General features: G+C 35.4%; 27 protein-coding genes and 1 pseudogene. 20 read left to right on the top strand and 8 right to left on the bottom strand.

From position 1 onward, the window contains the following. From Q9Q97_RS22335 to Q9Q97_RS22315, 5 genes and pseudogenes are all read left to right on the top strand, one after another. Positions 1-1,353 (top strand): annotated as a pseudogene (locus tag Q9Q97_RS22335) (hypothetical protein); the annotation flags it as partial. 15 nt (positions 1,354-1,368) lie between these two features. Next, positions 1,369-3,894 carry a hypothetical protein gene (locus Q9Q97_RS22330; protein ID WP_306161205.1) on the top strand — a complete coding sequence of 842 codons (2,526 nt, stop codon included), beginning with the start codon at positions 1,369-1,371 and terminating at the stop codon, positions 3,892-3,894. A 24-nt stretch (positions 3,895-3,918) separates the two neighbouring features. Then, complete coding sequence (locus Q9Q97_RS22325; RefSeq protein ID WP_306161204.1) at positions 3,919-5,154, top strand: gliding motility-associated C-terminal domain-containing protein; 1,236 nt, start codon at positions 3,919-3,921, stop codon at positions 5,152-5,154. Between the two features lie 240 nt (positions 5,155-5,394). Further along, positions 5,395-6,051: a fructose-6-phosphate aldolase gene (gene fsa / locus Q9Q97_RS22320; protein WP_306161202.1), complete on the top strand. Its 657-nt coding sequence runs from the start codon at positions 5,395-5,397 to the stop codon at positions 6,049-6,051. 91 nt (positions 6,052-6,142) lie between these two features. Beyond that, positions 6,143-6,640, top strand: coding sequence for a hypothetical protein (locus tag Q9Q97_RS22315; protein WP_306161200.1), 498 nt, complete (start codon positions 6,143-6,145; stop codon positions 6,638-6,640). 103 nt (positions 6,641-6,743) lie between these two features. On the opposite strand, the gene Q9Q97_RS22310 is transcribed toward Q9Q97_RS22315, so the two are convergent. The 3 genes from Q9Q97_RS22310 to Q9Q97_RS22300 all read right to left on the bottom strand — a co-directional run bounded on the left by Q9Q97_RS22310 (position 6,744) and on the right by Q9Q97_RS22300 (position 10,129). Beyond that, positions 6,744-8,213, bottom strand: a complete 1,470-nt coding sequence (locus Q9Q97_RS22310) for an MFS transporter (protein ID WP_306161198.1) — start codon at positions 8,211-8,213, stop codon at positions 6,744-6,746. Between the two features lie 172 nt (positions 8,214-8,385). Then, the gene (locus Q9Q97_RS22305) at positions 8,386-9,087 is read right to left on the bottom strand and encodes a LytTR family DNA-binding domain-containing protein (protein ID WP_306161196.1); all 702 of its coding nucleotides are present in this window, start codon (positions 9,085-9,087) and stop codon (positions 8,386-8,388) included. After that, positions 9,077-10,129, bottom strand: coding sequence for a sensor histidine kinase (locus Q9Q97_RS22300; protein WP_306161194.1), 1,053 nt, complete (start codon positions 10,127-10,129; stop codon positions 9,077-9,079). The genes Q9Q97_RS22305 and Q9Q97_RS22300 overlap by 11 nt, the downstream gene beginning before the upstream one ends. A gap of 276 nt (positions 10,130-10,405) precedes the next feature. On the opposite strand from Q9Q97_RS22300, the gene Q9Q97_RS22295 reads away from it, so the two are divergent. The 8 genes from Q9Q97_RS22295 to Q9Q97_RS22260 all read left to right on the top strand — a co-directional run bounded on the left by Q9Q97_RS22295 (position 10,406) and on the right by Q9Q97_RS22260 (position 28,454). Then, complete coding sequence (locus Q9Q97_RS22295) at positions 10,406-13,444, top strand: SusC/RagA family TonB-linked outer membrane protein (protein ID WP_306161192.1); 3,039 nt, start codon at positions 10,406-10,408, stop codon at positions 13,442-13,444. Between the two features lie 10 nt (positions 13,445-13,454). After that, positions 13,455-15,020: a RagB/SusD family nutrient uptake outer membrane protein gene (locus Q9Q97_RS22290; protein ID WP_306161191.1), complete on the top strand. Its 1,566-nt coding sequence runs from the start codon at positions 13,455-13,457 to the stop codon at positions 15,018-15,020. A gap of 110 nt (positions 15,021-15,130) precedes the next feature. Then, positions 15,131-17,068 carry a glucosamine-6-phosphate deaminase gene (gene nagB, locus Q9Q97_RS22285; protein ID WP_306161189.1) on the top strand — a complete coding sequence of 646 codons (1,938 nt, stop codon included), beginning with the start codon at positions 15,131-15,133 and terminating at the stop codon, positions 17,066-17,068. 145 nt (positions 17,069-17,213) lie between these two features. Beyond that, the gene (locus Q9Q97_RS22280; protein ID WP_306161188.1) at positions 17,214-19,280 is read left to right on the top strand and encodes a beta-N-acetylhexosaminidase; all 2,067 of its coding nucleotides are present in this window, start codon (positions 17,214-17,216) and stop codon (positions 19,278-19,280) included. A gap of 457 nt (positions 19,281-19,737) precedes the next feature. After that, positions 19,738-24,465 carry a T9SS-translocated chitinase ChiA gene (gene chiA / locus Q9Q97_RS22275; protein ID WP_306161186.1) on the top strand — a complete coding sequence of 1,576 codons (4,728 nt, stop codon included), beginning with the start codon at positions 19,738-19,740 and terminating at the stop codon, positions 24,463-24,465. 246 nt (positions 24,466-24,711) lie between these two features. Next, positions 24,712-25,401 carry a DUF3592 domain-containing protein gene (locus Q9Q97_RS22270; RefSeq protein WP_306161184.1) on the top strand — a complete coding sequence of 230 codons (690 nt, stop codon included), beginning with the start codon at positions 24,712-24,714 and terminating at the stop codon, positions 25,399-25,401. 63 nt (positions 25,402-25,464) lie between these two features. After that, positions 25,465-26,235 (top strand): TlpA disulfide reductase family protein, encoded by a 771-nt coding sequence (locus tag Q9Q97_RS22265; protein WP_306161182.1) that lies wholly within the window; start codon positions 25,465-25,467, stop codon positions 26,233-26,235. A gap of 599 nt (positions 26,236-26,834) precedes the next feature. Then, on the top strand, positions 26,835-28,454 hold the full coding sequence (locus tag Q9Q97_RS22260) for an ABC-F family ATP-binding cassette domain-containing protein (protein ID WP_306161181.1): 1,620 nt from the start codon (positions 26,835-26,837) through the stop codon (positions 28,452-28,454). A 156-nt stretch (positions 28,455-28,610) separates the two neighbouring features. Here the strand turns inward: Q9Q97_RS22260 and Q9Q97_RS22255 are convergent, their stop codons facing one another. Continuing rightward, positions 28,611-28,784, bottom strand: coding sequence for a hypothetical protein (locus Q9Q97_RS22255; RefSeq protein WP_306161179.1), 174 nt, complete (start codon positions 28,782-28,784; stop codon positions 28,611-28,613). Positions 28,785-29,768: 984 nt separating this feature from the next. Continuing rightward, entirely contained in the window at positions 29,769-30,443 is a 675-nt protein-coding gene (locus tag Q9Q97_RS22250; RefSeq protein WP_306161177.1) for a hypothetical protein, read from the bottom strand. Between the two features lie 222 nt (positions 30,444-30,665). On the opposite strand from Q9Q97_RS22250, the gene pyrR reads away from it, so the two are divergent. From pyrR to Q9Q97_RS22215, 7 genes are all read left to right on the top strand, one after another. Continuing rightward, on the top strand, positions 30,666-31,205 hold the full coding sequence (pyrR, locus tag Q9Q97_RS22245; protein ID WP_144219125.1) for a bifunctional pyr operon transcriptional regulator/uracil phosphoribosyltransferase PyrR: 540 nt from the start codon (positions 30,666-30,668) through the stop codon (positions 31,203-31,205). Between the two features lie 32 nt (positions 31,206-31,237). After that, positions 31,238-31,879, top strand: a complete 642-nt coding sequence (locus tag Q9Q97_RS22240) for a hypothetical protein (RefSeq protein ID WP_306161174.1) — start codon at positions 31,238-31,240, stop codon at positions 31,877-31,879. Between the two features lie 81 nt (positions 31,880-31,960). Next, positions 31,961-32,887, top strand: coding sequence for an aspartate carbamoyltransferase catalytic subunit (locus tag Q9Q97_RS22235; protein WP_057120673.1), 927 nt, complete (start codon positions 31,961-31,963; stop codon positions 32,885-32,887). 239 nt (positions 32,888-33,126) lie between these two features. Then, positions 33,127-33,459 (top strand): ribonuclease Z, encoded by a 333-nt coding sequence (locus Q9Q97_RS22230; protein WP_306161171.1) that lies wholly within the window; start codon positions 33,127-33,129, stop codon positions 33,457-33,459. 90 nt (positions 33,460-33,549) lie between these two features. After that, positions 33,550-34,455 (top strand): ribonuclease Z, encoded by a 906-nt coding sequence (locus tag Q9Q97_RS22225; RefSeq protein WP_306161169.1) that lies wholly within the window; start codon positions 33,550-33,552, stop codon positions 34,453-34,455. 269 nt (positions 34,456-34,724) lie between these two features. Continuing rightward, complete coding sequence (pdxH, locus tag Q9Q97_RS22220) at positions 34,725-35,369, top strand: pyridoxamine 5'-phosphate oxidase (RefSeq protein WP_306161167.1); 645 nt, start codon at positions 34,725-34,727, stop codon at positions 35,367-35,369. 174 nt (positions 35,370-35,543) lie between these two features. Then, positions 35,544-36,050, top strand: coding sequence for a CAP domain-containing protein (locus Q9Q97_RS22215; RefSeq protein WP_306161165.1), 507 nt, complete (start codon positions 35,544-35,546; stop codon positions 36,048-36,050). A 119-nt stretch (positions 36,051-36,169) separates the two neighbouring features. Here Q9Q97_RS22215 and Q9Q97_RS22210 read toward each other — a convergent pair whose 3' ends face one another. The 3 genes from Q9Q97_RS22210 to Q9Q97_RS22200 all read right to left on the bottom strand — a co-directional run bounded on the left by Q9Q97_RS22210 (position 36,170) and on the right by Q9Q97_RS22200 (position 46,395). Then, positions 36,170-38,113 carry an OmpA family protein gene (locus tag Q9Q97_RS22210; protein ID WP_306161163.1) on the bottom strand — a complete coding sequence of 648 codons (1,944 nt, stop codon included), beginning with the start codon at positions 38,111-38,113 and terminating at the stop codon, positions 36,170-36,172. An 11-nt stretch (positions 38,114-38,124) separates the two neighbouring features. Further along, positions 38,125-39,042, bottom strand: coding sequence for a type IX secretion system membrane protein PorP/SprF (locus tag Q9Q97_RS22205; protein ID WP_306161161.1), 918 nt, complete (start codon positions 39,040-39,042; stop codon positions 38,125-38,127). Between the two features lie 141 nt (positions 39,043-39,183). Then, positions 39,184-46,395 carry a gliding motility-associated C-terminal domain-containing protein gene (locus tag Q9Q97_RS22200; protein ID WP_306161159.1) on the bottom strand — a complete coding sequence of 2,404 codons (7,212 nt, stop codon included), beginning with the start codon at positions 46,393-46,395 and terminating at the stop codon, positions 39,184-39,186. Positions 46,396-46,430 lie beyond the last annotated feature (35 nt).

Raw genomic sequence — 46,430 nt, 5'->3', positions numbered from 1 at the left:
CAAACTCAAAATCTAACTTCAGGCGATATTACTTTTACCGACGAAGATGGAGCAAGTTCGGTTGTAAAAGTCACAAGCGCTAATGCAGGAAATCTACTTACAACAGGCACAGATGGAGGATCGTTTTTGAATCAATCTGCTATCGCTTCTAATGAAACAAACACCACTTTATCTATCGCTGCTGGTGCTTTGGCATATACGAATGAAGATAGTAACAATGCCAATGTGAATTTGATTTCTACCGATGTAAATAATGCTGTGGCTGCGGGCACAGACGGTGCTTTGTTTGTAGACAGCAATGCGCTGGCAATTGAGCCGTGGCTGGTAGAAACAACGGGAGATAAAGCCACTTTAAATACTCAAAATATTTACCAGACTGGGCGGGTTGCTATAGGAGGCAATACTTTCAGCAAGCAATTGGATGTTCATGGTGACTTTAAATCGGTTTTTAATGCTAGTGACGGATTATTTCATGCAGTAGAAGTGAATAATTTAGACACAGGTGCTCCAATTACAGCTATGTTTGCGTCAAATGCAGCTGCGCCTTTTTCTGCATCACAGTCTGCAATGGTGTCGGTGTCGGGAAATGGCGCCGATTTGATTGCTTTTAATAGCGTTTCACAATCAGAAATACTTGTTTTTCCAAATCAATTATCGTTAGCCCATAACAGCCAAACCACGTCAAGCCAAGCCTTAATTTCTGTAAGAAATGATCAGGGAGTAAGATATCAGTTTAATGATACGTCCGGCGGTTTTTTAGGAGAGTATATTTTTCCAAAAACCAACGGAAGTACAGGACAGGTTTTAACAACAAATGGCAATATACCAACCGCACAATTGGAATGGACAGATCCAAAAGTGAGCGGTGTGAATGGTTTGACAAGTTCTGGTATAGAGGTAAAATTAGGCGGTGTTTTAACAGAGCCAACAACAATCACAACTGATGCAACCAATACTTTGGCCATTGCCGGCCTGCAACAAAGTACGGCTCAGACCGATAAAATTGTGGTAACAGACGTTAATGGTGTTCTTAAGAATGCCAGCAGTGCTATGCCGAAGTTTTTTTATATGCCGGCAATTATATTTGATACAGCTGTAATTTCACCGGGACTGACTAAAAATTTATATACAGAATATATGGCTCAATTTCAAGCTGTAACGGTCAAAAGCGTGGGAGCTCCAGCAGATATTCCGTTTCTTCCTGCCGCAACAGATTTGTATTATTATATAACATATTATGATCCAACAGTATTTAGTAATCTTTCGATAGATGCAAATGGAGTGCTGACTTATGATATTATTGGAAATGGAACTCCAACTTCCTTCATGAATATTGTTTTTGTTGTTAAATAATTAAAATCAAAGACAATGGAAACTTTAATTAAAACTTTAAAAAATCTGAGGAAAAAGGCAGTTTTGGTCAGTTGTCTTCTTCTGTTTATATGTAATTCAGTAAGCGCACAATTTACATTTACAAACGATTTTAAAAATAATACCGCACACGATGTTACTATTGGAGGAGTTGGCGGTGTAAACGGAACGGCATATTTGACATCTGGAATAGATGATCCAATAGGAGCGGGATGGTTAAGACTTACCAAAAGCACTACACAACAGGGTGGTTATGCTTATGTAACCAAATCTTTTCCTTCGACTCTTGGTGTGCTTATGGATTTTGAATACAAAATGTGGCGTAATGTAAATGATTTTTTTAATGGAGCTGACGGACTTGGTGTATTTCTTTTTGATGCTGCAGATGTTGAAGCAAACGGATTCCGATTAGGTGGTTATGGCGGTTCTTTAGGGTATGCTCCAAATGCAGACGACGGAACTCCTTTGGGTTTACGAGGCGGATATGTCGGAATTGGTTTTGATGCTTTAGGAAACTTTGCAAATCCTAATTTTGGACCAAGAGCTGGTGGACCAGGTAATAGACCTAATTCGGTTTCTTTGCGAGGCCCTACAGACGATTCTAATTTTAATAATTCAAATGTTTTTCTGACTGGAGTAACCATTTTAAATGGCCATCAGATTGTAGATATTAATACCAATGTAGGCTCGTTTACCGAAAATGAAATTGATTACAATACGGTAGTTGCTACGCGTCCAGAAGATAATGTTTTTTATAGAAGAATTCAAATCGAAATGTCTCCAACCAATGTTAACGGGTATTATCGGATTATTGTTAGATGGAAAACGGATCTGAATAGTGATTTTGTTCAGCTGATTGATTACACAACAACCGATGTTCCTCCAGAATTACTTTCCGTAGGTTTTGCGGCTTCTACAGGAGCGGGAGTCAATTTTCATGATGTGAGAAACTTGTTTATTACCACGCCTGGAAACCTGCGAATTAGCAAGCAGGCCGATAAAGATTTTTTAAGAGCGATAACAACAGGAAATGCAAATGAAATCAGTTATTATATAGATGTTGTAAATGATACCAATGCAGACTTGAGCAATGTTGATTTCACTGATAAATTAACCGATAGTCAGGAAAATATTGTACCGCCTTCGACTTTTGTAATAACTAATATTTCGCATAGCGGATTCTTGACTGGAACAAATTTGCCAACATCATCTCCGATAAATAGCTTTACAGGAACAGTAAATCTGGCTGCGAATAGTACTGGAAGAATTGTTGTTACGGGACATTTACTAAACGATCAAATTCCTGTTGGAAACGTTTTAACGAATTCTTCAGAAGTGTCATCGACCACAATAACCGATGAAGATTTAGGAAACAATAAAGCTTCGGTAACAGTTCCGGTTTTAGCAGAAGATGTTGATTTGGTTTTAACAGAGCAAGCTGATAACCTTTGTGTAGAAGGTGCGCACAATTTCAAGCTCAGAGTGGCAAATATAGGGACATCGCCTGCGGTTTACAGAAGAATTGGAACTACAGGACAGAGAATTGTGGTTACAAAAGTTATTGACGCAGGATTTACGTATGATGATAGTGCAACACCTGGCGGTTTCGACAACGGAGCAGGAAATACAGCTAGATGGTCTAGATTTGTAACCCCAGATTCGCCAGCGGTAGGGCAGACGACCTATACTTATGTAGCCCGTTATCCTACAGATGACAGTGATCAGACTTTAGCAGGTTTTGGAACCGAGTATGAAATCGATTATCCAATAAGTTATTCGCTTACTCCTCCAGTTGGAACAACATCTTATGTAAATTCTGCAACGGTCGCTTATACAGCGGTATGTACCGTCGATCCTGATAATTGTTATACAGGCGATAATTTAGAAATTTTAACCCCAACAGATAATACTTTAAATAATACAGTTTCAGAAACACTTCATTCAGTTCCAGCTGCTCCCGCAGTTTCAGTTGCAACAGTAGAATATTGCCAAAATGCAACAGCAACTGCTTTGACAGCAACTGCAGACCCCGGAAATACATTATTATGGTACACAACTTTAAACGGGCCATCGTCGACTATAGCTCCAGTTCCGCTGACAAATCATGCGGGCACGTTTACATATTATGTAAGTCAGGCAAATGGTGCTTGCGAAAGCCCTAAAACGGCAATTCAAGTAACTATTTTAGCAACGGGATCTGGATCAATATCAGGAAATCAAACGGTTTGTAATGGAATCTTACCAAGCGGAATAACATCTTTAACACCAGGTACGGGAACAGGTACAATAACTTATAAATGGGAAAAATCTACTGATGGAACGACATGGAGCGTAATTTCGGGAGAAACGGGCGTAACCTATCAGCCGCCTGTGCAAAGTGTTACGACCCAGTATAGAAGAAAAACTATTGCAAATTCTCCTGGAGGCTCAGTTTGTGAATCTGCCCCTACGACAGCAGTTTTGATAACAGCAAAATACTGTCAAGTCGCCACTAATCCTATGGTTAGACAGCGAGTTAAATAAGTTTGAATTAAAAATTTAAGACGGATGAAAAGGAATTTGATGTATTTGTTTTTGATGATTTTAGAAGCAGGCTATTCGCAGATTGCTCCGGCTGTCAATGTTGGAACTTTTTATGTGAGCGAAAATACCAATGTCAGTATAATTGGAGATTTCAATAATACAGAAACAGCCACATACGAAAATAATGGAGAAGTGCTTTTTAAAGGAAATTTTACCAATGATGGCATAACGGGTTTTAATGCTAGTTTAAATGGTTACACTCGATTTGAAGGAGTTTTAAATCAGGATATTAAAGGAAAAATAATGGCCGATTTTAAAAATGTTTTGTTTAATAATACAAATACTCAGCCCGCATTTAGATTGTATAATGGCATTTCAATAGCCGGAAGAGCAGATTTTTCAAGAGGAATTGTCGATAATGACGCTTTTGGAGGATTATTTGTTTTTGGAAATTTAGGAAATCATATTAATGCTTCAGACCAAAGTTTTGTTGATGGCCCTGTAATTAAAGACGGCTCTACAGACTTTGTATTTCCTGTTGGAGATAAGGAACATTATAGATTTGAAGCGATGTCGGCACCTGGAAACAATTCCAGCAGTTTTATTGGAAAATACTTTTTTGAAAATTCAAATCCTCTTTATCCGCATACAAATAAAGCTTCAAATATTGTTTTAATCGATAATGCTGAATATTGGACATTTGAAAAAGGAGCGGGAGATGATGTCTTGTTAACATTAAGCTGGGACGAAAATTCGACAACTCCAGAACCTGTTGTTGCTTCTCCTTACGAAGATATTCATATTGTAAGATGGGATTCGCAGCGAAATTTATGGATCGACGAAGGAGGAGTGGCAGATAGCGGAAGAAAAACAGTTACTACCGCTGTGAATTTAACTAATTATGGCGTTTTTACACTTGGAAGGGTAGAAAACAGTTCAGATTGTGTTGAGGTTTATAATTTAGTAACACCAGATGATGACGGTTTTAATGATACTTTCCAGATAAAATGCATTAATTCTTTTCCTGAAAACACTGTGGAAATTTATAATCGCTGGGGCGTAAAAGTTTTTGAAACCAATAATTATAATTCATCTGGAAATGTTTTTAAAGGTTATTCTCAAGGACGAACAACCGTTGCACCCAATAAAATGCTTCCTGCTGGAACTTATTTTTATATTTTGGAATACGAAAACAATCAAACTTCTGGTGTGAAAAAAGTTAAAAAAGCTGGATATCTTTATCTTCAAACAAAAGAATAATATTTCAGAAAGTTTAAATCGCTACTTCTTTGTATGAAAATACCTCTATTGTCAGCTTTATGGTTTAAAAATGTAAAAAACACACTTATTTTTAACATATAATTTTAAAATGGTTTTAATTTTAAAAACGTTATTGACATTGATTTTGTAATTTTGCAGCTAGATTTTCTTTAAAGTATTATTTTGAAGAAAACTTGCAAACATATAAATACGAACAAACCATTTTTAATTAAACAAATTATGAAATTTTTTATAGACACAGCTAATTTAGCTCAAATTAAAGAAGCACAAGCTTTAGGTGTTTTGGATGGTGTGACAACTAATCCGTCATTAATGGCAAAAGAAGGCATCACAGGAAAAAACAACATCCTTAAGCATTATGTAGACATTTGCAACCTTGTAGAAGGAGATGTAAGTGCTGAAGTTAACGCTCTTGACTTTGACGGTATGGTTAAGGAAGGCGAGGAGTTGGCTGAATTACATGAGCAGATTGTTGTAAAACTTCCTATGACTAAAGAAGGTGTTATGGCAGCTAAATATTTCTCTGATAAAGGAATCAAAACTAACGTAACTCTTGTTTTCTCTGCTGGTCAGGCTATATTGGCTGCGAAAGCTGGAGCAACTTATGTTTCACCATTTATCGGTCGTTTAGATGACGTTTCTGTAGACGGTTTAAACTTGATTCAGGAAATTAGAGAAATCTACGATAACTACGGTTACGAAACTCAAATTTTAGCAGCTTCTGTACGTCACACAATGCACATTGTAAACTGTGCTAAAATTGGTGCAGATGTTATGACTGGACCTCTTTCTGCAATTTACGGTTTATTGAAACACCCATTAACAGATATCGGTTTAGCTCAATTCGTAGCTGACTTCGAAAAAGGAAACAAATAATCCTTAGATATTTACAAAATAATAATCGCCTTTTTTCTAACGAGAAGAGGCGATTTTTTTTACTTTTATGTTGAATCTTAAATAGTTAAATATGAAAGTTGTCTTATTTATGTTGTCTTTTTTTGCAGCGAGTTTTTTAGTAAATGCCCAAACTGCTAAAGTTATTACTTCGGTAAACGAAGCAGGCGATGTTGCAACTTATGAATTGGATTGCTCGGTTAAATTTCAAACACTTGCCAAAGGTCTCCGATATAATATTACGAGGCATGAATTTAAAGGTCCCGAATTAAAAAACAGCTATCGCCTTTTGCTTGTTATGGATGGTTTTTATTCGAAAACTTTAAATAGTGAAATGACTATTTCGGCAGTTTTAAGCGATGGAACAAAAATACAGGCTAGAAAAACAATAGAAGAAGATGGTTATTTTGACGGAGCTTGCACTTTGAAAATAAAAGACCCGCAAGCGCTTTTAAATGCCGATATCGAGAAGATAATTGTTCATGCAGATAAAGATGTGGTTTATCCGCTGACAGCACAAAATAAAGCTGTTTTTAAGAAGAACTTGGCTAATATTATTAATGCGAAGTAAAAAGCGTCTAAGGTTCTAAGCTTCTAAGATTATGGAATAAAAAAAATCCAAATTCCGATTAAAATTGGAATTTGGATTTTTTTATATTGACATTTCTTAATTTTTAGTGTCCGCCGCCAGCACTTTCGATATGGCTGATTCCTTGTCTTTTCAAGATTTTTGGGCAGTAGAAACCGTAGAATCCTAAATAAGCAAAACCAAGAAGCGGTATAATGTAAGAGAAGTGTGTGTAAGTGATTCCGAAAATTCCATTTGGATTTGTAGCATCCAAATCACAGATACTTCCTTGTACCAACGGAATAACTCCACCACCAAGAATCATCATAATTAAGAAAGAAGATGCTTTTCCTGTGTTTTTTCCTAAACCAGCAATCGCTAAATCGAAGATAGAAGGCCACATGATAGATAAGAACAAACCTCCAGAAATAAAGAAGAATTTAGCAATTTCTGGGTCTGGCCATACTAATCCTAATACCATCATGGTTAATCCAGAAATTCCGAAAAGCATTAATGTTTTTCCAGCATTTTTTCCTCCAACAAAACTTACTGCAATAAACAATAAGATCCAGATTGGGTAAATGTAGAAAGAAGAAACATCGTGAGCAGCAAAGATATTTGCTCCAATGATTACTCCAAACGCAGCAGCTGGTACAATAAATTTAAGAGCTGTGTTTACTAAGTTTGAAGTGTTAAATACGTTTGCTCCACCATTCCAACGGCCGATCATTAAACTTCCCCAGTATAGTGCAATAAAAGGTGCAACAGCATCTTCTAAAACATTTCCAAATTCGTTAGTGTGCAATAAAGCAGGTAAATTACTAATGATAGTTACTTCAGTTCCAACATAAATAAAAATTCCTAACATACCTAAGTATAACTGTGGGTAGTCAAGAATACTGAATTTACTGTGTTTGTCTTTAATTATTGCTTCTTCCTCTTTTACAGGATCTTCAATTTTAGAGAAATTCATAAAAATGGCAACAGCAATAAAAGCTAGACCTAAAATGATGAATGGCAATTTAATATCTTCTAATGAAAGAGCTGTTTTTTTATTGTCTCCCATTCCAAATAAAGCAATACCTAATAAAATAGCTCCGATAGTTGTTCCAAAAGAGTTGATTCCTCCAGCAAGCGTTAAACGGTGCGCTCCAGTTTCTGGACTTCCCATTTTAATTGCCAACGGATTTGCTACAATCTGCTGAATTGAAAATCCTAAACCTACAGTAAATAAAGCAGTTAAAAAGAAAGGAAAGCTTTGAATTGTAGCTGCTGGAACAAATAAGAATGAACCTACTGCAGACAAAATCAATCCTGCTGATAACGTTCTTTTGTAACCGTATTTTTGTAAAACGTCTACTTTTAACGAAACGATAAAGAATATAATTGATCCAACAAAATAAGCCGCATAGAAAGCCCATGCTACTAATTGAGATTGTACTTGCGATAACGTAAATACTTTTTTGAATACTGGAATCAGGATGTCATTAGCAGAACCAACAAAACCCCAAAAGAAGAAGACGATTATCAAAGAGATAAATTGCCCCCATTTGGTTTGAACATTTTCTGAACTCATAATAATAAGGTTAATTTTTATTTATTGTTTTTTGAAGACCGTAAATATATTTGTTAGGATTATCAAAAAAAAATAAAAAGGTATAAATAATGTTAAATTTAAACCAACGACTGTGTTTTTTCAACAAAGTGTTAATTTTAACCCAGTTAGAAAATGTAATTCGTAATTATATTTATTCCAATATCTTATTTTTAACCTCTTTGCTGTAGTTTCGGCCTATCGGAATGTTATAAGATTGGATTTGAACGCGGTTTCCTTCTATAGATTTTACCTTATTTAGGGCAATGACGTATGATTTATGTATTCTAAGGAAGCGATCTGCCGGTAATTCTTCAGATAAGGATGTAAGAGATTTATGTGTAATATAAGTTTTATCTGGAGTGACAACTTTTATATATTCTTTCATTCCTTCAACGAATAAAATTTCTTCAATATTAATCTTCATCATTTTTTTATCGACTTTAATAAAAATATGAGAATCGCCTTTTGACGTTTCAACTTTAATATTGTTTTTGAGATTATACTCGGTAGTAATTTTATTAATGCATTTTATAAATCTTGGCAACGGAATTGGTTTAACCAAATAATCTAAAACATCGAGATCATAACTTTCTGCTGCAAATTCTCTAAAAGCGGTAGTAATAATAACTTTTGTTTTGTTTTCGATAAGACTAATCAGTTCAAAACCTGTCATCATGGGCATGTTGATGTCTAGAAACACTGCATCAACCGGAGTACTGTTAAGAAAATCCAGTGCTTCCAATGAGTTGTTAAATGTCGCCACAACTTCAAAATCTGTAAAATTGGTAAAATAATTTTGCAGGACTTTGATAGCTAGAGGCTCATCATCAATTAACACGCATTTAATCTTCATTCTGAGTAGGTATTTGTAATCTAATTATGTAGAAATTTAGTTTGGTTTGCTGTAAAAGGCTAAAATTATTTTTATAAATCAGTTTCAGTCTTTTTTTAGTATTAACCAGTCCAATTCCTCTTTTCGGATTATGATTTTGTGAAATTACAAAATTATTTAAGATTTCAAAATCGAGTATTTTGTTGTCGATAACTTTACAGTTGATTTTTATTTTTAAATTTTTGTTGTTCAAACCACCATGTTTAAAAGCATTTTCGACTAGCGAAATAAAGATTAACGGCGGTACAACAACATCTTCTATATTCGATTCCAGGTTTATCGTAACTTCAACATTTTCAAAACGAAGCTTTTCGATTTCAATATAATTTTGGATATAATCGATTTCCTTAATTAACGGAACAAATTTGGTTCCTTTGACATCATATAAAACATATTCCATCAAATTAGAAAGCTTTATAATAACGTCTGGAACTTTCTTTGATGATTCTAATGACAGCGCATACAAATTGTTTAAGGTATTAAAGAAGAAATGTGGTTGGATCTGATTTTCGAGATATTTTAGTTTGATTTTAAATTGATTTTCTCGTAGAGATCGGTTTCTTTCTCGTTCTCTCAACCATGTCAAAGTAAGATAAACAGACGATGCCATTGCTAGAACATACAACTCTCCAATACAAACGGCCACAATGTGATTAATTTCGAAAGGATGATATTCACGATTGGCTTCGGGCCAAATATTTTCAGATATAATATAATAAGTAAGTGCTGTTTTAGCTAAATATATTGCAAATAAACTTAGCAGTAATAAAAAAGTATACATAATATACTTCTGTTTTAATACATATTTAGGAACTAAAACAAATAAATTCAAATACACTAAAGGAATGACAAGTGAAAATTCAATCAAATTTGATTTGAATGCATAAGGATAATCATTAAAGTAAGCACCCCATCTCAAAAAGTTTAATGTAAAATAAACTCCCCAAAACCAAATATGATTTTGCAGTTTGATATCAAATTTAACTTTTCTGATTTCTTTCAATGGTTTGTAAGTATTTTATAAAAATTTGGTTTTTCTTAACACAGGCTAAATATTGTGCAACTTTAAACAATTAAAGACAAAGAGACAATTTTTTTGAATAAAATTTTGTATAAAAAGGATATTTGTGCTTATTTTTTGAAATAAAACGTTTTCGTGAAACGCATTATTGAATGTTTTATGTCGTTCGTTTAAAATTTCAGGTTGTTGGTTTAATTTATTTTTTTTAACAATGCCTTAAGAATAATTTTACTTCATAACTAACAAAATAAATTAAACATGAAAAAAATTTTCTTAATCTTTATGATTGTTTTTACGGCGCAAGTTTCTCTTGCACAAGTAAAAAGTGTCAAGGGTGTGATTACAGATTCTGATGGTATGCCATTACCAGGAGCTTCTGTTGCAGTACAAGGAGGTCAAAAAGGTACTACTACCGATTTTGACGGATTGTATTCAATTGAAGTTCAAAAAGGACAAAGTTTAGTTTTTACTTATGTAGGACTGGAAACTCAAACAATTGTTGTAGGAGATGCTGCTACAATTAATGTGAAAATGGTTCAAGGCGCTACAAATGCTTTAAACGAGGTTGTTGTAACTTCTTTAGGTATTAAAAAGACAAGAAAATCTTTAGCTTATGCGGCTCAGGAGCTTAAAGGCGACGAGTTAGTTCGTGTTAAGGATCCTAACTTAATCAATACAGTTGCTGGTAAAATTGCGGGTGTTGCTGTAACTAAAAGTTCATCTGGTGTAGGAGGTTCTACAAAAGTTGTTATTCGTGGAAATTCTTCTTTTACAAATAACCAACCTTTATATGTTATAGATGGTATTCCTTTACTTAATTCAGGAGGTGCTCAACCAAATGGAACATTTGGAGATTTAGCAGGAGGTAACCGTGATGGAGGAGATGTAGTTTCTTTAATTAATCCTGATGATTATGAAGGAATGACAGTACTTAAAGGTGCTGCAGCTTCAGTATTATATGGTTCGCAAGGAGCAAATGGTGTAATTTTACTTTCTTCTAAAAAAGGAAAAGTAGGGAGTGAAACTTTTAATGTAAATTCAGTTACTACATTTGATTCTGTAGCTTATTTACCAGAATTCCAATCAGATTACACTTCAGATCCTGGAGACTCAAGATCATGGGGAGATAAGAAAAAAGTAGAAGGAGATATTAAGGACTTCTTCGAAACAGGAGTTACACAGATTACTTCTATGGCTTTCTCGAAAGCATCAGAAGGTTCTGCTACAAGTTTAACTTATGCAAATACTGATGCATCTGGAATTGTTCCTGGAAATCATTTAAAAAAGAATAATTTCGGTGTTCGTCAATCAGGAAAATTCTTCAATGATAGACTAAATGTTGCGGTTACAGGTAATTATGTTAATCAAACAATTGACAACAGACCAGTAAACGGATTGTATTTTAACCCAATCAGCGGTGTTTATTCTCATCCTAGAGCGTTTACTTTAAACGATTTGAAAAATTACGAAGTTTATGATCCTTCAAAAAACTGGATGGCTCAAAATTATCCTGGATTTGAAACAGCTCAAATCAACGAAAGTAACGAGAATCCTTATTGGCAAATTAACAGACAAAAATCTGTAGATACAAATAATTTCTTTAACGGAGCAATTGCTTTAGATTACAAGATAAACGAATGGCTACACTTAACATCAAGATATAGTTATAATAGAAATGAAAGTAACTTCCAAAAACGTATGTATGCTACTTCAGCTTCATCATTGGTACATCCAAAAGGAAGATATATTAACAATACTTTGATTACTACTCAAAATTATGCTGATTTATTAGCATTAGTAAATACTAAATTATCAGATAATTTTTCATTAAACGCTACTCTTGGTACAAGTATCAATAACGGAAAAAGCTTTGGCACAACTCTAGATTCTGGTATTGGTGGAGGTTTGGCGAATGCAAACATCTTTACTTTAGGAAACTTTGTAAACAATAACGGGAATGTTCAAACAGCATACCAAAGAGAAGTACAATCTGTATTTGCAGCAGCGACTTTGGGATACAAAGATTATTTGTTCTTAGACGTTGCAGGTAGAAATGACTGGTCATCTACTTTAGTAAACACAAACGATGCAAGTTATTTTTATCCATCTGTTGGAGCAACAGCTATTCTTAGTGAAATGGCTACAATGCCTGAATTTATTAACTATGGAAAAGTGCGTGCTACTTATGCACAAGTAGGTAATGATATTGCCGCTTTTATTACAAATCCAACCTATTCAATCGTAGCAGGAACGCCTATTAATCCGCCTGCAGGACCAAGACCTGGTACTACTTTAAAGCCAGAATTAAAATCTGAGGTTGAGTTAGGTACAGAGTGGAGATTTTTTAATAACAGATTTGGTTTTGAATTCTCTTACTATAATTCAGAAACTAAAAACCAATATATGTTAGTGCCAGCTGAATCTACCAATGAAAATGGATACACTAACTATTCAATCAACGCAGGAAGTATTACAAACAAAGGATTTGAAGTGGTTTTATTTGCTGATGTTGTACGAGGTGAGAAATTTAAATGGGATACAAGAGTTAACTTTTCACAGAACAAGAGTAAAGTAAATGATATTCCTGCTCAAAATGAAGAAGGAAGAATTGTATTGACAGATCCAGGATCTAATAGTTACAGATATTCATTGATTGAAGGAAGACCATTTGGAGTAATTGAAGGTTATAACTTTAAAAAAGATGATCAAGGAAGAATCTTAGTTAATGATGATAATACATTGCAAAGAACTGATTGGGTAGAGTTAGGAAATGCAAATCCTGATTTCATGTTAGGATGGTCAAATACATTTAAATTTGGCGGATTTACAGCAAATATTTTATTAGACGGACGTTTTGGAGGAGAAGTTTTGAGTTTAACTCAGGCTATTAATGATCAAAACGGTGTTTCGAAAGCTTCTGGAGATGCAAGAAATGCAGGTGGAGTTAAAATTAATGGAGTTAGAGCAAGTGACGGAACTCCTGTAACTACAATGGATGCTAAAGAATACTATAATACAGTTGGAGGAAGAAATGGTGTAAGTGGTGAATATATTTACGATGCTACAAACGTTAGTGTAAGAGAGATTTCTATTGGTTATACATTTAACAAAGATAAAGTTCCATTTGTACAATCTGCAACAATCTCATTAATTGCAAGAAACTTATTCTTTATTTATAAAGATGCTCCATTTGATCCAAACGTAGCATTGAGTACAGGAGAAGGCTTACAAGGTGTTGATGTTTTCGGAATGCCGTCAACAAGAAACATTGGTCTTAATTTAAACATAACATTCTAATCGAACTATCATGACACTAAATAAAATTAAAAAAACAGCAATTTGCTTCTCTTTATTGGCAGCTGTGGGCTGTACAGATAATTTTGAGGAGATCAACACAAATCCCACAGGAGCAACCACTGAGCAACTAGATCAAGATTATAATAGTATCAAGAGTTTATTTAAACCAGCATTCAACAGAATGTATATCTGTGACGTTACTTGGCAGTATCAATTACAGCAGAGTCTACAAGCAGATGGTTGGTCTGGATACATGACAACACCTGTTCCGTTTGGAGCTTTTAACAATCATGATTATGCTTTAAATGTAAGTTGGAATAGCTATGCGTGGGATGATGCTTATGTAAATATAATTGCTTATTTATACAAAGTAGAACAAAGATCTAAAGGAAAATTTGATCAGTTTTATGCTTGGTCTCTAATCTTTAAGGCTGCTGCAATGCAAAGAATTACAGATATGTATGGACCGGCGGTTTATTCTAAGTTTGGAGCTGATGTAGCTACATACGATTCTCAGCAAGAAATTTATACTCAAATGTTCAAAGACTTAGATTTTGCAGTTGCAGAATTGTCAAAAAGAGCTGCGTCGGGAGAAAAAACTTCTTTTGATGAAACAGATTTATCTACTTATGGAGGTAATTATACAAAATGGGTTAAGTATGCCAATTCACTTCGTTTAAGAATGGCGATGCGTATTTCTAAAGTTGATCCAGCTTTAGCAAAAACTGAAGCAGAAAAAGCAGTAAACGATCCAATTGGTGTATTTACTACTGTTGCAGATCTTATGAAAGTTAAATCTCCAGTAGATTTAAATGTTATCGATGTTATGAGCCACGCTTGGGCTGGATTATTCATGGGAGCAGATATGGAATCTATCTTAGGAGGTTACGAAGATCCTCGTATGGCTAAATATTGGGAAACATCTGAACAAGTTCCTGGAGAATATAAAGGGGTTAGAACTGGAATTGTATACCCAACGGGAACTACTTATGGTAAATTTTCTAAAACCGCATCTAGAACTAAAACAGGTGAAATTACTTGGATGTCTACAGCAGAAGTATATTTCTTAAGAGCTGAAGGAGCTCTAAGAGGATGGAATATGGGTGGATCAGCTAAAGATTTGTATGAAGCTGGTATTAAAGCATCATTTGATCAAAATGGTGTTGAAGGAGCTGCAGCTTATGCTACAGATAATGTAAAGCTTCCTAAAAATTATGTAGATCCACTTAATGCTACTAATAATGCAACAGCTGTTTCTAAAGTTACTGTAGCTTGGGGAGCTTCTAATGAAGAAAATCTGGAAAAAATCATCACTCAAAAATGGATTGCAACTTATCCTGATGGACAAGAGGCTTGGTCTGAATTTAGAAGAACCGGTTATCCAAAATTATTTAGAATTACCAACAATAAAAGTGGTGGGGTTATCAGCACTGAGTTAGGAGTTCGCAGATTAGGTTTTTCTCAATCTGAGATCAACAATAACAAAGAAGGAATTGAATCAGGGCTTAGCAAACTTGGTGGTCCAGACAATGGTGCTACAAGACTATGGTGGGATGTTAATAAAGCAAACTTCTAAAAAATAGAAAAAAAAGGATATTGAGTTTGGTTAGTAGTATGGTATAGATGGTGAAAACTATCTATACCATTCTTAAACCAAAATGGTAATTACTACAAAAAAGAAAAGAAATGAAAAGTGCTTTAGAAATAAAACCTGATATCAGTTACAAAAGCGCCGGAAAATTTGAAGAAACTCGATTTGAAAAAATTCACAACGAAATCTTCAAAAATTCTATTGAAGCTTCTGTAATTGTAGCACAGGAAATTGCGCAGCTAATTAGATCTAAGCAGGAAAAAAACAAATCTTGTGTTCTAGGTCTGGCAACGGGTTCTTCTCCTATCAAAGTTTATGAGGAACTAGTGAGAATGCACAGAGAAGAAGGACTTAGTTTTAGCAATGTGATCACCTTTAATTTGGATGAATATTATCCGATGACTAAGGAGAACAATCAGAGCTATCATTATTTCATGCATGAGCATCTTTTTAATCATATTGATATTAAACCTGAAAACATTAATATTCCTGATGGTACAGTGGCAATTGATGAAATCAATCAATATTGTATTGATTATGAAATGAATATTAAAAATGCTGGCGGTCTAGATTTTCAATTACTTGGAATTGGCCGTACAGGACACGTTGGATTTAATGAACCTGGTTCGCATATTAATTCAGGAACCAGAATTATTACTTTAGATCATATCACAAGAGTCGATGCTTCATCAGCTTTTAATGGTATTGATAATGTGCCGAAACGTGCCATAACAATGGGAGTTTCAACCATCTTGAGATCAAAACGTATTGTTTTGATGGCTTGGGGGCAAAATAAAGCAGACATTATCAAGAGAACAATTCAAGGTGATATTAGTTCAGAAATTCCAGCTACATTTTTACAGAATCATCCTAATGCAACTTTTGTTTTAGATCAGTCAGCGGCATCAGAATTAACTCGTTTCAAAACGCCTTGGTTAGTTGGAGAATGTCTTTGGACTCCTGAATTGAAAAGTAAAGCTATTGTTTGGCTTTGTCAAAAAACAAAACAATCTATTTTGAAATTGACTGACCGTGATTACAATAATAACGGAATGTCAGATCTTTTGGCTCAAGAAGGTTCTGCTTACGATATGAACATTAATATGTTTAATATTTTGCAGCATACCATTACCGGATGGCCAGGAGGAAAACCAAACACAGATGATTCATTTCGTCCCGAAAGGGCAAATCCGGCAAAAAAGAGAGTTATTCTTTTTAGTCCGCACCCAGATGACGATGTGATTTCTATGGGAGGAACATTTTCTAAGCTAATCAAACAAGGACACGATGTTCATGTAGTGTACCAGACTTCAGGAAATATTGCGGTTTCAGACGATGAAGCATTAAAATTTGCAGAAGTAGCCAGCGATTTTATTGGAGACGAAAAATCGGATATCAATTTCAAATCGGTTATTGAATTTTTAAATAATAAATCTGAAAATCAAATTGATTCTTTAGAAGTTCGAAAATTAAAAGGACTTATAAGAAGAAGAGAATCTTATGGAGCAACAAGATATATCGGATTGAAAGATGAGAATACGCACTTTTTAGATCTTCCTTTTTATGAAACAGGACAAGTTAAAAAGAATCCGTTAGGACCAGAAGATATTGCTATTGTAAAAGATATTATTGCGAAAATAAAACCGCATCAGGTTTTTGCAGCAGGAGATCTTGCAGATCCGCACGGTACTCATGAGGTTTGTTTAAATGCCATTTTTGCAGCTTTAAAAGAGTTAAAACCAGAACCGTACATGAACGATTGCTGGTTATGGCTTTACAGAGGAGCTTGGCATGAGTGGGATATTCACGAAATTGACATGGCAGTTCCGTTAAGCCCATCAGAAGTTTTATTGAAACGGCATGCCATTTTACACCACCAGTCTCAAAAAGACAGAGTGATGTTTCAAGGGAATGATTCTCGTGAATTCTGGGTTAGAGCAGAAGACCGTAATAAGAATACAGCCATATTGTATGATGAATTAGGTTTGGCTGAATACGAAGCGATTGAAGCATTTAAGCGTTTTGATTACTAAAAATTTTATGATTCTATGAATCAAATGACAAAATTCAGTTGATTGCTTGTAAAAGTGAGGTACTGCAGAAGTCATTCTGAATTTTGTCTTTTTTTATATAAATTGGGATACTTATTAAAAACTATCCAAACCAAAAAAAAGAAAAATGAAATATCTATTTGTACTATTATTTGCTGGTATATCTGCAGGCGCTCAAGTCCAAAAGGAGCAGCTGAATCTTATGCCTTGGCCTCAGAATGTTGTTATTAATGAAGGTAATTTTAATTTAAATAAAAATTTTAAAGTAAATATTACAGGTAATCCAAATGCAAGAATATTTGGTGGAGTAACGCGTTTTTTGCGCCGTTTAGATGGTAGAACAGGTATATTTTTCGAACAAGGATTTATTACAAAATTAAATGAAGTTCCAACTGCTGAATTACAGATCAACTGTACTAAAAGCGGTAAAATTGGTTTATACGAAGACGAAAGTTACCATTTAGATATTACTTCAAACAAAATCACTTTGAACGCTTCTAGCGATTTGGGAGCTTTGCATGGTTTGGAGACTTTGTTGCAGATGCTTCAAAATAACTCAAAATCTTTTTATTTCCCAGTTTCAAAAATTTCAGATTTCCCAAGATTTACTTGGAGAGGTTTAATGATTGATGCTTCAAGACATTTTCAGCCGGTTGATGTTATTAAAAGAAATATTGATGCATTGGCAGCAATGAAAATGAATGTTTTTCACTGGCACTTGGTTGACGATCAAGGCTGGAGAATCGAAATGAAAAAACATCCAAAGTTTACACAATTGGCTTCGGATGGAATGTATTACACTCAAGAGGAAATTAAAAATATCGTAAAATACGCTGACGAACGCGGTATTTTAATTGTTCCAGAAATAGATGTTCCAGGTCACGGATCTGCAATTTTAACGGCTTATCCAGAAATTGGCAGTAAAGTTATCACGCTGACAGGAGGCACATCCGAAAAAAATATTCAAGGTACAGCAATCGCTACCTATGGAATTGAAAGAAATGCTGGTATTTTTTCGCCAACATTAGATCCTTCAAATCCTAAAACATACCAATTATTAAGCGAAGTTTTTGATGAGGTTTGTCCGTTGTTTCCAGGTGCTTATTTCCACATTGGGGGAGATGAAAACGAAGGAAAAGACTGGGATGCAAATCCGAAAATTCAAGAGTTTAAAAAGAAGCATAATTTAAAAACCAATCACGAATTACAGACGTATTTCACCATGCAATTGGCTCCGATGTTAAAGAAACACGGAAAACAGTTAATGGGTTGGGAAGAAATCTTAACCAAAGATTTATCTAAAGAAGCTATTGTACATTCTTGGAGAGGTCCAAACGAAGGAATGGCTGCAGGACAATCTCTAGTAGATGCCGTCAAAAAAGGATACAAAACCGTTCTGTCAAATGGTTATTATATCGATTTGATGTACCCAATTGCAAGTCATTACTTAAATGATCCTATGCCAAAAGGAGCTAATTTAACAAATGATGAAAGAGCAAGAATTTTGGGTGGAGAAGCTACAATGTGGACAGAATTGGCGACACCAACAACAATAGATTCAAGAGTTTGGCCAAGAACAGCAGCAATCGCTGAAAGGTTATGGTCTGCAGAAGATGTAGTCGATGTAGAAAATATGCGCAAGCGTTTAGAAAACATTTCTTTTAGATTAGAAGAATTAGGCATTACACATATTCGTAACAAAGATGTTATTTTAAGAAATATTGCTAACAATCAGAGTATTCAATCGCTTGAAGAATTTTCTAAAGTAAGCGAACCTTTAAAAGGATATACTCGTAACAAAGGAGGAACAGAGTACCAAATGTATTCTCCGTTTACATTGTTTGCAGATGCTTGTGGGCCAGATGCAAAAGATGCTTTAGCTTTTGATGCAGCGGTAAACCAATATTTAGCGAATAAGTCAGCTGATAATAAAGCTAAGGTTGCAGCATTTTTTAATAAATGGATTAGTGTGAATAAAGATTTAATAGCACTAAGTGAAAATGCGCCATTAGTACAGCCATTGCTTCCGTTATCTAAAAAATTGAGTGATGCATCGCAAGAATTATTGCTGGTATTAGACAATAAATCGACTTTAAAAGCAGCAGATTTAAAAAGTTTAATTGAGCAATGTAATACAAAAGAGCATGCTGACGTAGAACTGTCAGTTTATGAAAGTTTAAAGAAATTGATTTAAAATTTTGGTTGAGTTAGTGTTATTAGAGTTACATTAATTAGGCTTTTAATTATCTCTGCCGGAGTTCCTCGGTAGAGATAGTTATAGCCCAAAAACAGCACTTAACTAAATCAAATAGTAAAATATAAGCCGTGAAAATTAGTATTAACCTTTAAAAACCAAATAAAAAGAATACAATAAAACATGACAAAAACGAGAGTATAGATTGATGATTAGTCCCAAATTTATCATTTGTATTTACGATTAATTTTTTAAAAATTATAAATAAATATCAGTCACTGCTATTTGCTAATGATTATGTATGAATCAGAAATAGTAATATTTATCTATAGAATGTAATTTGAGTTTATTTCCAGTTGACAGCAGCCTTCCAACCTGCGGTTAAGCGAAACCTGACTGTTGAATAAGCAGTTATGGCCCAAGTACTTATTTTTCTATTAACCAATATTTATTAACTATGAAACATTATTACAGATTACTCTTTTTGTTGTTGTTTCCCTTACTCGCGTTAGCCCAGCCGGCTCACGGAAAGAAGGTAGTGGGGTATTATGCGCAATGGTCTATTTATGCTCGGGATTTTAATGTTCCGAAAATTGATGGAAGTAAGATTACGCATTTAAATTATTCTTTTTATGGGACAACTTACGATCCTGCCCATCCAGAGAATACAAAATTAAAGTGTTTGGATACCTATGCCGATTTTGAGCATATGGAAGGCGGAATTCCTTGGGATGCTCCGGTTAAAGGAAACTTTTACGATTTGATGAAATTAAAACAAAAGTATCCTCATTTAAAAGTCTTAATCTCTGTTGGAGGCTGGACAAAAGGCCAGGATCTTTCTCCAATTGCAGCCAGTCCGGTTGCAAGAGCCGCTTTGGCTGCAGATATGGCAAACTTCATTACAACATATCCGTTTATCGATGGTTTCGATATTGATTGGGAATATCCTCTTTCGGGCGGAACTGACGGTACAGAAATATTGAATGGTGCCCCTGTGCCTCCACAAAAATACAGCCCAGACGATAATAAAAACTTAGTGCTTCTTTTAAAAGCGATGCGTCAGGCAATGCCAAATAAACTGGTAACGATTGCTGCAGGAAATAATGTGAGAAATGTTTCTAAACAGTATTTAGGGCCAAACAACAGAGCACAATATGGCATGAGCGAAGATATTTCGACTTACTGTGATTATATTACTTATTTCGGATATGATTTTGGAGGAAACTGGTACGATAAAACGTGCTACAATGCTCCATTATATGCAAGCGGAAATACAAATGATCCATTGTATGGTGCAACACAATCGGAATCATTAGACGAATTAACCAATCAATATCTAAATGTAATTGGTTTTCCTGCGAACAAATTAATCATGGGATTGCCTTTCTATGGAAAGAAATTTGATAACGTTGCTGCAAATTCAACTAACGGATTATTTGTATCTGCACCAAGATATATAGTTCCAGGATGTACGAATCCTCAAAACCCAACAGGAACATGGGATGGTGCTGGAGCGTGTGAAAAATCAGGAAGTATTGAAATTTGCGATTTAGTAGGAAATCCAGTTACTAACTCACACGCTTATTTAGATCCAAATACAATGATGGTAACACCGTCTGCAGCTTCTGCAGGATGGGTTCGTTATTTCGATAATGCTACGAAAGTACCTTACTTGTATAATTCTACTACGAAGGAATTTATCTCCTATGAAGATAAACAATCAATGGATTTAAAAGTACAATACATTAAATCTAAAAATCTAGCAGGAGGTATGATCTGGGAATTATCTCAAGATACCAGAGGTTCAATTCCAAATTCATTATTAAATCAAGTTGATACTTCTTTCGGAAGCGTGGTTCCAGGAACAGTAAGTATTGCTGGTTCGGTAAAAAATGGTGCAAACTTGGTTACAGATGTTACAGTAGAATTGAGAAATGCTTCTAATGCAGTTATCCAAACAGTAGTTTCTCAAACAGGAAACTTTACATTCAATAATTTAACTTCAGGACAAAATTATTCGCTAACAGCTGCAAAAGCATCTTATACTTTTGTACCAGTTAGTTTAACAAACGTAACGGTTAATCAAACAGGAGTAACGATTCAAGGTTCTCAACCTGTGTATACTGTAAGCGGAACAATTCTTAACGGAACAACACCAGTTTCTGGCGTAACCGTTTCGGCAGTTTCTGGAAGCACTACTTTAACAGCAGTTTCAAATGCAAGCGGTGTTTACAGTGTTGCAGGTTTAACAGCGGGATTAAATTTTACAGTTACAGCTGCAAAATCAGGATTCTCGTATGCTCCAGCTTCAACAGTTTACAATGCAATCGATGCTAATAAAACGTTGAATTTTACTCAAGGTTCAGTAGTTGTAAATTACACCGTAAGCGGAACAGTTCTAAACGGATCAACTCCAGTTTCTGGCGTAACAGTTACCGCTTCTTCTACAGGAGGAAATTATACAGCGGTTACGAATGCTAGTGGTGCTTATTCTTTAAGTTTGCCTTCTGGCGGAAATTACACTGTAACAGCTGCTTTAACAGGTCAGACTTTTACTCCAGCTTCTACTGTTTATTCTAATTTGAATGCCAATAAAACACTAAATTTTACACAAGATGTTGTTTCAACTTCAAGCAAAATCAGCGGAACAGTTAAAAACGGATCAACTCCTATTGCGGGCGCAAAAGTAGAATTGGTTTTACCTTGGACAGACAATGCTCATAACTGGAAAAGCGTTATTGCAACAACAGATGCACAAGGAAAATACAGTTTTGACAATTCTGTTACAGACGGTTACACCACTATTACAAGTTTAAAATTAAATACTTGGTCAAACGGAGAGGTGAATTATTATCCAAACAATTTGGCAAACTTCCCTGTTCCTTCAACTCCAACAGTTTATAATTTTAATACAACTGCAACGTCAAGAATGGCATTGGCGGCAGCGACAAACTTAATTAGCGGAACAGTTAAAAATGGTTCAGCTCCAGTAGCCAATGCTAAAGTAGAAATTGTACTGCCTTGGACAGATAATACTCATAACTGGAAAAGTGTTTTAGCAACAACAGATGCATCAGGAAATTACGCCTTTGATGATTCAGTTGTAGCAGGTTATACGCAAATTTTAAGTTTAAAACTAAATTCTTGGCAAAATGGAGAAGTAACATACTATCCAAATAATTTAGCAAACTTTGCGGTTCCGACTACGCCAACAGTTTATAATTTTAACAGAAACGCAGTTACTCCGCCACAAGTTACTATTACAGCACCTTCAACGGCAACTGTAGCTATTGCTCCAGGAACAGCAATTCAGTTAAAAGCAACTGCAAGCGTAGATTCTGGCTTAACTATTTCGTCAGTAGTATTTAACATCAACGGTCAAAATATTACAGCAGCACTTTCTGGATCAGAATATGTGGCAAGCTGGACGCCAGTTGCAGCAGATTTTAATAAAAATTACACATTAAAAGCAACAGTAACAGCATCAAGCGGAGCGACAGCAGAGAATACAAAAACGTTCTCTTTACAATGTTCAGGAACAACATGTCCTAATGCATCGCCTGTAATTACTTGGAATACACCATCGAATACAACGATATACCAAAATTCTTTTCAAGCTGTGCCAATTTCAGTTACAGCCGTAGATAGTGACGGAACAGTTTCTGGTGTTACAATTACAATTAATGGAGGTACATTTAACATGACAGCAGGGATAAATAATACTTATACGTATAATTTTACGCCATCTGCTTATCAGGATTATCCAATTGTAATTAAAGCAACTGATAATAAGTCTGCTATAACTACATTAAACAATACCATTAAAATTGCCCAAGTAGGCACTAATAGATTTATCCCGCTTCCATCTAAAGTTATTTTAGGATACGCACATTCTTGGGAAAATGCAGGTGCGCCATTTTTATATTTTTCTCAAATAGTAGGAAGCAAGTTTAATGTAGTCGATTATGCTTTCGTAGAAACTGTTAATCGTGATGGTTATACGCCAATACTAACTACAAATGACGCTAGATATCTAACTAATGGTGTTTTCAATAAGCAATTGTTGAAAAATGATATCAAATCCCTCAGAGATAGTGGCGTTCCAGTTATTGTTTCTATTGGAGGTCAAAATGGTCATGTTGTTTTGGAAAATGTAACTCAGAAAAACATTTTTGTTAACGGTCTAAAAGCCATTATTGACGAGTATCAGTTTGATGGAGTAGATATTGATTTCGAAGGCGGATCAATGAATTTTAGTGCAGGAAACTTAAGAGATATTTCTTATGCAGGTATTTCTGCTTATCCAAGATTAAAAAATGTAGTTGATGCTTTCAAAGAATTAAAAGCTTACTATGGTCCTGGATTTTTATTAACTGCAGCTCCAGAAACACAATATGTACAAGGAGGTTACACTACTTATACAGATACTTTTGGTTCTTTCTTGCCAATTATTCAAAACTTGCGTAATGAATTGGATTTATTAGCGGTACAATTGTACAATACAGGAGGAGAAAACGGATTAGACGGCCAGTATTATGGTACAGCTAAGAAATCAAACATGGTAACTGCTCTAACTGATATGATCATAAAAGGGTATAATATTGCTTCTACAGGAATGCATTTTGATGGTTTACCAGCTTCAAAAGTTCTTATCGCATTGCCAGCTTGTCCAAGTGCAGCAGGTAGCGGTTATTTGACTCCGACAGAAGGAATTAATGCTATGGATTATCTAAGAAATGGAACTAATTTTTCAGGAAGAACATACACGATGCAGCCAGGTGGTCCATATCCTTCTTTAAGAGGTTTAATGACTTGGTCTGTCAACTGGGATGCCTCTTCTTGCGGTAATTCATCTGAATTGTCTAAAGCATACGCGGCTTATTTTGCATCACAATCAGCAACTGCAAAAACATTAGCGGTTGAAGATATTTCAGCTACAAATAATGCAACACTAGCGTATTTTAAAAATAACACTTTGTCTGTGTCAAATGATTCGGAAGACATTGCTCAGGTTGATGTATTTAATACAATTGGACAGAATGTGGTAAGTCAGAGAAATCTTCAAAACAACAAAGAGATCTTGCTTAACAGCCAAAGTTTTTCAAGTAAACAAGTGTTTATTGTGATTGTAACTGACAAATCAGGAAACAAAAAGTCATTAAAAGTGATGAACTTTTTAAACTAAAATAGGATTAAAAATTTAGAAATAAAAAGATGGGACGGTTAAAATTGAGTTTGGTTATTTATTTTTTAACTTTTTTTATTTCGAATAAATGCGCCTTTAGGTAATTTGTTATTTGGTTTTTGCCTAAAGAAACGCATTATGAACCTGGTAGTTTTACTGCTAGGTTTTTTTATGGCATAAAAAGACAATCGAACCTGTTTTTATGATCTATTTTAATATTTTTACTTCAATTAATAAAATAGAAAGATGAAAATCATAAAATACGTATTTCTAACTATTGGATTAGCATTACTAGCTGGAGCCTTTTACTTTTACCAAAGCAAACAAGCATTTTTAGATCGAGCAGTAAAAGTTCAGGGGACTGTTACAGCATTAATACCTTCAAGATCGGACAACTCGACAACCTATAAGCCCGTTGTTTCTTATACAACAAAAGAAGGAAAGCAGATCGAATTTACTTCATCGGTAAGCAGTAATCCGCCAAGTTATCATGAAGGTGAAACCGTAGAGATTTTTTACGATCCAGCAGACCCTTACGATGCCGATATTAACGGATTTGCTTCTTTGTGGCTTGCACCTTTAATTTTAGGAATTTTAGGTAGCATTTTCTTTTTAATAGGTTTTTCAATTATTCTATTTGGTAAAATGAAAGAAAAGAAAATAGATGATTTAAAATTCAACGGAAGATCTATTATAACCAAATTTGATAATGTAAATATTAATTACAATTATAAAGTAAACGGAAGAAGTCCGTATGTTATTTACAGTCAATGGCTCAATCCAGCAACTAACGAAATGCATTTATTCCAGAGTGAAGACATTTGGTATAATCCAACAGATTTCATTTTGTCAGAAGAGATAAAAGTACTGATTGACCCTTCAAATCCAAAGAAATATTATATGGACATTTCTTTTCTGCCTAAAGTGAATAGTTAATTTCACAACAGAAAAGACTAAACTTTTAAGTAATTTTGCCATTTATTTGTTTTATTTCAGTTAATGAAAAAGTCAATCCTTTTTTTAGTTTTCCTTTTAATTTTTACAAATTGTATTAGCCAAACCAAATTCGGAAATCCAGAAGTCGATCCCGTTCAAATTCAGAAAACTTACGGAAGCTGGTCGGCTTATAATAAAACGCTAATGCTTTCTAGAGATTTTACGGCTTTGGATGCTTCATCAAAAGAAATTTCAAAAGAAGCTTTTTTTAATATTCTGGTAAACGAAAATTTTATTCCAATCCGATTAAAGACTGCAGATTCTATTTACGAGTATAAATTATTTAAAATTCAGCCAAAATCAGATACCAGTATCAAAGCCACGATCAGTCAAGAAGCTTTTGATGCTTTGAAAAACTATGAAATGGAAGGAAAGCCTTTTCCGAAATTTTTATTTAAAGATTTAGACGGAAATGAAGTTTCAAACGAAACAATGAAAGGAAAAATCATTGTGATAAAATGTTGGTACATTCACTGCGCTGCCTGTATCAAAGAATTTCCAGCCGTAAATGCATTAGTAGCAAAATACAAAGACAGAAAAGATATTGTTTTTGTAAGCCTCGCCGAAGATACTCCTGAACAATTAAAGACTTTTCTAGCTAGAAAACCATTATCCTATTCTGTTATTCCAAACATGAAAGAATATATGAATAATACATTACAGCTGAATGCCTTTCCAACACATTTCATTCTCAACAAAGAAGGCAAAATCGCCAAGGTTTTAAACAACTATGAAAGCCTAGAAGTGGCTTTGGAAAAAGAAAGCCGTTTTTAAACCATATAAGTGATATAAGATATTTTAAGCTTATTGTTGAAATAATCTCGCAATCCTGATAGTTATCGGGAGCAGACGCAAAGTTTTCTCTTTTTTGTCATCCTGAGGAACGAAGGATCTCCATAAGGGACTCTACAAAGATTGGCGATTTTGCTTGTCGAGCTACTTGCGGAGATCCTTCGTTCCTTAGGATGACAAACTATGGTTAATCGTCTATACGCAACACTTAAAATATCTTATATCACTTATATGGTTTACAAAACTTTGCGTCTCTGCGACTTTGCGAGATTAAAACACAAAGTATATTAAATGAACTTACATGACTTATATGGTTTTAAAAAAAACTTTGCGTTTCTTCGACTTTGCGCGATTAAAAACACAAACAGTATATCAAATGAACTTATATCACTTATATGGTTCAAAAAAAAAAACTTTGCGTTTCTGCGACTTTGCGCGATTAAAAACACAAACAGTATATCAAATGAACTTACATGACTTATATGGTTCAAAAAAAAACAAGAAAACCTTAGCCACTTAGCATCTTTGCAACTTAGAACCTTTTTCACTACTTTTGCACCAAATTAATTAAAAAGACATTCATGTTAACAGTCAATAATTTATCAGTTCAATTTGGTAAAAGAGTTTTATTTGATGAAGTAAATACAACTTTCACTCATGGAAACATTTACGGAGTTATTGGAGCCAATGGTGCTGGAAAATCTACTTTTCTAAAAATCATTTCGGGCGATATGGACCCGACTTCTGGGCATATCCATTTAGAACCGGGAAAACGTATGTCGGTTTTAAACCAGAACCACAACATGTTCGACGAGCATACTGTTTTGGAAACCGTTTTAATGGGAAATAAAGTTCTGTATGCTGTTAAAAAAGAAATGGATGAACTTTATTTAGATTATAATGATGCCAATGCTGACCGAATTGGAGAATTGCAAGTGCAGTTTGAAGAAATGAACGGTTGGAATGCTGATTCTGATGCGGCTTCGATGTTATCTAACTTAGGAATCACAGAAGCAGATCATTATACTTTAATGGCTGATATGGAAGGGAAAATGAAAGTACGTGTGCTTTTGGCGCAAGCACTTTTCGGAAATCCTGACGTATTGATTATGGATGAGCCTACCAACGATTTGGATTTCGAGACAATCGCTTGGTTAGAAAACTTCTTAGCAAACTACGAAAACACTGTAATCGTTGTATCTCACGACCGTCACTTTTTAGATGCGGTTTGTACACATATTTCTGATATCGATTTTGGAAAAATCAATCATTATTCTGGAAACTATACGTTTTGGTACGAGTCTAGCCAATTAGCGGCAAAACAGCGTGCACAGCAAAACAAAAAAGCAGAAGAGAAGAAACAAGAGTTGGAAGAGTTTATTCGTCGTTTTAGCGCAAACGTGGCGAAATCGAAACAAGCCACTTCTCGTAAAAAAATGATTTCGAAATTAAACATTTCTGAAATCAAACCTTCTAGCCGTCGTTACCCTGCGATTATCTTCGATCAGGATCGTGAGGCTGGAGATCAAATCTTGAATGTTCAAAACTTAGCGGCTTCTGTAGACGGAGAAGTTTTATTTAAAGATGTGGACTTGAATATGGCAAAAGGCGATAAAATCGTTCTTTTCTCTAAAGATTCACGTGCAACTACAGCTTTCTATGAAATCTTAAACGGAGAACAAAAAGCAGATTCTGGAACTTTCGACTGGGGAATTACAACAAACCAAGCGTATTTGCCAGCTGAAAACCACAAATACTTCGAAAACGATTTGACTTTAGTGGACTGGTTACGTCAGTACGCTAAAACAGAAGAAGAGCGCGATGAGGTTTTTATTCGTGGTTTCTTAGGAAAAATGATTTTCTCTGGAGAAGAAGCTTTAAAAACATCTAGAGTTTTATCTGGAGGAGAAAAAGTACGTTGTATGCTTTCTAGAATGATGATGGAACGTGCAAACGTTTTAATGCTAGACGAACCAACAAATCACTTAGATTTGGAATCTATTACAGCTTTCAATAATTCATTGAAAAACTTTAAAGGTTCTGTAATCTTCACAACGCATGACCACGAGTTTGCACAAACTGTTGGTAACAGAATCGTAGAGTTAACACCAAACGGAGTTATCGATCGCTACATGACATTTGACGAATATCTTGATGATGAAAAGATTCAGGAACAAAGAAAAAAGATGTACAATCTTTAATTTTTTAAAATTCCAATATTGGAAATTCCAAATTCCAAACTTTGAGTTTTCCCACTTTGTCAAGTTTTAAACTTTGACAAAGTTTAACAACCATAAAAAAATCCCAAATTCCATATTAAACTTGGAATTTGGGATTTTTTATTTTGTTATTTATTATTATTTGCTGCCGAACATCTTGGCAAAAATCCAGATGATAATCGCAATAACAAAAATTACGATAAAGATTCCGAATCCCATTCCGGCTTTAAAAATGTCTCCTATAACTTCACAGCTTGTAAATGAAAATAGTATTACAAATACCATTAACAATCTTAGTATTTTATTTTGCATGATTTTGAGTTTTTAAGTTCAATACTAAAATTACTTCAAGAATCAAGAAAATGTGTTATAGAATTTTTTGGAAATGTTTTAGGATTTGGATTTTATTTCATGCATAAAAGTAGAATCGACAAGAGAGCCGGCGGCTCGGCGACATATTGTAGGGCCGGATTTTAATCCGGTTTAGGTTTATGTGATAGATTAGAAAGAGCCGTAGGCTCGACACATTTTTGTTCGTAAATACGAATCGTTCCTACGGAACTTTTGAATAATCACGTTCAATTTTCAACGGATTAATCCCGAAGTCTCGGGACATTGCTACAAAATATTTCAGTCCTACGAAATTTTTGAAATTGCTACTGTTTTTTAATTGCGTTCATTTCCAAGAAAATAATTCCTGATATCACGATGATTTCTCCTAAAAAGTAAATTATCCCAAATACAGAAATACTTTGATAATAATAAATTATAATTCCCAATGTTAAAAAAGAATATAGAATATTGGCAATGCAAATTATTTTTAAAAACGATTTCCAATTTTGCTTGACAAAAAAATAACAGTTGATTGAATAAATAAATAATGCAAATGCAATAATTGAAAGGTATTTGAAAACATCTTTAGATAAACCGAAAAAATCATTGAAATTTCTGAGGACAAAATAGAGTAGAAGAGTAGTTAGTAAAGCTCCAAAGCTGTCTAATAAAATATGTTTTTTGGTTTTTTTAGAAATTTTGGAGCATTATTTTTATTTTTTACTAGCTTTTAAAATCCAAAAAAGGTGTTAAAATTTTTTGGAAATGTTTTAGGATTTGGATTCAGCCTTTTTAGTTTTGCTATATTTTGTATGAAGATTGCTAAGAAATATTTTTCTATTAAATCCAATTACAAAATTAGATTTCTCACCTTTTCTTAATTCTTTATTCAGTATTTCTTTTTCTAGCATTTTAAATTGATTATAATTAGTAATAAAAGTAAGGAAAGATATACTTTGTGTGCTACGATTTGTAATAGATAATTTTTCTCGTCCAGGTTTCATTATAATGACCGCCTGAGACTGTTTTTTTGACCCAATTGCCTATTTGATCCTTTGTGTAATTGTACTGAAATTGTTCCTCATCATTCAGGTTGTCATTTTTGAACGTCTGTCTTTTTACTTCATCGCCATAATTATTGTAAGTACGCACTATCATAGTCTTCTGTTTGTTCCACCATTCACTATCATTCTGTTTTATTTTAGTGCCACTTTTATCATAGAAATATTCCCATTGATTTGAAATATCTTCATCAGCATCTCTTGTAGAATACATAGTGTGCTTAACTAAAAGGTTTTTAGCATCATACACTTCTTCCCATTCTTTTCTTTTTGCTCCTTCTACTGTTTTATAGGTTGTTATATAGTAAAAACCATTTAAAGTTTTCTTTTCGATAATTTTTTCAGCATCAGAAGTTTTAGGTGTAAATCCTTTTTCATTAAATTCATATCTGGTAGTATCTTTTGGACAGTTAAAAGATCCTCCTTCTGCCATGACAGTTGGGCATCTTTCTCCAATTTCTATAATTTGACGTACTTTACCTTTTAAAAAGTTTTTTTGCCAGTCGGTTGCTATTTTTTGGGCGTTAATTTGATTCACAAATAGCATTGGAACGATCATAAAGAAGATTTTTTTCATTGTGACTTTTTTGATGTTTTAGAATGCTAAAATATATTTTTAAAAGATAATTCTCGAAAAAAGAGGTCAGTTTTATTTTTTTTATCAATAATGAAATCATTTAAAAAGCGTTTTTCATTTTTTTAAATAACGATGGTTTTAAAAAAATAATTTCCAACCCCAACACCCTAACAAATAAAATCAGATTCCGTATATTTGCGCGACCAATCATTACAATTAATTATGAGCCAGAAAGTATTACTTAATTCAAAAGAAGTTACTATCATACTTCATCGTTTGGCTTGTCAGTTAATCGAAAAACATCTTGATTTTTCAAATACTATTTTAGTGGGAATTCAGCCAAGAGGCGTTTTTTTAGCTGAACGTTTAAAACAAATATTAGAAAACGAATATCAAGTTCCTGAAATTTCTTTGGGTTATCTAGATATCACTTTTTTTAGAGATGATTTCCGTCGTACAGAAAAACCACTTGAAGCCAATAAAACTCAAATCAATTTTATCGTTGAAGACAAAAAAGTCATTTTTATTGATGACGTTTTGTTTACAGGCCGAAGCATTCGTTCTGCCTTAACTGCCATTCAATCTTTTGGAAGACCTTCAGAAATTGAATTATTAGTTTTAATCGACAGACGTTTCAGCCGTCATTTGCCAATTCAGCCCGATTATCGTGGCCGTCAGGTAGATGCAATTAATGGCGAAAAAGTAATTGTGAGCTGGAAAGAAAACGACGGCGAAGATGTAGTTCATTTGGTTACCAATTAATATGTTAATCGTTAAAAATTGAAAATATAGTCATGACAGAGAACGAAGAGTTTATTTATGAATCAATTTTTAATCAGGTAAGAATGGGATTTCTTCCTATTGATGAAATTAAAGAAAACATCATGGAAGAAATTGAAGACAACGAATTTGAAGATCAAATTTCTGAAGCTTGGGCTTTCGAAAAAATCGACGAAGAATACCAAAAGTTACTTTCAGAAAGTAAAAATTGGGTAAGTCCAACAGATACTGAAAAGCTTATAAAAGCGTTTGATGAATTATGCGATCAGAATATCATTGCACTTCATAATGCTGGATACACAACAAGTGACGGCGAATATGAAGTGGTTGAGGTAGAGAGAGATCTTCGAAATAGTGGAATAGAATCTGACGGTTATTGCTTTTACCACGAACAAGATTTAGCCAGAGCTGTAATGCTAGAGGATCCAAGTTTGTATATCGCTTTTCAGAAAGTAGATAATTCTGATGCAGATACCACAATTGAAGTGGGAAATAAAGTTGCAGAAGTTCTAAGAAATAATGGTCTTGAAGTAAAGTGGGATGGTTCTGCTAAAAGAAAGCTAGAAATTCCAGGTTTCAGATGGCAGCAAATTTATGATGAAGACGGCAGAGATTTGCAGGATTACAGCGAAGTTATCGAAAGAATGACTGAATAGAGTAGCTGCTCTTTAAAGAAGCATTGAATGTCGAATATTTTGCCATTCAGAATTTGACAAATTAATATTAAAGAAAGAAAAATGAAAGAATTAAGCGTAGATCATTTATTAGGAATAAAATATATCAATGAGAATGATATTAACCTGATTTTTGAAACGGCAGATCATTTTAAAGAAGTCATTAATAGACCTATTAAAAAAGTTCCTTCATTACGAGATATTACGATTGCCAATATTTTTTTCGAAAACAGTACCAGAACCAAACTCTCTTTCGAATTAGCGCAGAAACGTTTATCTGCTGATGTTATCAGTTTTTCTGCAGCTCAATCATCGGTTAAAAAAGGAGAGACCTTGATTGATACTGTAAATAATATCCTTTCCATGAAAGTTGACATGGTTGTAATGCGCCACTCCAATCCCGGAGCGGCTTATTTTTTATCTAAAAATGTCAAAGCCAGTATCGTAAACGCAGGAGACGGTGCGCACGAACACCCAACACAAGCTTTATTGGACAGTTATTCAATCAGAGAAAAATTGGGAGATGTTGCTGGAAAAAAAGTGGTTATTGTTGGAGATATTCTACACTCAAGAGTAGCGCTTTCTAACATATATGCTTTGCAGATGCAAGGCGCAGAAGTAAAAGTTTGCGGACCAAAAACCTTGATTCCAAGATATATTGAATCTTTGGGAGTTACAGTTGAACCAAATCTTAGAAAAGCTCTAGAATGGTGTGATGTTGCGAATATGCTTCGTGTACAAAACGAACGTATGGATGTGAATTTCTTCCCGTCAACTCGTGAGTACGCACAGCAATACGGAGTTGATAAACCGCTTTTGGATTCGCTAGGAAAAGAAATTGTAATCATGCACCCAGGACCAATCAACAGAGGAGTAGAAATTACTTCTGAAGTAGCGGACTCTGATCATTCTGTGATTTTAAATCAGGTAGAAAATGGTGTAGCGATTAGAATGGCAGTGATTTATTTATTGGCTTCTAAGATTCAGTAAAATTACAGTATTCAGTGGTCAGTTTTTTAGTGATCAGTTTGAAATACTTTGAGTTCCTAGTTGTCAGGCTGAGCGTAGTCGAAGCCTTGTTTGTTGCTCACGTTATGCCCTTTGACTCCGCTCAGGGTGACAATAGCATATAACTGAACACTAAGAAAACTGACCACTGACCACTAAAAAAACTTTCGTACCTTAGCTCTCAGAAAATCAATTTTTATATAAGCCCCATTAAATTAAAAATGAAAGTAGATCAAAAAGGACATACCGTTACGATTAAAGATACTCAAGGAGATGTAAATGCTTTCTTGGAAAAAATAACGCAGCAATTTAAAACCTTTGAAAAACAAAATATTATAATCGATTTGTCATCAGATTCTAATATTTCAGAAAAAGATTTGAAAGCTTTTTTACCCCTTTCGAAAGTTCATAAAAAAGCAAAAAAATCTTTTGTAATTGTAGCTACAGATCTTGATTTTAACGCTATTTCAGATAAATTGGCTGTGGTTCCTTCTCTTTTGGAAGCGCACGATATTATCGAAATGGAAGAAATTGAAAGAGACCTAGGTTTCTGATTGTAGATTTATGATTTTAGATTTTAGATTTTTTTAAAGCTGAATCTAAAATACTTTTCTCATTCTAAAATCTAAAATCATAAATCTAAAATGAAATTAACTATACTTGGCTGTTACGCCGCAACTCCTAGAACACTTACTAACCCGACTTCGCAGGTTTTAGAGATTAAAAACCGATTGTATTTAATTGACTGCGGTGAAGGAACTCAGGTTCAGCTTCGAAAAAATAAGATTAAATTCTCCAAAATAAATCACATTTTTATTTCGCATCTTCACGGTGATCATTTGTATGGTTTAATCGGAACGATTTCTACTTTTTCTCTTTTGGGAAGAACAACCGATTTACATGTTTACGGGCCAAAAGGAATAAAAGAATTGATTCTGCTTCAATTGAAACTGACAGAATCTTGGACTACTTATTCTTTATTTTTCCACGAATTAGAATCGAAAGAAAGTGAAGTTATTTTTGAAGATAAAAAGGTAATTGTAAAAACGATTCCGTTAAAACATCGCGTTTATACGAATGGTTTTCTGTTTCAGGAAAAACCAGATGAGAGAAAGTTAAACGTTGAAGCAGTTCAGCATTACGATATTCATGTGGCATATTATCAGAAAATCAAAAACGGAAGTGACATTACGCTTGACGATGGAACTGTGGTTGAAAATGAAAAACTGACTTTTGATCCGCCGGCAACGAAAAGTTATGCTTTCTGTTCTGATACAGTTTATAACGAAGAAATTATTCCAATTATACAGAATACGGATATTTTATATCACGAATCAACGTTTTTAGAATCTGAAGCAAGGTTGGCAGAAAAAACACTGCATTCGACAGCAAAAGAAGCGGCAAATATTGCTTTAAAAGCAAATGTAAAACAGTTAATTTTAGGTCATTATTCAACCCGTTACGACGGAATTGAGACTTTTAAAAGAGAAGCTCTGGAAGTTTTCCCGAATGTGTTGTTGGGAGATGATGGGGTTTCGTTTGAGTTTTGATCAAAGAGACAAAGAGGCAAAAGGACAAAGGAACAAAGGGTTTAGTTTGTCTGGCTGAGCGGAGTCGAAGTCTTTATTTTAATTTCAAAGCTGCTAAGGTTCTGAGTTGCTAAGCCGCTAAGAGAGAAAAGCTTAAGTTTGTCTGGCTGAGCTGAGTCGAAGCCTTCGTCTAGAAAATTAAATCCTGACATAAAAGTCCTTCGACTCTGCTCAGGATGACAATGCGAGAAAATCTAAAATCTAAAATCAACAATCTAAAATAATAAATCATGAATGATTTAAGCAATTATAGAAAGTCATACGAGAAAAGTGAATTATTAGAAACTAATATTCCAGAAGATCCGATTAATCTTTTTAACCGATGGTTTCATGAAGTGGAAGATTTTGGCGGAAGCGGGGAGGTAAATGCCATGACGGTTTCTACAATCGGTTTAGACGGATTTCCGAAGTCTCGAGTTGTGCTATTAAAGAAATTCTCTGAAGAAGGATTTATATTCTACACCAATTATAATTCTGAAAAAGGAAAAGCGATAGAGGCGAATCCTAATATTTGTCTGTCATTTTTTTGGCAGGAAATGGAACGTCAGGTTATCATTAAGGGAATTGCTCAGAAAACTTCTGAGATTATTTCAGATAATTATTTTGATTCTCGTCCAGACGGGAGTAAGTTGGGAGCAATTGTTTCTCACCAAAGTGAAGTGATTCCGTCAAGAACTTTCTTGGAAGAAAATCTTAAAAAACTAGAATCGCAATTTGACGGAAAATCAATTCCTAGACCCGAAAATTGGGGCGGTTATATTGTGACTCCGTTGCAAGTTGAATTTTGGCAAGGAAGACCAAATAGGCTTCATGACAGAATTCGTTACACCAGCCAATCTGATTTTTCATGGAAAATTGAGCGCTTGTCTTCTTAGTTGTAAGAAAATACATTTTTAAATAAAAATTTAATGCATTTCATCGATTAATTTTGTAGTTTAACGGTAAATTGAATACGTTTGGAACAGATAAAGCAAACGATATTTAATTCAAAGATAAATTTAAAGGATTTGCCCCAACATTTACTTTAAACCGCTAAAATGCTGATGATTATGAAAACGATTATGCGCACCATGTTGTTCATTGCGATTTTAGTCGCAATGAACGCATGTTCTGCTGACACCGCCGAAGCAAGCTTGGAAACTACTGCTCCAACAGAAACGCTTGTTGCAAACTACACTTACAACGATACCGAAATAGAAACGATGAAGCTGATAAACGAATACCGTGTGAGTGTTGGTTTGAATGCTTTGGAAAGAGTGAATCATATTTCTTTTAAATGTGAAGAGCATAATAAATATATGATTCAAAATAATGTTGTAAATCATAACGATTTTACGGCTAGATCTAGTAATATGACTAGCGTATTGGGAGCTAAGAAAGTAGGAGAGAATGTTGCTTACAATTATAAAACTGCCGAAGCAGCTTTGAGAGCTTGGCTTGATAGTCCAGGACACAAAGAGAATATTGTAGGTGATTTTACCCACTTCGGATTAGCTGTTACGACAGATGCTGCTACAGGAAAAAAATATTATACTAACATTTTTGTTAAGCTATAAAAGTATATTGAACAGGTTGGTTTTTTAGAAGTCGTTGTAATTCTTAGAATTGCAACGACTTTTTAAATTAAAAAAAGCCGCCTATTAGGCAGCTTTTTGGATTGGTAATTTGAAGTTTGTTATAATGCTGTGATAATAAATTCACTTCGTCTGTTGGCCTGATGCTCTGCTTCAGTACAAGGAACTCCGTCTGAACATTTATTTACAAGTTCTGTTTCGCCATATCCTTTTCCAGTTAGTCGGTTCGGAGCTATTCCGTTTTTAACCAGCCATTGAACTGTTGATTTAGCTCTTCGGTCAGATAAAGCTTCATTATATTGATGCGATGCTCTACTGTCTGTATGAGAACGGATATCCAGTTTCATTGTTGGATAATCATTTAATACCGCTAAGATTTTTTCAAGATCTAATGCCGCTTCGGTTCTTATATTAGATTTATCCAAATCAAAATAAATCATTTTAATACCAAAGCATTTTCCTAAATCATCGCCCACAGTAACTTTGCAGGTTGCTTTTTCTAGAGCAATAGGAAGGCTGGTTTTACCGCTTGCTTTATCTATGGTAATACTCAGCTCTTTTGTGGTATATTCTGGTTTTTCAGCTCTTACATAATAGGTTTTTCCGCATTCGACAGAAAAACTATAATTGCCTGATGCATCGGCAACAGCAGAATTTTTTAGATTCATCTGGTCATCATACAAAGTGACTTTTGCTCCTGGAAGCGCAACTCCAGTGTCTATGTCTGTTATTGTGCCATAAAGTTCTTGAACGCATTTTAGCCTTCTGGTCTCTAAGAATCTATAAATATCATCAGAACCTTGACCTCCGTCTTTGTTGGAAGTAAAAAATCCTCTTCTGGTTTCAGGATCAATAATATAAGCAAAATCATCTTTAGGAGAATTCACATCGGCTCCTATATTCTGAATGTTGCTTATTTTTCCGTTATTGTCAATATTGGCCACAAAAACATCTAAACCTCCCAAACCTGGATGCCCGTCTGATGAAAAGTAAATCTCGTTTTCGCTCGTCAAATACGGATAGGTTTCTTTTCCTTCTGTATTAATGGTGTTTCCAAGATTTTCGGGTGTGCCGTAGCCTCCATTTGGATTTACACTGACTTTATACAGATCTGACTGCCCAAAAGATCCCGGCATATCGGAAGCAAAATAAAGTGTTTTTTCGTCTGGACTCAAAGCTGGATGCGCCGTACTGTAATTATCGCTGTTGAAAGGAAGTTCGGCAATGTTTGTCCATTTGTTGTCTTTTCCGAGTTCTGCTTTATATAGTTTTACTAAAGTGATTTTGTTGTCGTCTTTCCCTTTTTTTCCATTAATGTAATTGTTTCTGGTAAAGTAAACTGTTTTTCCATCTTTAGTAAAAACTGGGGAAGCCTCATGAAATTTAGTATTTATAGCCGATTTGAATTTATTGACTTTTGTGGTGCTTCCTGTTGCAGGATCCAGATCGGCATTATAAATATTGGTAAAATATTCTCCTGTCCATTTGTGTTTGCGTTTTGTGAAGTTCCCTGTATCTCGTGCAGATGCAAAATAAATTTTATTATTGTAAACAAACGAGCCGTAATCGGAGTATTTGCTGTTTATGCCAGCATCTTCTATTTGGTACCTCCCAGAATTTGCTTTAATCTGATCCAGATAGTTTACATCTTCTTTGTAAAGTTTTCCTCTGTTATCATTTTTTGAAATGGCATTAAATTCTTCTAGAAGTTTATTTGCTTTGTTAACATCTCCAGTTGATTTTAAAGACTGAGCGTATCTAAAATAGTATTCTGGTTCGACATTGGTGTTCATTGCAAATAATTCGCCATACCATTTGGCAGCATTTTGAAAATCTGAATTGAAATAATAGGCATTTCCCAGTTTCTTAAACATGTCTTCAGACTTGTAGCCTTTATCAGCCACTTTTTCATAAATTTTTATTGCGTCTACGTAGGCATAACTGTCATATTTTTTATCCGCAGCATTTATTTTTGACTGCTGTGCATAACTGCTAAATGAAAAAGCGCCTATAATTGTAACGAAAAGTAGTGTATAGTTTTTCATGATACCTTATTTTAGAAGAAACGAGGAGTTGTCATTTTGCCTTTGTTTGAGAAGAATTCATAACGCAGGAAGATTTCGTGTGATCCTGAATTATAATTGTTTAACTTGGTGGTTTCTCTGTCATACCCGTAACCGATATAAAGACCGTCGGTAATCTGAAAACCAGCCATAGCACTTACAGAAGCGCTCCATCTATAGGCTGCACCAATCATAAATTTATCATAGAACATAAAATTGGCAGAAAGATCTACTTGAAGTGGTGCTCCTTCAACCATTTTGGTCAAAATTGCGGGTTTAAATTTTACGTACTGATATTTGTCAAGATTGAATACATAACCTCCAATTAAATAGTAGTTGATTTTGTCTTTATAAATGGCAACATCATTATCATCATATCGGTTGGTTTCGATAAAGTTTGGCACTGATAAACCGATATAAGCTCTATCGGAATGCCAGTAAACTCCTGCACCAATATTTGGACTGAATTTGCTATCTAAATCCTGAAATTGGGGATCGCCCTGATTTTCTGGATTTAATTTGTTGATATCTAAATTGAAGATATTTGCAGTTCCTTTTATACCAAATGAAAGTTTAAAATCTGCTGATGTCTGAATGGTATAAGAAAGATCAACTGAGATGTTGTTCTCATTTGTTGGACCAATTTTGTCATTAACAAGCGATGCTCCTATTCCTAAATTGCTGTTGTTTATAGGTGTATTGATTGAAAAACTGCTTGTCTCTGGCGCTCCATCAAGTCCAACCCATTGGGTGCGGTAAAGACCAAATACACTAAATACTCCACGGGAACCGGCATAGGCAGGATTTATGGTTATTGTATTGTACATGTATTGTGTATACTGTGCATCTTGCTGCGCATAGCCAGAACATGTAACTAACAGAATGACGAAGAAAAATAATTTTGTTCTCATAGTAGATTTTATTAATTTAATAATTACTATTGACTATTTAAATCATTGAATTTCAATGTGTTTGTTCAAAATTAATCAAAATTTTCGGATGATTTTATTTAATACGCTGTAAAAGATTCTTTTACAGCGTATTTTTACTATTTACTGGTTGTTAGATAAATATAAGTATCCGTTTAATTTATGATCTTGAACATTGTTGTTTCCATCTAGAGCTTTATAAGTAATGATATAAAAATAAGTTCCAGTTGGTAGTCCGTCAGATTGCTTAACAGTTGTTCTTCCTCTCGAAGTTCCATCAAAAGCATTTGTTGTATTATTGTAGTTTGTAGTTTCAAAAACTAAGATTCCCCAGCGATTATATATTTCAACAGTATTGCCTGGATAACAAGTTATGTCATCAATATTGTCAATTTTGAAGAAATCATTTATACTGTCTCCGTTTGGAGAGAATGCGTTATGAACTACTACATTACCACAAGCTAAGACTCTACAATCATCATTGATTTCCATGTTTAAAACTATGCTTCTTGGACATCTTTCATCGGCTATCACATATTCGAAAACGTAATTACCTAATGCTAAACCAAACGGATTAAGAATGCCACCTTGTAAGGCATTAGTATTATTTCTATCCTGCCAAACTCCTGTTGTTGGTGTTCCTTCAGGAAGAAGGTTACTTAAGTTTACCAATGTAGAATCATCGTTACACGCTGTGCTGCTTATTTGTACAACACCATTCGGAACTACTATAATGGTGATAATAGCAGAGTCGCAATTTTCTGGACTTGTTTTATCGCAGATTGTGTAGTTGTAAGTATAAGTGCCTGCAGGTGTTAAGCTAGATACATTTACATTTCCAGCAGCATCAAAAGTAATATTTGGATCTGTTTTGATATTATTTCCTTCTACAACAAGTGTAAAGTTTACCAATTCTGATGTTACAGCGATTCTTCCTTTCAAATCGTTTGCCAATACATTACCTACTAATCCAAATGTATTACATCCAATATTGCTGAAGGTATCATCATTTGCAATTACCGGAGCTATTATAGTAACAGTCACTATAGCAGTATCGCAGTTTCCGAAATCGGCTTTTTCACAAATTTGGTACGTTAATGTATAAGTGCCTCCTGGTGTATTTGGCGCTACGTTTATAGTTCCATCAGCATTTACTGTTATTGATCCAGATGGATCAGGAATAGTTGTTGTTAATGTAACATCGTTTATATTTACTGCTGAACCATTTAGAGTATCATTAGTTAAAACATTACCTACAGTAGTTTGAGCGGTAGGTGTAATTATTGGTGCAGGAGTATCATCATTGGCAACAATTGCAAATGTTGGTCTTGCAGTACAATAAGGATCTGCTGGCGGATAACTAATGGTAATAGTCTCACTCGGATTTACAGATATGGTTACGTTGGCAGTTGGACGTAATTTTTCAAATCCGTCAGCACCTTGAACCCATCTGTTGTTTTCAAAAATCCAGCCTGGCCAGTCAATACCTTTTCCTTGCTCATCGACTACAGCACCTGGCCATAATACACGACCGCTTAATGGAAGGTTTTCCATTGTGGTTACCACATTGTTGTTACTGTCTGCCCAAGCAATAGTTACGCCATTTACAGGAGTGAAATTTCCTGGTGTCACAACATAATCAACATAAGGAACATCATTTATACATATTGATGTTGCAGTAACAGTCATTACAGGAGCTTCAATTGTAATGGTAACAGTGGCAGTATCACAGTTGTCTGTTTGATCTGCTTCGCAAATTTGGTATACCATTGTTAATGTTCCTACTGGAGCATTTGGCAATACGTCAACAGAGCCGTCAGCATTTAATTGTAAAAACTCATTTGGTGTTACCGTTGTTATAATAACTTCTGACGATGTTACAGGATTTCCTTCTAAAGTATCATTTGTCAATACATTTAATACATTGGTTGTAGTAGTATTTACTCCAGCAATTGGACCAGCGCTATCATCATTAGCTACGATGTCTTTGTACTCTTTACAGCTTACACCGAAATCAATATCCAAATGAACTAGATCTTCTGGAGTTACGTTTACTACATATCCGCTGTCTGTTGTGGTTTTACAAACCGTGTGCAATTGCGCTTTACTTGTTTTTCCAGTAATGTTTTTAGCAGACATTGAAGGTATAACTTTTACTAAACCTGTAAAGCCTAAATTAGCAGCCATCGTATCGAAATTTGCATCTCTAACCAATTTTACTGTATATTCTCCGTATGGATTTTCTGTAGTAGGACGCTCTCTCCAGAATCCCGCAATACCTACAATAACTTCTTTATGGTATCCGTTTGGACCATCAACAATTACATTAGGGCTAAGTGCGTTTCCGAAACCTCCAGCGTTTAACTCTCCAACATTTTGAGAACCAGTATAGCTTCCGTCTCCGTTAAGATCGATCCATTCCCATTGGCTGTAATCAATAGCTCCATTTGAGTCTGGAATGTTTTTAGTAACAACACCATCATTATTGGCATCGTACCATTCATCTTGAATTCCGTTGCTATTAGTATCATACCAAACATAATCTCCAAGAACAGGAAGGTTTGATGTTCCATATTCAAAATCGTGAGTCTGGATTTTACAATCTTCAAGAGTAGTAAAGAATAAGCTAGAATCAACAGGATACAATTGGTAGGCGCTATTTAAATTAGCATCTTGCACTTGTACTAAATAATCTCCCGCTGGCATTCCAGAGAAACTGTACATTCCGTCTACTCCTGTAATACGCATTTGTATTGGACCTGGAGTTGTTCCTTGCGGAATTAAGGTCACAGGTACATTTGCAATAGGAGTATTAGTATCTACATTGATAATTTTTCCAGAAATTTTCACAGTATATTCAGGCTGTGTAATTACGACTGTAGCAGTAGCAGAACAAACTTGATTTTCGCCGTTTACTGGTGCTGTTGCAGTTAGAGTATAAGTTCCCGCTGGTAAATTGGTATTGCCAACTACTTCATTTCTTTCATTTGTTATTACAACAGTAGAGCCAGGACTGCTTGTTACAGCGATGCTTCCATCTGTACCTCCAAAACAGCTAGTATTTGTAGGCACTCCGCTAACAGTAACTTTGCTTTCAACTGTAAAGGTTTGAACCAATTCGGTTTTGTTTCCTGCGCAGTCAGTTAAAGTATATGTTCTTGTTAAGATGTATGGTGTTCCATCACAGCCATTTCCTCCGTTGTTTGTGTCGGCAACAGTAATGTTTACAGTTGGACTGCAATTATCGGCTTCATCTGTAATATCTGATGGATTTCCTACAGGTATTAAATCGATACTTGCTACGTTAGTTACACTCGCAGGAGCAGTTCCTGTTGGAGCAGTTTTATCTCTTACGGTAATAACTTGAACGTGAGTAGTAGTATTGCCACCGCAGTCGCTAATTTTCCAAGTACGAGTCAAAATATAATTAGTAGGACAGTCGTTCTCGATTCCTGATTTTACTTCAGAAAATACTATTGGTAAATTTTCGTTGCAATTATCAGAAACATTTATTTCTGCTGGTTCAGGAACGGCATCACATGATACTTCAATATCTAAAGGAAGGTTTCCTGTAAAGATTGGAGCAGTAGTGTCTTGAATACTAATTACTTGATAGAAAGTTGTTGATGTGTTGCCACAATCGTCTTTTACAGTCCAAGTATTTGTATAAGTTCCTGCGTTTGAACAGCTTTCAGAAGCTACAAATTGTCCGCTCACTTTAGTGATGTTTGAAACATCAGCATCGCATAAGTCAGAAGCTATTGGGAATTGAGCCTGAGCTGCAGCAAGTCCTTGAGCATCGCTGCATTCTAAAGTTACATTTAGAGTTCCAGCAAGAGTAGTCCAAGTTGGAGCAGTAGAATCTTGAATGGTAATTACTTGAGTGAAAGTTTCAGAAGTATTTCCGCAATCATCTTTTACTGTCCAAGTGTTGGTATAAGTTCCAGCATTTCCGCATCCTTCAGAAGCCACAAACTGTCCGCTTACTTTAGTGATGTTTGAAACATCAGCATCGCATAAGTCAGAAGCTATTGGGAATTGAGCCTGAGCTGTTGCAAGCCCTTGTGCATCGTTGCATTCTAAAGTTGTATTTAGAGTGCCAGTTACAGTAGTCCAAGTCGGTGCAGTGGTATCTTGAACGGTAATTACTTGAGTGAAAGTTTCAGAAGTATTTCCACAATCATCTTTTACTGTCCAAGTATTGGTATATGTTCCAGCGTTTCCGCATCCTTCAGAAGCTACAAACTGTCCGCTCACTTTAGTGATGTTTGAAACATCAGCATCGCATAAGTCAGAAGCTATTGGAAACTGAGCTTGAGCTGTTGCAAGACCTTGAGTATCGCTGCATTCTAAAGTTGTATTTAGAGTGCCAGCAACGGTTGTCCAAGTTGGAGCAGTTGTATCCTGAATAGTAATTACTTGAGTAAAAGTTTCAGAAGTATTTCCGCAATCGTCTTTTACTGTCCAAGTATTAGTATATGTTCCAGCATTTCTGCATCCTTCAGAAGCCACAAACTGTCCGCTCACTTTAGTAATGTTTGAAACATCAGCATCACATAAGTCAGAAGCAGTTGGGAACTGAGCCTGAGCTGTTGCAAGCCCTTGAGTATCGTTGCATTCTAAAGTTGCATTTAGAGTGCCAGTTACAGTAGTCCAAGTCGGTGCAGTGGTATCTTGAACGGTAATTACTTGAGTGAAAGTTTCAGAAGTATTTCCACAATCGTCTTTTACTGTCCAAGTGTTAGTATATGTTCCAGCGTTTCCACATCCTTGAGAAGCTACAAACTGTCCACTTACTTTAGTAACATTTGTTAAGTCAAGATCGCATGCGCCTGAAGCAGTTGGGAACAAGGCCTGTGCTGAAGCTAAAGCCTGTTGGTTGCTACATTCAACAGTACGATTTAAGGAATTCGCTTGAGTTGTCCAAGTTGGTACACTAGTATCCTGAATAGTAATTACCTGAGTGAAGACAGCTGATGTATTGTTGCAAACATCTTTTGCTATCCATGTGTTGGTATAAGTTCCAGAATTTGCGCAATTGCCGACAGTAAAAATTCCGCTTGTTTTAGTGTAAGTCACAGTTCCTCCGCAGTTGTCTGTGGCAACAGGAGCTTGATTTTGAGCAGTACTCAATCCTGAAATATCACTACATTGTAAAGTTACATCTAAAGAAGCAGCAGCCGTTGTCCAAGCAGGAGCGGTATTATCCTGAATAGTGATCACTTGAGTGAATACGGCAGAGGTATTGTTGCAGACATCTTTAGCTATCCATGTGTTGGTATAAGTTCCAGAATTTGCGCAATTGCCGACAGTGAAAATTCCGCTTGTTTTAGTGTAAGTCACCGTTCCTCCGCAATTGTCTGTGGCAACAGGAGCCTGATTTTGCGCAGCTGTCAATCCTGCGGCATCGCTGCATTGAAGTGTAACATTCAATCCGTTTGCAGCAGTTGTCCAAGCCGGAGCGGTGTTGTCTTCTATTGTAATCACTTGAGTGAAAACGGTTGAGGTATTGTTGCAGACATCTTTAGCAGTCCAAGTATTGGTATAAGTTCCTGAATTTGCACATGTTCCTGCAGTGAAAGTTCCGCTCACTTTAGTATAAGTTACAGTCCCTACGCAGTTGTCTGTGGCAACAGGAGCCTGATTTTGCGCAGCTGTCAATCCTGCTGCGTCGCTGCACTGAAGTGTAACATTCAATGCGTTTGCAGAAGTTGTCCAAGCCGGAGCGGTGTTGTCTTCTATTGTAATCACCTGAGTGAAAACGGTTGAGGTATTGTTGCAGACATCTTTAGCGGTCCAAGTATTGGTGTATGTTCCTGAATTTGCACATGTTCCTGCAGCAAAAGTTCCGCTCACTTTAGTATAAGTTACAGTCCCTCCGCAGTTGTCTGTAGCAACAGGAGCCTGACTTTGCGCAGCTGTCAATCCAGAAGCATCGCTGCATTGAAGGGTAACATTTAATGCGTTTGCAGAAGTTGTCCAAGCCGGAGCGGTGTTGTCTTCTATTGTAATCACCTGAGTGAATACGGCAGAGGTATTGTTGCAGACATCTTTAGCGGTCCAAGTATTGGTGTATGTTCCTGAATTTGCACAATTTCCAGCTGTGAAAGTTCCGCTCACTTTTGTGTAAGTCACTGTTCCTCCACAGTTGTCTGTGGCAACAGGAGCCTGACCTTGCGCAGCTGTCAATCCTGCGGCATCGCTGCACTGAAGGGTAACATTCAATGCGTTTGCAGAAGTTGTCCAAGCCGGAGCGGTGTTGTCTTCTATTGTAATCACCTGAGTGAAAACGGTTGAGGTATTGTTGCAAACATCTTTAGAAGTCCAGGTATTGGTATAAGTTCCTGAATTTGCACATGTTCCTGCAGCAAAAGTTCCGCTCACTTTGTTGTAAGTAACTGTTCCTCCGCAGTTGTCTGTGGCAACAGGAGCCTGATTTTGTGCAGCTGTCAATCCTGCGGCATCGCTGCACTGAAGTGTAACATTTAATGCGTTTGCTTGAGTTGTCCAAGCCGGAGCGGTGTTATCCTGAATAGTGATCACTTGAGTGAATACGGTTGAGGTATTGTTGCAGACATCTTTTGCTATCCATGTATTGGTATAAGTTCCAGAATTTGCACATGTTCCTGCAGTAAAAGTTCCGCTCACTTTGGTGTAAGTCACCGTTCCTCCGCAGTTGTCTGTGGCGACAGGAGCTTGATTTTGAGCAGTACTCAATCCTGAAATATCACTACATTGTAAAGTTACATCTAAAGAAGCAGCAGCCGTTGTCCAAGTAGGAGCAGTTGTATCTTCTATTGTAATCACCTGAGTGAAAACAGCTGATGTATTGTTGCAAACATCTTTAGCAGTCCAAGTATTGGTATAAGTTCCAGAATTTGCACAATTTCCAGCTGTAAAAGTTCCGCTCACTTTGGTGTAAGTTACAGTTCCTCCGCAGTTGTCTGTGGCAACAGGAGCCTGATTTTGCGCAGCTGTCAATCCTGCGGCATCGCTGCATTGAAGTGTAACATTTAATGCGTTTGCTTGAGTTGTCCAAGCCGGAGCGGTGTTGTCTTCTATTGTAATCACTTGAGTGAAAACAGCTGATGTATTGTTGCAGACATCTTTAGCAGTCCAAGTATTGGTGTACGTTCCTGAATTTGCACAATTTCCAGCTGTAAAAGTTCCGCTCACTTTGGTGTAAGTAACTGTTCCTCCGCAGTTGTCTGTGGCAACAGGAGCTTGATTTTGAGCAGTACTCAATCCTGCTGCATCGCTGCACTGAAGAGTAACATTCAATGCATTTGCAGAAGTTGTCCAAGCCGGAGCGGTGTTGTCTTCTATTGTAATCACTTGAGTGAAAACAGCTGATGTATTGTTGCAGACAT

Source organism: Flavobacterium sp. DG2-3 (assembly GCF_030730925.1).
In the GTDB taxonomy this organism is placed as follows: Bacteria; Bacteroidota; Bacteroidia; order Flavobacteriales; family Flavobacteriaceae; genus Flavobacterium.
Note: the sequence above shows the minus strand (reverse complement) of the source record. Positions and strands in the feature narration are given on the sequence as shown.

What these genes read in the sequence shown, in the direction of transcription:
- Q9Q97_RS22240 (WP_306161174.1), top strand. Translation starts at nt 31,238, where the DNA reads ATGACAGAGAACGAAGAGTTTATTTATGAATCAATTTTTAATCAGGTA.
- Q9Q97_RS22280 (WP_306161188.1), top strand. Translation starts at nt 17,214, where the DNA reads ATGAAATATCTATTTGTACTATTATTTGCTGGTATATCTGCAGGCGCT.
- Q9Q97_RS22315 (WP_306161200.1), top strand. Translation starts at nt 6,143, where the DNA reads ATGAAAGTTGTCTTATTTATGTTGTCTTTTTTTGCAGCGAGTTTTTTA.
- chiA (WP_306161186.1), top strand. Translation starts at nt 19,738, where the DNA reads ATGAAACATTATTACAGATTACTCTTTTTGTTGTTGTTTCCCTTACTC.
- Q9Q97_RS22250 (WP_306161177.1), bottom strand. Translation starts at nt 30,443, where the DNA reads ATGAAAAAAATCTTCTTTATGATCGTTCCAATGCTATTTGTGAATCAA.
- Q9Q97_RS22270 (WP_306161184.1), top strand. Translation starts at nt 24,712, where the DNA reads ATGAAAATCATAAAATACGTATTTCTAACTATTGGATTAGCATTACTA.
- Q9Q97_RS22225 (WP_306161169.1), top strand. Translation starts at nt 33,550, where the DNA reads ATGAAATTAACTATACTTGGCTGTTACGCCGCAACTCCTAGAACACTT.
- fsa (WP_306161202.1), top strand. Translation starts at nt 5,395, where the DNA reads ATGAAATTTTTTATAGACACAGCTAATTTAGCTCAAATTAAAGAAGCA.
- Q9Q97_RS22265 (WP_306161182.1), top strand. Translation starts at nt 25,465, where the DNA reads ATGAAAAAGTCAATCCTTTTTTTAGTTTTCCTTTTAATTTTTACAAAT.
- Q9Q97_RS22295 (WP_306161192.1), top strand. Translation starts at nt 10,406, where the DNA reads ATGAAAAAAATTTTCTTAATCTTTATGATTGTTTTTACGGCGCAAGTT.
- Q9Q97_RS22210 (WP_306161163.1), bottom strand. Translation starts at nt 38,113, where the DNA reads ATGAAAAACTATACACTACTTTTCGTTACAATTATAGGCGCTTTTTCA.
- Q9Q97_RS22290 (WP_306161191.1), top strand. Translation starts at nt 13,455, where the DNA reads ATGACACTAAATAAAATTAAAAAAACAGCAATTTGCTTCTCTTTATTG.
- Q9Q97_RS22255 (WP_306161179.1), bottom strand. Translation starts at nt 28,784, where the DNA reads ATGCAAAATAAAATACTAAGATTGTTAATGGTATTTGTAATACTATTT.
- Q9Q97_RS22325 (WP_306161204.1), top strand. Translation starts at nt 3,919, where the DNA reads ATGAAAAGGAATTTGATGTATTTGTTTTTGATGATTTTAGAAGCAGGC.
- Q9Q97_RS22330 (WP_306161205.1), top strand. Translation starts at nt 1,369, where the DNA reads ATGGAAACTTTAATTAAAACTTTAAAAAATCTGAGGAAAAAGGCAGTT.
- Q9Q97_RS22205 (WP_306161161.1), bottom strand. Translation starts at nt 39,042, where the DNA reads ATGAGAACAAAATTATTTTTCTTCGTCATTCTGTTAGTTACATGTTCT.
- nagB (WP_306161189.1), top strand. Translation starts at nt 15,131, where the DNA reads ATGAAAAGTGCTTTAGAAATAAAACCTGATATCAGTTACAAAAGCGCC.
- Q9Q97_RS22235 (WP_057120673.1), top strand. Translation starts at nt 31,961, where the DNA reads ATGAAAGAATTAAGCGTAGATCATTTATTAGGAATAAAATATATCAAT.
- pyrR (WP_144219125.1), top strand. Translation starts at nt 30,666, where the DNA reads ATGAGCCAGAAAGTATTACTTAATTCAAAAGAAGTTACTATCATACTT.
- pdxH (WP_306161167.1), top strand. Translation starts at nt 34,725, where the DNA reads ATGAATGATTTAAGCAATTATAGAAAGTCATACGAGAAAAGTGAATTA.
- Q9Q97_RS22230 (WP_306161171.1), top strand. Translation starts at nt 33,127, where the DNA reads ATGAAAGTAGATCAAAAAGGACATACCGTTACGATTAAAGATACTCAA.
- Q9Q97_RS22260 (WP_306161181.1), top strand. Translation starts at nt 26,835, where the DNA reads ATGTTAACAGTCAATAATTTATCAGTTCAATTTGGTAAAAGAGTTTTA.
- Q9Q97_RS22310 (WP_306161198.1), bottom strand. Translation starts at nt 8,213, where the DNA reads ATGAGTTCAGAAAATGTTCAAACCAAATGGGGGCAATTTATCTCTTTG.
- Q9Q97_RS22305 (WP_306161196.1), bottom strand. Translation starts at nt 9,087, where the DNA reads ATGAAGATTAAATGCGTGTTAATTGATGATGAGCCTCTAGCTATCAAA.
- Q9Q97_RS22215 (WP_306161165.1), top strand. Translation starts at nt 35,544, where the DNA reads ATGAAAACGATTATGCGCACCATGTTGTTCATTGCGATTTTAGTCGCA.